The sequence below is a fragment of the Roseovarius marisflavi genome (assembly GCF_900142625.1).
Lineage (GTDB): Bacteria > Pseudomonadota > Alphaproteobacteria > Rhodobacterales > Rhodobacteraceae > Roseovarius > Roseovarius marisflavi.
On sequence record NZ_FRBN01000011.1, the window covers coordinates 54,817 to 111,539 of the forward strand.

The window sequence follows — 56,723 nt, forward strand, 5'->3', positions numbered from 1 at the left end:
GTTTCGGGCTTGCCTTGGGTTTCGGCGCAGCCTTTGCTTTCGGCGCAGCCTTTGCTTTCGGCGCGGCTTTGGGCTTGGGCGCTGCGGCCTCTGCCTTTGCTTTCGGCGCGGCTTTGGGCTTGGGCGCTGCGGCCTCTGCCTTGGCAGTCTCGGCCTCGGCTTCGGCGGCCTTGCGGCTTGTGGCCATCTCGGCGGCCTTCTCGCGGATTTTCTCGGCCTGCGACTGACGCTCTTCACTCAACGGCGGTGTGACGCTCTCTTTAAGATCGCGGGTCATGCTGTCCGTGGACTTCTTGACCTCATCCATCGCGCTTTTCATCGGATTGGCCGCTTTGCGCAGCGTTTCCTTGATGTCATCCACCCCCGACCCTTCGGCCGCATCGTTCATGGCGTGACTGAATTCACGGGCCATGCCCTTGGCCTTGCCGATGAACTTGCCCACCGCACGGAACATTCCGGGCAGATCTTTGGGGCCCACGACGATCAACGCCACGATGCCGATCAGCAGCAGCTCGGTCCAGCCCAGGTCGAACATAGGAGGTTCAGACCTTGTCTTTTTCGTCGGTCGGCGTCACGTCGCGCGCCGTTTCGACCGATTCTTTGCTTTCGTCTTCAAGCTCTTTGGTGCCTTCAGAGACGCCTTTCTTGAAAGAGGTGATCCCCTTGCCAACTTCGCCCATCAGCGACGAAATCTTGCCGCGCCCGAAAAGCACAAGCACCACAACGGCGATCAAAAGAAGGCCGGGAAGGCCAATGTTGTTCAGCATGTCTATCTCTCCCTGTCACGGGGGCAAGATTTGCGCCCCCGGCAATATCACTGGTTTTATCTAGTCGTTCAAAGCGTCGGTTGGAAGCACCAAAGCGCCAAAACGCATGGAATTTTAAAATGACCGCTCAGGCAAAGCATAGCCATGCGCCACGTGCAACCGCCTGTTTCGCCAGAGGTCATAAGAATTCACCTTAAGCGCCGTGCGCTGCGACAGCTCACAACCCTCGCTCCTCCCCTCCTCTCGCCTTAGCCCTCGCCCTGCGCCTCGGCGCGCGATTTTCCGCTGACATTCATCGCAAGCGTCGCGGCCATGAACTGATCCAGATCGCCATCCAGCACGCCCTTGGTGTCAGAGGTTTCAACGTTGGTGCGCAGATCCTTGACCATCTGGTAGGGCTGCAACACGTAAGAGCGGATCTGGCTGCCCCAGCCGGCATCGCCCTTCGCGTCATGCGCGGCGTTGATGGCGGCGTTGCGACGATCAAGCTCCATCTGGTAGAGCCGCGATTTCAGCGCCTTCATGGCGATATCGCGGTTCTGGTGCTGGGATTTCTCTGAACTCGTCACCACGATGCCGGTGGGATGGTGGGTGATGCGCACCGCCGAGTCGGTGGTGTTCACGTGCTGACCGCCGGCGCCTGAACTGCGATAGGTATCAATCCGGATATCGGCGGGGTTCACCTCGATCTCGATATTGTCGTCAACCACCGGATAAACCCAGACCGAGCAGAACGAGGTATGCCGCTTGGCAGCCGAATCAAACGGTGAAATCCGCACCAGGCGATGCACGCCGGATTCCGATTTCAGCCAGCCATAGGCGTTATGCCCGCTGATCTTGTAGGCGGCCGATTTTATACCGGCCTCGTCACCCGGACTTTCGGACTGAAGCTCGACCGTATAGCCGCGCTTTTCCGCCCACCGCACATACATCCGCGCCAGCATCGAGGCCCAGTCACACGACTCTGTGCCCCCGGCCCCGGCGTTGATTTCAAGGAAGGTGTCATTGGCATCCGCCTCGCCATCCAGCAGCGCCTCAAGCTCTTTGGCGGCGGCGCGCTTGGCCAGCACCTTGAGCGCCGATTCGGCCTCGCTGATGACCTCGCTGTCATCTTCCATTTCACCAAGCTCGATCAATCCGGTGTTATCGGCCAGCTCCTGCTTGATCTCGTCATGGGTCGCCAGGGCATCGACAAGCGCCTGACGCTCGCGCATCAGCTTTTGCGCCTTTGCCGGATCATCCCAAAGCGTCGGGTCCTCGACCCGCGCGTTGAATTCCTCGAGCCGGTGCCGGACGGTTTCCCAGCCCATCCGCTGGCGCAACAGCTCCAGCGACTTTTCGATCTCGGCTACGATGTTCTGGGTTTCTGCGCGCATTTGGGCTTCCTTGGCTGCTCAGGTGCGGGTGATAGCGCAGCGCGCCGGGCCGGGCAAGATCAGCCGCCCCTTTGCGCGCAGCAATCGCGCGATCGCGTCAATAAAGTCCGCCCGAACTCATCGAGCCAAAGCTGGCCTTGTCGCCGACCTTGGCCTTTTCCCCGGTCGAGGTGATCACCTCCTGCACGGATTCACGCGTGCCAGAGGTGAACAGCTCAAGGTCATTGCCCATGGCAAAACCGCCGTCGAACATGAGGCCAAAGACCGGCTCTTCGCCATCGCGGAAATATTCCGCGACCACATAATCGCCCAAGGCATCATCCGACAGGCGCGCGCCGGTAAAGCGGTCGATCTTGAGGAAATGCCCCCCCGGCGGCACCTGAAATGGCCCGCCGCCATATTTTTTGACCGCTTCGGTCATGAATTCCTGAAACACCGGTCCACAGAGCGACGACCCATAGGCCGACCGCCCAAGGCCGCGCGGCTGATCGTGACCGATATAACAGCCCGCTGCGATATTGCTGGTAAAGCCCACGAACCACACGTCGCGCGCGTCATTGGTGGTTCCGGTCTTGCCCGCCACCGGCACCGGCAGATTGATCGCCCCAGAGGCGGTACCGCGATCCACCACGCCTTTCATCATCGAGGTCAGCTGATAGGCGGTGATCGCATCCATCACCCGCTCGCGATCCGACACGATGCGCGGCCCGCGATTATCGGGTAGCGTCGGATCATTGCAATCGACACAGTCACGCTCATCATGGCGATAGATCGTCTTGCCATAGCGGTCCTGAACCCGGTCAACCAGGGTCGGGCGCACCCGTTCGCCGCCATTGGCAAACATCGCATAGGCCGCCACCATATTGTAAAGCGTGGTCTCTTCCGAGCCCAGAGAGTTGGCCAGAAACTGGCCCATATTCTCGTAGACGCCAAAGCGTTCGGCATAATCCGCAACCACATCCATGCCGACCTCTTGCGCAAGGCGGATGGTCATCAGGTTTCGTGATTGCTCAATTCCGGTGCGCATCGGGGTAGGGCCGTAAAACTTGTTCGAGGAATTGCGCGGCCGCCACAGGCCCTGAGGCGTGTCAATCTCGATCGGGGCGTCGATCACGATGGTGGCGGGTGTGTAACCGCTGTCCAGAGCGGCGGCATAGACGAAGGGCTTGAAGCTTGATCCCGGCTGGCGCATCGCCTGCGTGGCGCGGTTGAACACCGAGGCCTGATAGGAAAACCCGCCCTGCATCGCCAGCACGCGACCGGTGTTCACATCCATCGCCATAAAGCCGCCCTGCACCTCGGCCACCTGGCGCAGCGTCCAGCGGACAAACGCGCCGCTGTCGCCGTCGACCATCCGGCGCACATGCACCACATCGCCGCGCTTGAAGGTCTTTTTGAAATCCCCCGGCAGCCAGGCAATATCCTTGCGCGGCACAACCTGAGGTTCGGCCTCGGTCTCGGGCACGCCCTCGATCCCGATCCGCATTTCCTGGTCACTGGTCTCAAGCACAACCGCCGGATACCATTGTCCGTCCTGATCAATGTCGCGCGCCACGGCGAGTGCACCAAGCGCCTCGCGCCAGCTCTCCTCGCTCGCAAGCGCCTCTTCCGGCAGGCTAAGACCGGTGCCGCGCCACTTCCCCTGACTGCGATCATAGCTTTCAAGCTGGCGCCGGAGCGCCTGCGCCGCGCGCACCTGCATCTCGGGGTCGATGGTGGCCCGCACACTCAGACCGCCGGTGAAAAACTCGCCTTCGCCAAAATCCTGGCTCAGCTGACGGCGGATTTCATCGGTAAAGTAATCGCGCGGCGGAAGGTCGCCCGAAAACGGCTCAAAATCGCCGTTCTGCACGCTGCGCAGCGGGGCGGCCACCTCGGTCTTGTAAGCCGCATCCGAGATATAGCCGTTCTCGGCCATCTCGCGCAGAACAAAATTGCGCCGCTGCACCAGGCGCTCTTTCTCGCGCACCGGATGGAAATCGCTCGGCGCCTTGGGCATCGCGGCAATCGTCGCCGCCTCATGGGGGGCCAATTGACCAAGGGTTTTGTTGAAATAGGTCTGCGCTGCCGCTGCGACGCCATAGCTGTTCTGACCAAGGTAAATCTCGTTGAGATAAAGCTCCAGGATCTTCTCCTTGCTCAGCGTTTCCTCGATCCGGGTGGCAAGGATGATCTCCTTGATCTTGCGCGCAAGTTGGCGGTCGCCCGACAAAAGGAAGTTCTTCATCACCTGCTGGGTGATGGTCGATGCCCCGCGCACAGTGCGCCCGCGCGTGCGCACCGCCTCAACCAACGCCGCCGCAATCCCGCGCGCGTCATAGCCGCCGTGGGTGTAGAAATTCTTGTCTTCAGCGCTGATGAAGGCCTGTTTGACAAGGTCGGGGATATCCTCGGCCGGGGTGAACAGGCGGCGCTCGCGGGCGAACTCGTCAATGATGCGCCCCTCGCCCGAATAAATCCGGCTGATCGTCGGCGGGGTGTAATTGGCAAGCGATTCATGGCTCGGCAAATCCTTGCCGTAGATGTGGAAAATCGCGCCGATGCTGAGCGCTATGACCATGATGGCAAGCGTCAGAAGGCTGAAAACCGTCCCGAAAAGGCTTAGAATCGCACGCAGCACCGTGGCCCCCGTATATTGGTTGCGCCCCATATAGGCACCCTGCGCGCGCGGGTCAAAAGGGAATACCCCTGCCCTTGCGCCAATTTTCGCTTGGGCCTCACTGCCGCACCAGTCCGGCGCGCGCCCCGTCTTCGCGCCGCCAGACCAGCATCGCATCGCGCAGCGCCCCCGCCATCCGCGCCCGCCAGGCCGGATCGCGCAGGTTCTCAAGGTCGCGCGCACTGGACAAGAACCCAAGCTCGAGCAGAACCGAGGGAATATCCGGCGCTTTCAGCACCGAGAACCCCGCGTGTCGCTGCGGGCGCGACAAAAGCGGCAGGTCCTGCGCCTTCAGCGTGGCCAGCACCGCCTTGGCAAGACGCTCGGCGCGCGGCTGGGTTTCCTGCCGCGCAAGGTCAATCAGGATATCGGCCACCACGTCATCCTTGCCGCTCAGATCGACACCGGCAAGGATATCGGCGCGGTTGTGACGCTCGGCCAAAGCAGCGCTCGCCTCGTCCGATGCGCTGTCCGAGAGCGTATAAACCGACGCCCCGCGCGCCCGTGCGCCTGACAGGGCATCGGCGTGCAGCGACAAGAACACATCCGCCCGACCCTGATGGGCAAGCGCGACGCGCCGCTCAAGCGGCACGAATTCATCCGCATCACGCGTCAGAACCACGTCAAACCGCCCATCCCGCAAAAGCACCTCTTTCAGTTCCAGCGCGAATTGAAGCATCAGATCCTTTTCGGTGACCTCGCCCACCTGCGCGCCGGGATCAATCCCGCCGTGCCCCGGATCAAGCACCACGAACAAAGGTCCCTCGCCGGGCACGCGCCGCTCTGGTGCCACAAGCGCGCCCTCGGGGTTCGGCAAATCCCAGCCCGGCAAATCCGGCGTGCCTGCTTTTGCGGCAAAGGCCCCGGCGTCGGCGGCCCCAAGAACCACACGCAAATCGCCCGCGCCAGTCACCCGGTCCACCACAAGCCCTGCGGATTCAAGAACATGCGGCCCCGCAAGATCGACCACCATGCGTGACCAGCCCGGCCTGATCTGACCAAGCCGCACGGCGGTGGCGCGCTCGGCATCGCCAAACTCCGCGCCGCTCAGCCCCTGCCAGTCGATTTCACGAAAATCCATCACAAGCCGCGCCGGTTCATCCAGCGTGAACACCCGGTAGGGCACGCCCTGACTCAGCGCCAGGCGCAATTCCATACCCCTGCGCGTATCGGCAAGCCTGCTCGCCTCGGCATCAATCCGCGCCAGAGCGCTAAACCCCTGCTCCTGCGCGCGCAAGCCCGGCGCGATGCAGAGCATCGCCACAATCATAAGCCATTTCATCATTGTTCTGCTCACCCGCCGGTCCCCGGTCTTTTATTGGCGGAGATCATACCAGAGCCGGGGCCGCAAAACAGCCCCGCTCTTTCATCTTTCCTCAAATACTCACCTGCGCCGTCCCTGCCCCGCGCGCACCGCTCAGGGACAGAATATATCGTTGAACAGCGCAAACAGCATCAGCGACAGCACAAGCGTCAGACCGACGGTCATCATGATCCGAAGCGCCTTGTCACTGGGCGGACGCCCCGTGACCGCCTCATAGGCGTAAAACACCAGATGCCCACCGTCGAGCACCGGCACCGGGAACAGGTTCAAAAGCCCCACCGCCGTTGAAAGAACCGCGATGAACCAGATAAAGCTCTCTGGTCCCTGGCTTGCCATCGCCCCAGAGACCTGCGCAATCCCGATCGGGCCGGACATGTTACAACTGCTGATCGCGCCGGTGACCATGTGATAGAGCCCCGAGACCGAAGAGCGGATGATCTCGCCGGTCTGCACCACCGCATTGCCCACGGCCTCGACCGGGCCAAGGGTTTCGGTGGCCGGCTCAAAGGCCAGACCGCCGGCGATGCCGATCCGCCATTCGGTCTTGAAGCCGCCATCGGCTTGCGGTTCGTCCACCCGGCGCGGGGTGATCGCCACGTCAAACGCCGCGCCGTCCGGGCGCCAGAGTTGCAGATCAAGCTCCGCCCCGTTCGAGCTTTCGACAACCTCTTTCAACTCGCCAAAGGCTGCGACGGGCACGCCGTTTATCGCGGTGATCACATCGCCCGGCAGCATCGCCGAGGCATAGGCCGAGGATTGCGGCGCCAGCCCGCTGATCAGCGGCGGCATCAGGTGCGGGCCCTGCGCGGTGATGCGCCGACCGTCACGCTCGACCTCATAATCAAGCAGCGCGCGCGTCGGCAGCGCGTCGAGCAGATCGTCAAAGCCCTCGCCGAACTCGGGCATTTCGATGCCTTCGATCGCCAGGATCCGATCGCCCGGCTCAAGCGTCACCCCGACCACCGGAAGCGGCTTGAGCGCGCCCACGGCGAAGGGCTCGGCGGTTTTGCCCTGGGTCATCATGATCGCCGCGAAGACGATGATCGACAGGATGAAATTGAAGATCGGCCCCGCCGCCACGGTCGCCGTGCGCGCCCAGAGCGGTGCGCCGTGCATGGTCTGACGCAGGCGTTCGGGGGGCACGTTGGCCATCGCCTCGGCGTCCTTGCCGCTGGCGGCATCGGCGTCGCCAAGGAATTTCACAAAGCCGCCAAACGGCAGCGCCGCCAACTGCCAGCGGGTGCCGTGCTTGTCCATCCGCGAGAAAAGCACCGGGCCAAACCCCAGCGAGAACACCTCGGCCTTGATCCCGGACCATCGCCCGACGATGTAATGGCCATATTCATGCACCGCCACGATCACCGAAAGACAGACGACAAAGGCCAGCAAGGTCATGAAAATATTGCCGAACTGCGGCAGGAGGGTCAGAATATCCACGCGTAATCCTTAACTGTTTCGCTCCGTGACAACCTGATCGGCGCTCTGTCTTGCCAGATGGTCCATCCGGGACACGCAATCAAGGGTCAGGGTCGCATTCATTTCTTCGGGGTCGCGCGTCAGACGCGTCAGAACCTCTTCGACGACCACGTTCATATCCGAAAATCCGATGCGCCCGGCGATAAAATGATCAAGCGCGCGCTCCTTGGCGGCGTTGAACACCGCGCCGCTCAAGCCGCGCATCTCCATGACCTCGCGGGCAAGGCGCAAGGCCGGATAGCGCGCAATGTCGGGCGCGCGAAAGTTCAGCGTGCCGATGGCCGCCAGATCAAGCGCCTCGACCGGCAGCGCCTGACGCTGCGGCCAATGCAGGGCATAGCCGATGGCGTGGCGCATATCGGGTGGGCCGACATGGGCCATAAGCCCGCCATCGCAAAATCCGACCAGCGCATGCACCACCGATTCAGGGTGAATAAGCACTTCGATCTGATCCGGGGTAAAGCCGAAAAACTCGCGCGCTTCGATCATTTCAAGCGCCTTGTTGAACATCGAGGCGCTGTCGATGGTGATCCGCTGGCCCATCGCCCAATTGGGGTGGCTTGAGGCCTCGGCCACGGTTGCGCGTTCGAGATCCGCCAGCGGCCAGTCGCGAAACGCCCCGCCGCTGGCGGTGATGATCACCCGCGACACGGCGGCGGACTCTTCGCCAACCATGGCCTGAAAAATCGCCGAGTGCTCGCTGTCTACCGGCAGGATGCGGGCATGATTTTCGCGCGCGGTGCGGATCATCAAAGGCCCCGCCGTCACCAGCGATTCCTTATTGGCAAGCGCAAGGGTCGCACCCTGTTCAAGCGCCGCCAGACCGGGCGCCAGACCCGCCGCGCCGACGATGGCCGACATCACCCAATGGGCAGGGCGACCCGCGGCCTCGATCAGGGCGGCGCTGCCGGCTGCGGCCTCGACCTCGCTGCCCGCGAGGGCGGCGCGCAGATCGGGCAAAAGATCGTCATAGGCCGTGACCGCCACATCGGCGCCAAGCGCCACGGCATCCGCCGCAAGCCGGGCGATATTGCGCCCGCCGGTCAGGGCCACAACCTCAAAATCCTCGGGCGCGCGACGGATCAGGTCAATCGTGTTCTGCCCGATAGACCCGGTTGCGCCCAGAATGGAAACCCGCTTCATGCAAGCCCCGGCATCAGGTTGAGCGCCCAGAGAATGACCACGAGAACCGCCGCACCAAGCATGGCATCAAACCGGTCCAGCACGCCGCCATGGCCGGGAATGAGGCCGGAACTGTCCTTGATCCCGCGCAGACGCTTGACCGCGCTTTCGGCGATATCGCCCATCTGGCCGGCAAAACCAACCAGCATCGACACCGGCACAAGCGCCAGCCCCGCCCCGGTCGGCGCCATGAACAAAAGCCCGATGACGGCGGCGCCAAGCCAGCCGGCAATCGTGCCCGACCAGGTTTTCTTGGGGCTGAAGCGCGGCCAGAACTTTGGCCCACCAAGGGTGCGCCCGGCAAAATAGCCCGCCACATCGGAAACAACCACCACGGCGACAAGCCAGAGCACCCAGATCAACCCTGCATGATCGCGCACAAGCGCCATGGCGACACAGCCAAGCAGGCTCCAGAATGCCAATGCGAAAAACGGGCCCTTTTCACGCTCGACCGATCCGGCGGCCACAACAATGGCCGCGAGCAGCAACGGAAGCGCAAATGGTCCAGGCAACCAGAGCGCAAGGCCAATAGCGAGAGCCGCCAATACACCAGAACGCCGCGCATCGCGCGCGCCAAACATGCGCGCGGCCTCCCACATCATGAGACCGCCAAGCACGCAGATCAGCGCATGAAACAACAGGCCACCGGTCCAGATTGCAGCCGCACCGACACCCGCCATCAACACCCCGGAGATCGCCCGCGGTGCAAGGTCAGACCATTGCGCGCTGCCGCTCATGCGGACACCGCCCCAAAGCGGCGATCGCGTGCGCCATAATTGGCCAGCAATTTGGCAAAGATATCCGAGGTGAAATCGGGCCAGAGCGTGTCAATAAACTCGTATTCCGCATAAGCCGATTGCCAGAGCAGAAAATTCGAAATCCGCGCTTCACCGCTGGTGCGGATGACAAGGTCGGGATCAGGCAGCAAGCAGGTATCAAGGTATTTGGGCAGGGTTTCCTCGTTCACATCCGCCGGATCAAGACGCCCCTCGGCCACATCCATCGCCAGCCGCTTGGTGGCGCGCGACACCTCATCGCGGCTCCCGTAATTCAGCGCAATCGTCAGATTGGTGCCGGTGCAACCTGCGGTCATCGCCTCGGCCTCATCCATCAGATTGCGCAATTTGCGATCAAGACGTGGCCGGTCCCCGATAAAGCGCACGCGCACGTTATCGGTAACAAATTCCTGCATTTCCTTCATGATGTAACGACGAAACAGGCTCATCAGACCGGCAACTTCGGTCTGCGTCCGCTTCCAATTCTCCGTGGAAAACGCGAATATTGTCAGATACTTAACACCAAGAGGCGGGCATGACTTGACGATATCACGCACCCGGCGCGCGCCGGCGTGATGGCCAAAAAGACGCGGACGGCCACGTGCCTGTGCCCATCGGCCGTTGCCATCCATGATGATGGCCACATGCCTCGGGCCCTCGCCACTGGCGTGCTTAGCTGACATAGGCGTGTCCCTCGTCATTCAGACCTGCATGATTTCCGCTTGTTTGGTCTCAAGAGCGTCATCAACATTCTTGATATAGAGGTCGGTAAGTTCCTGAACCTCGGCTTCCCAGAACTTCTGGTCATCCTCAGAGAGCCCGTCGGCCTTGGCCTTCTTGATCTGATCCATACCATCGCGGCGGATGTTGCGCACGGCGACGCGGGCGTGTTCGCTATATTGCGAGGCAACCTTGGTAAGCTCCTTGCGGCGCTCTTCGTTCAGCTCGGGGATCGGCAGCATGATGATGGTGCCGTTGAGTTGCGGGTTGATGCCAAGCCCGCTTTCGCGGATCGCCTTTTCAACCTTGCCGACAAGGCCCTTGTCCCAGACGTTGATCGTGACCATCCGCGGTTCGGGCACATTGACGGTGCCGACCTGGTTGATCGGGGTTTTCTGACCGTAGGCATCCACCATCACCGGCTCCAGCATCGAGGCTGACGCGCGCCCGGTGCGCAGGGATGCGAATTCGGTTTTCAGTGCCGCAATTGCGCCGTCCATGCGCCGCTTAATATCATCGGTATCAAGAAGAAAATCATCTGCCATCTGTTATGCCCACAACGTTTGTTTTGTTTGTGCCGGGTATATCGGCCTTTGCCCCGGCAATCCAGCCATTTGCGCAGACCCGGTCCAAGGCCCCTCCCCTCAAATCAGCGCCGCCCGCCTTGGTCCGCTCGATTTTGAGAGTTTTCTTCGCCTGAATTGATACGAATCCCGGTCCTGACGTCTGATCAGCCGTGCACGGTGGTATAGGTGCCCTCGCCCGCCAGAATGCCCTTGAAGCCGCCCGGCTCGTCAAGGCTGAAGACGATGATCGGCAGGTTGTTGTCGCGCGCAAGCGCGATCGCACTGGCATCCATCACCCCAAGATGCTGCGCCAGCACCTCGTCATAGCTTACCCGGTCATAGCGCTTTGCATCGGCGTGTTTCACCGGGTCCTTGTCATAGACCCCATCGACCTTGGTGCCCTTGAGGATCGCCTCGCAGGCCATTTCATTGGCCCGAAGCGTGGCCGCCGTGTCGGTGGTGAAATAGGGGTTGCCGGTACCGGCGGCGAAAATGCAGATCCGCTTTTTCTCAAGATGGCGCACCGCGCGGCGGCGGATATAGGGCTCTGCCACTTCATCCATCCGAATGGCCGAAATCACCCGGCAATGCGCGCCAAGTCCCTCAAGCGCGCTTTGCATTGCAAGGGCGTTCATCACGGTGGCGAGCATGCCCATGTAATCGGCGGTGGTACGCTCCATGCCCTGCGCACTGCCCTGAAGGCCGCGAAAGATGTTGCCGCCCCCGATGACCATGCAGATCTCGACCCCGAGATCATGCACGATCTTGACCTCGCGCGCGATCCGCTCGACCGTCGGGGGATGAAGCCCATAGCCAAGATCGCCCATCAGCGCCTCGCCAGAGATCTTGAGCATGACGCGGCTGAACTTGGCGTTGGGGTCTTGGGGGGCGGACATCGGCAGTACTCCACTACGTCTATGAGATCGCGCGCAAAATGTCGCAAATGTCCGGAAGGTTCAATCGCTGAAACCCGCGCACCCTGCGAAAAGACGCAAAACCGCCTCGTCAAGGCGCGCGATCTTGGGTAACGGGGGACATGGGCATGCCATTTGATATCGATCCGGGCCAGCCAGTGCTGATTGCAGGGCCAACCGCCAGCGGCAAATCCGCCCTGGCGCTTGCCATCGCGCGCGACCACGGGGGCGTCATTGTCAATGCCGATGCCCTACAGGTCTATGACAACTGGCGCATCCTTTCGGCGCGCCCGAGTGCCGAGGACGAGGCCACCGCGCGCCACGCGCTTTACGGTCACGTGCCAGGCGGGGCCGAATATTCAACCGGGCATTGGCTTCGTGATGTGGCGCCGTTTCTCAAGGGGGCTGACCGCGCGATCATCGTCGGCGGCACCGGGCTTTACTTTACGGCCCTGACCGAAGGGCTTGCCGATATCCCACCCACCCCGCCCGATCTGCGCGAGAGGGGCGACGCGATACGCGCCACCAAAGGCCTTGAGCCGCTGATCGCAGCACTTGACGCCGAAACCCGTGCCCGCATCGACACGCACAACCCGATGCGCGTGCAACGCGCCTGGGAGGTATTGCAGGCCACCGGGCGCGGTTTGGCCGATTGGCAAGACGACACCCCGCCGCCGCTTTTGCCGCTCGATGCCTGTCAGCCGCTTCTGGTCGAGGCCGAAAAGGACTGGCTCAACGCGCGCATCGCGCGGCGTTTCGATGCCATGCTTGAGATGGGCGCGCTTGACGAGGTGCGCGCCAACCTGCCCGGTTGGGATGCGGCGCGCCCCTCGTCCAAGGCAATCGGCGCGCCCGAGCTTGTGGCCTATCTGCGCGGCGAGCTAAGCCTTGATCAGGCCCGCGAGGCCGCCACCATCGCGACCCGGCAATTTGCCAAGCGGCAACGCACCTGGTTTCGCGCGAAAATGCGCCGATGGCGGCGGATTGCCGCCGAAACGCTTTAGAAATTTCGCTATTTTGCCCTGACATTGCGCCACTCTTGTGCAAATGATTAGTCTTATTGCGACTATTTTGGGAAATCCCCCGATCACCCCGGAGACAGCGGATCATGCGGCACGCCGAAATCAAGACCCTGGTGCAATGGGCGCGCGGCAGCGATTGGCGCAGCACCCTGCAACACAGCAGCGAGGCGCATGCTCTGATCTGGATCACCCGTGGCCAGGGCATCGCGGTTGTTGACGGGGTGCGGCGCGGCGTCGGGGTTCACAATGCCCTGGCGATTCCGGCGGGCAAGATGTTTTCGCTCGATATTGGCAAGACCGGCTTTGGCCTTGTCTGCCTTCTCCCTGCTGGCGGGCCGATCCTGATGCCGGACACAAGCCAGCACCTTCGGATTCGCGATGTCACCAGCCAGAACGAGCTTACCGCGATCCTTGAGGCGATGCAGCGCGAGCAAAGCGCCGCGCGCCCCTTCATGGATGAGGCGATGAATGCACAGGCCAGCATTCTGACCGTCTGGCTGCGCCGGGCAATGATCGACTATGGCGTGCCCGACAAGCCAAGCGCCACCGAGCGCCTGATGCGGGCCTATGCCGCGCTGATCGAGCGCCACTACAAAAGCGGGCGCGCGATGGCGGTCTATGCCCGCGCGCTTGGCGTGACCCCCACCCATCTGACCCGCGTCAGCCGTCAGGCCTCGGGGGTGACGGCGGCGGACATGCTGACCGAACGCAGCCTGCACGCCGCGCGCGACCTGCTTGAAGACAGCGACATGCCCATCGGTCAGGTCGCCGCCTCGCTTGGCTTTGGCAGCGCCGCCTATTTCTCGCGCTTCGTCCTGCAACACACCGGGCTAAGCCCCTCTGCTCTGCGCGCCAAGTGCGCCGAGCGCGCGCCACGCGCGAATATTGCCTGAACGACATTTATGCCGGGCCAATCGGCGCAGAGCGGGTTGCCATTGAAAGCCGCTCGTTATCTAATGCTGGCAATGATTTGACCGGTGCACGGGATTCCGTCACCCCTCATTGAAAGCCTTCCATGTCGCGACACATCTGCCCCCCGGTCCATCCTGCCGCCCGCCGCTACGCCGGTGATCTCAGGGCCGGGCGCATGGACAGGCGAGAGTTTCTGAGCCGCGCCACATCGCTTGGCCTGACGGCGGGCGCGGCCTGTGTGCTCGGCGGGCTGCCCGGCCCCGCCGAGGCCCAGACACCGGCCATTGCCAAGGGCGGCACCCTGCGCATTCAGCAAAACGTCAAACCGCTCAAGGATCCGCGCAGCTATGACTGGAGCGAACTCGGCAATCAGACCCGTGGCTTTCTGGAATACCTGGTGGAATATGTCGGCGACGGAAGCTTTCGCGGCATGCTGCTTGAAAGCTGGAGCGTCAACGAGGATGCCACCCGCTATCTCTTGAACGTTCGCAAGGGCGTGACCTGGAACAATGGCGATGTTTTTGACGCGAACGACGTGGCGCGCAATATCGCGCGGTGGTGCGATACCACCGAACCGGGCAATTCCATGGCCGGGCGCTTTGCCGGGATGATTGACCCCGAGACCGGACAGGTCCGGACCGGCGCGATCACCGTGCTGGATGACAGCACCGTCGCGCTTGCCCTTTCGGCGCCCGATATATCGGTGATTGCCAATATGTCCGATTACCCGGCGGCAATCGTACATAAGGACTATGCCGGCGGCGATCCCTTTCTGCACGGCGTCGGGACCGGCCCGTTCCGTCCGGTGTCGATCACGCCCGGCGAGACCTGTATTCTGGAGCGTGACCCTCATCACATCTGGTGGGGGACGGATGTTTATGGCGGCCCCTACCTTGATCGCGTGGAATTCATTGATTACGGCACCAACCCGTCAAGCTGGCTTGCCGCGGCAGAGGCGGACGAGGTTGACCTGCTTTATGAAACGGTTGGTGATTTTATTGATGCTATGGATGGTGTTGGCTGGACCAGAACCCGCACGGAAACCGCCGCGACCACGGTGATCCGGGCCTCGCAGAGCGCCGCGGTGGTGGGCACCAACCCCTATACCAAGCGTCAGGTCCGCCGCGCCCTTGCGCTTGCCGTCGACAATGCTATTTGCCTTGAGCTTGGCTATGCCGGGCGCGGCACCGTGGCCGCCAATCACCACGTCAGCCCGATCCACCCCGCCTATGCCGATATCGGCCCTGCCCCCTATGACCCGGCGCAAGCGCGCGAGGATATCGAGGCGGCCGGCCTTTTGGGCTATGTTCACGAGCTGGTCACCGTTGACGATGAATGGCAGCGCAACACCGGCGATGCGGTGGCCGTGCAATTGCGCGATGCCGGCCTGAGGGTACGGCGCAGGATTTTGCCCGGTGATCAATTCTGGCCCAATTGGCGCGATTTTCCGTTTTCTTCGACCCAGTGGAACCACCGCCCGCTGGATGTTCAGGTTCTGTCGCTGGCCTATCGTTCCGGTGCGGCGTGGAATGAAACCGGCTTTGCCAATGCCGAATTCGACGCGCTTCTGGATCGCGCCAACACGCTTGCCGATGCCGTGGCGCGCCGCGAGGTGATGGCACGGCTTCAGACCCTGCTGCGCGACGAAGGTGTGATCATTCAGCCCTATTGGCGCGCGCTGTTCAATCACCACAACGGCAAACTTGTGAATGCGCAAAAGCATCCTGCAAACGAAATTCACCTCTACAAGATCGGTTTTGCCGCCTGATTGGCGTGGCTTAGCTGCCCCAGATCACGCGCACGTAATTGCGGGTCTCTTTATAGGGCGGCACGCCGCCGTATTTCTTGACCGCGCCGGGACCGGCATTATAGGCCGCAAGCGCAAGCCGCCACGATCCGAACTCCTTGTACTGCGTGGCAAGATAGCGCGCGCCCCCCTCAAGGTTTTGACGCGGATCATGCGGGTCAACGCCAAGCACGCGCGCGGTTTGCGGCATAAGCTGGGCCAGACCGATCGCGCCCTTGTGCGAGCGTGCCTTCACCTTCCAGCCGGATTCTTGCTGGACAAGGCGCAGGAACAGGTTCTCGGGCACGCCATGACGGCGCGCCGCCTGTTTCGCCACATCAAGATAAGGCCCGCGATAGGCGCCCTTGAAGCGCGGCGACAGATCATCCCCCCAGATCGTCGGCGTATTGACGCGCTGTGGCTGAAGGCGAACGGAATTGTTATATTGCTGGCGGGCGCGATTGTCCAAGACGCTGGTTTGCGATTTGAACAGCGTTCCCCGGCTCTTGGTGGATAGAACCTCGGCCCCGACACCGACCGGCTGGATCAGACCAACGGCCAGAACCGCCCCTGCAATTGCTCGAATCCCCATTCCGCCCCCAGAATTAACCTTTGCCGCAATCTAGAGAATTTGCCCCGGATTTTCGAGCCTTCTTTTCAGGATTCAGCCATGTTCCGCCAGTTTCGGAGGATTTGAAGACAATTTTTACCTTTCCTTCACCCCCATCCAGTGGTGTAACCACCAGAACGCCAACCCGCAGCATGATTCAAGGAGGGCACGATGGCCGGCTCTGTAAACAAGGTAATTCTCATCGGCAATCTGGGCCGCGACCCGGAGGTCCGCACATTTCAGAACGGCGGCAAGGTCTGCAACCTGCGCATCGCGACCTCTGAAACCTGGAAAGACCGCAACACCGGCGAGCGGCGCGAAAAGACCGAATGGCACTCGGTCGCGATCTTTTCCGAGGGTCTTGTCCGGGTGGCAGAGCAATATTTGCGCAAGGGTTCCAAGGTCTATCTCGAGGGCAAGCTTCAGACTCGCAAATGGCAGGATCAGTCCGGTCAGGACAAATACAGCACCGAAATCGTCCTTCAGGGTTTTGATGCGACGCTCGTGATGCTGGATGGCCGTGGCGAAGGCGGCGGCAGCGGTGGTGGCGGCTATGGCGGCGGTCAGGACAGCGGCGGCTATGGTGGCGATTACGGTGGCGATTATGGCGGTGCCAGCGGCGGTGGCAGCAGCCCGGCCCCAAGCCGCCCCTCGCGCGACATGGATGACGAGATTCCGTTTTGACGTTGATCGACATCAAAACGTAAACGTCCGAACAAAAGATAAGCTGCCTCAAAGGGCTGACAGTTGTCAGCCCTTTTTCCTTGCGCTAGAGGTGAATTATATTTTTCACTTTGAACGCAGGTGAATTTTGCATCTCTTCGACCGCACGCTCAAAATGAAAACGGCACAGCCTTTGCCCTTGCCGGCCGGCAGCCGCCGTCATCCCTTGCGCGCCAGAGCCCGCCGCGCCGCAGACCCGCAGGGTCTTGCTGAATGACCGATCCTGCCAATACATCCGCCTTTCCGCATGCCTCAGCCGATGCAAACCGCCAAAGTGTCATTCCCATCATTTTGATGACGCTGCTTGCGGTCTTTGTGATCTCGGCGCCAAACCTGATCGACCCGATGATCCGGTTCGATGACTACCCGGCCTTTTTTGCCGATCCCACAGGATATTGGGTAAAGACCAAAGACGAGGGACGGTGGCTGAATTATTGGTGGCATCTGCGCGGGGTGACAACACCTGCATGGCTGAATTTCGCGGCCTACGAAATGCTGTGGGCGCTTTTTGCGGCCTTTTTTGCGATTGCGGCGCTTGGTAAGACGCATGCCTCGGCCTGGTTTGCGACCGTGCTGGCGCTTTTGATCCTTATTGCCCCCCCGGCGACACTCATTTCGGTGTGGTTCAATACACTGCTTCCGGGCCTGGCATTGGTCGCGCTTTATGCCGGGTTAAGTCTGAAACTGTCGCGCCGCATGCATCGTGCCTTGCTGGTGCCGTTCACTGTGCTGACTTTTATGGCCTACACGACCTATCCGCTGCTTTTGTTGGCGGTTGCGGTCGCATGTAATCAACGGCGCAGTCTGAGCGATCTCATAGGGCTATTGGCGCTGTTCACAGCCAGCTTTGTGCTGGCCGTATTATGCGTCTACACACTGAATTTATCCGCCCACGGGGTGTTTGGCGTGCCTGTCGCCGAATGGCGCAACGCTACCCCTGCGACTGATATGGCAAGTCTTGTTGCCAACCTTCCGTTGGTTGCGCAATCGTTCAGTGACTTCATGTTCCGCAGCAGTTTTGATTTCACGCCTACCGTCTATTTTCATCTTGGGTTCCTGGTGCTTGGGACACTGGTGCTGGCACGTCACGCCCCCTGCGAGGCGCTGTATCTGCATGCAGGTCTTGTCACCGGGCTTACGCTGATCGTGGTGCAAAATCTGAAAATGGGGCTGATCGTTCCGCCGCGCGCATTTCTGTTTGCATGGGTCCTCTATGCGGTCCTGATTGCCCGCGCGGCGCAAATCCTGACAGCACACAGCGGCTTTGCGGGCCGCATGGCGCGCAACGCAGTCCTGTTGATTATCGGCAGCTACATGCTCCAAACCGCCAAACAATACTACTCGTACCGCGACTGGCAGGCCTATACCCGCGACCTTGGCGAGACCGTGCAAACCATTGACGCGCCGATGGCGATCTCTGGCGATATACGCACCCTGCCAACCGCACGCAAAGCGTTCATCCAAGACAACCGCGCACTTAGCTTTCGCTTGCGCCAATTGACGGGAAAACTCATCCCACTGTGTGACAGCGGCCAATCCCAGTGCTGCCTTGAATCGCCAAAGGGCTCAGCGGCGGGCACAGATTGCCCGACCATCCTACGCGCTGTCACACAAAACGGCACAACACGCATCATCTTCGACTGATCCTCAAATTCGCCAATCCAGAGAATCTGCGCAAAAGGCAGGACCGGTTTTGCCCGCCTTGAACATGCGTTTTCCAAGGGTCAGAGCGTGCCGCGACCCTTGGGCTGCGGCCTTTTTATGCGCGTGTTAATCAAAGTTTAGTGGTTCTGGCGATTAAATCGGGGCATGCAAATAGACCTGAGTGATCACGGCGCCCCCCCGCCCGGCCCCGCCGCCCTACAACAAATGCCACAATATGCCCGCGCTTTGGCGGCCATGGGCGCAAAGGTGCAGGGAATCACCGGGCGCGTTTGCGACGGCGTCGCAGCACAGGCGCTTGTGGTGCAGCGCCGCATTGGCCCAATGACGGTCAACTGGCTTCCGCGCGGGCCAATCTGGCGGCCCGATCTTTCCGAGCACCAGCGCGACACCTTTCTCTCTTGCATGACCGGCGTGATGTCCGGCGGCGCGCTCTGGATTGGCAGCGCTGACAATGACCATGCCGCAGCCGAGTTTTCCCCACATGGATTTCGTCCCCTGATCGCCGCGCAATCCGTGGCTCAGCTTGATCTGATCCCCGCCGCCAAGGTCCGGATGGCAGCACAGCATGGCAAATGGCGCAACCGGTTGCGCCATGCCCAAGGGGTCGGGCTTATGGTGTCTGAGCGTGAATTCGACCCCACCCGCGACACTGCAATCCTGCGCCGCGAGGCCAGACAGCGCCGCGACCGCCGCTATCGCGCCTTGCCGCTCGGCTTTGCGGTTGCGTTCAGCGCGCAAAACCCCGGCGCGGCACGGATCTGGAGCGCGCATAAGGCGGGCGAGTTGGTGGCGCAGATACTCATCCTGCATCATGGCATGACCGCCACCTATCACATCGGCTGGACCGGCGATTTGGGGCGCAAGACCTCGGCGCATAACCTTTTGCTCTGGGAGGCGCAAAACTGGCTGGCCGAGCGCGGGGTCATGCGGCTTGATCTCGGCCCAATCGAGGCCTTGAGTGCGCCTGGCCTTGCCCGCTTCAAGATGGGCAGCGGGGCTACGCTTTGCGCGCTCGGGCCAACCATGATACGGTTTCCCCGGCCCGCCCTGTTCCAAAAGCGTCACAGGCGCGCGGCATGATGGCGCTCACAAAGCGCTTTGCCTCTGGTCTTTCCGCGCTGCGGCGTATAGGGCGCAGGCGAACAATATCAGGACACCGCCCCTATGGACATGCGCAATATCGCAATCATCGCCCACGTTGACCACGGCAAAACCACGCTGGTCGACGAACTGCTGAAACAATCCGGCGCTTTCCGGGCCAATCAGGCCGTCGACGAACGCGCCATGGACAGCAATGACCTGGAGCGTGAACGCGGCATTACAATTTTTGCCAAGCCCACGAGCCTGGTTTGGAAAAACACCCGGATCAACATCGTTGATACCCCCGGCCACGCCGATTTCGGCGGCGAGGTCGAGCGTATCCTGAGCATGGTTGACGGTGTGGTTCTGCTGGTCGATGCCGCCGAAGGCCCGATGCCGCAAACCAAATTCGTGACCGCCAAGGCGTTGCGCCTCGGACTGCGCCCGATTGTTGTGCTCAACAAGGTCGACAAGACCGATGCCGAGCCCGATCGCGCGCTGAACGAATGTTTCGATCTCTTCGCCAGCCTTGACGCCAATGACGATCAGCTTGATTTCCCGCATATGTATGCCTCGGGCCGCTCCGGCTGGGCCGATCACGAGCTGACAGGCCCGCGCAAGGATCTTTCGGCGCTGTTCGAGCTTATCGTGAACCACGTGCCCGCGCCCAAGCAGATCGCCCATGTGAACGAAGATTTCCGCATGCTGGCCACCACCCTTGGCGCCGACCCCTTTGTGGGTCGCCTGCTGACCGGCCGGGTTGAATCCGGTCGTCTCAAGGTTGGCGCAACCGTTCAGGCCCTGAGCCGCATCGGCCAGAAGATCGAACAGTTCCGCGTGACCCGCATTCAGGCCTTCCGCGGCCTTGCAAGCCAGGATATCGACGAGGCCCTTGCCGGCGACATCGTCAGCCTTGCCGGCATGTCCAAGGCCACCGTGGCCGATACCATCTGTGCCCTTGCGGTCGAAGATCCGATCGAGGCCCAGCCGATTGATCCGCCCACCATCACCGTGACCTTCGGCATCAACGACAGCCCCCTTGCCGGTCGCGAAGGCAAGAAGGTGCAGTCGCGCGTCATCCGCGAGCGGCTGATGAAAGAGGCCGAATCCAACGTTGCGATCCGTGTCACCGACACACCAGGCGGCGAAGCCTTCGAGGTCGCCGGACGTGGCGAATTGCAGATGGGCGTGTTGATCGAAAACATGCGCCGCGAGGGCTTTGAGCTCAGCATTTCGCGGCCGCAGGTTCTGTTGCGGACCGGCGAGAACGGCGAGCGCCTTGAGCCGCTCGAAGAAGTCACGATTGACGTGGACGACGAATATTCCGGCGCCGTGATCGAAAAGATCACTGGCCCCCGCAAGGGTGAGCTTGCCGAGATGAAACCCGCAGGTGCCGGCAAGACCCGGATCATCGCGCTTGTGCCCTCGCGCGGGCTTATCGGCTATCACGGCGAATTTCTGACCGACACGCGCGGCACCGGTGTTCTGAACCGGGTATTTCATAGCTGGACCCCGCATCGCGGCCCGATTCAGGGTCGTCGGACCGGGGTGTTGATCTCGATGGAAAGCGGCGAATCGGTGGCTTATGCCCTGTGGAACCTCGAAGAGCGCGGGAAAATGTTCATCGGCCCGCAGACCAAGGTCTATACCGGCATGATCATCGGCGAACACAGCCGCGAGAACGATCTCGAGGTAAACCCGCTCAAGGGCAAAAAGCTCACCAACGTGCGGGCCTCTGGTACCGACGAGGCCGTGCGCCTGACCACGCCGGTCACGCTCAGTCTGGAACAGGCGATTGCCTATATCGACGATGACGAGTTGGTCGAGGTCACGCCCAATTCGATCCGCATGCGCAAACGCTTTCTCGACCCGATCGAGCGCAAGCGGAATGCCAAAAAGGCCTAGGGCCTACGGCGCAATCATGAATCGCCCGCTGACCGCCAGACCCTCTGGCGTGCGGCGGGCGATGATGATCTCTCCCGAGCTTACCCCAAGACCGGTCAGCGCTGTGATATTCACTTGATGAGTGACGATCAAAAGACGCGCATCGGTGGGCAGGCTTTGAATTAGTTCAAGCGTTTGTTCCGTCTGTGCCTTGGCATCGCCCTGTCCGGCGTAAAATGAATTGAGCGTCGGCTGTTCCGTGACCTCCCCCAGATTCAGCAGATGCGCCGTGTCGCGCGTCCGGCACCATTGGCTTGTCCATATCTGGCCAAAGGTCACCCCTGCCGCGCGCAACGCCTGCCCCGTGCGCCGCGCCTGATCCCGGCCGCGCGCATCAAGGTTTCTCTGGGTCGCGCAATCGCCAAGCGCAAAGTCGGACGGATCGCCCGTTCCCGGCGCGAGCGCATGGCGCATCAGGGCAACCACGCCGGGTTGCTTGAGCGCGCTCAAATCATCGGCCGAGGCAAAACCCGCGAAGAGACATAGGTATACGGTTAGTAAAAATCGCATGGCTTCCCCTTATCGCTTCAGGAAAACCTAGGGCGACGCGCGGGTTTGACCAGCGTTATTCGGTGATTTCGACGATCACCAACTCGCGCTCAGAGGCGCCGCGCGCATGGTTCAGCGCCGCTTGATAGTCGTCGCTGTGATAACAGGCCTCGGCGGCCTCGACCGAAGGAAAGCGCGCCACCACGTTGCGCGGGCGCTCCTTGCCCTCAAGTTGTACAAACCGCCCGCCGCGCGCAATGAAGGCGCCGCCGTGCTTGGCAATCGCCGGGCCTGCTAGCTTGGCATATTTTCCATAAGCCTCGTCATCGGTCACGGTCACATGGGCAATCCAAAGCGCGGGCATGCTGGTCTCTCCTTGGGGTCAAAGGCCGTCTACGACGACAATATCACGGTCACTGCTGCTGATCGCGATCGGCAAAATGCGGCGATAGGCGTCAGAATTATACCACTCAAGCGCGGCCTCTCGGTCCGGGAATTCGATGATCACATGCCGGTCAGGGCCGTTGCCCTCCAACTGGGTCTGTGCGCCCCCTTTCACCAGGAACCGGCCACCGAATTTCTCAGCCAATGCAACCGTTTGGCTGGCATAGTTCTTGTAATCTTCGGTATCGGTCACATTGATCCGGGCAATAATATAGGCGCTCATCGTTCCTCCTCAGGTCGAAATGACCCCCTCTGCCGCTTTGATCGCGGCCTCTGACTGGCTGATGTCGCTGCCCCCGCCCTGGGCCATGTCGGGGCGACCGCCGCCGCCCTTTCCGCCCATTTCGGCCACAGCGGCCCGCACCAGATCCACCGCCGACACCCGAGTGGTCAAGTCATCGGTCACGCCGGCGGCGACCGCCACTTTGCCACCGGTATCGGCCATCAGCAAGACCGCACCCGATCCAAGGCGCGCCTTGTGCTCGTCGATCAGCGGCGGCAGGTCCTTGCCCTGAACGCCGGACAGCACCTGCGCGATGAACTTCACGCCGTTGATCTCGCGTACCTCAGAACCGCCGCCGTCACCCGGCCCGCCGGCCATGGCCAATTCACGGCGCAGCTGTGCCACCTCGTTGGACAGCGCGCGGCGCTCGTCCATCAGGGATTTGACCCGCTCGACAACCTCGTCCGGGCGCGCCTTGAGGTCCTGCGCAATCGATGACAGGCGCGCGCTTTGCCCGCTGAGATAGTCAAAGGCCGCAGCCCCGGTCAGCGCCTCGATCCGGCGCACACCGGCACTTGATGCGCTATCGCCAAGGGCCACGAACACGCCGATGTCGCCGGTTTGGCGTACATGGGTGCCACCGCAAAGTTCGATAGAATAGGTCTGCCCGTCCGGCCCGCGACCCGAGCCCTCCTCGAACCCCATCGACACCACCCGTACCTCATCGCCGTATTTTTCGCCAAAGAGCGCCTGTGCGCCAAGGCCGCGCGCGTCATCCGGGCTCATGATCCGGGTTTCAACGGCACTGTTCTGGCGGATATAGGCGTTAACGTCGGCCTCGACCTTGGCCAGCTCATCGTCGCTCAGCGGCTTGGTATGGCTGAAATCAAAGCGCAACCGGTCCTCGGCATTGAGCGATCCGCGCTGTGCCACATGATCCCCAAGCGCCTCGCGCAGCGCCTCGTGCAGCAGATGCGTCGCCGAATGGTTGGCGCGAATGGCGCTGCGGCGGGCGTGATCGACGGCCAACTGGGCCGCCTGCCCGCTTGTTACCTCGCCCTCGGTCACCTCGGCGAAATGGATGAACACGCCGGCCACCTTCTTCGTGTCGGTAATCCGGGCCGTACCGGTTTCGGTTTTGAGCAGGCCCTGATCGCCGACCTGACCGCCGGATTCGGCATAAAACGGCGTCTGGTTCAGCACGATCTGGACAGTCTCGCCCGTCTTGGCGACCGCAACCGGCGCGCCGGACGCCACCAGCGCCGTGATCTGCCCCTCGGCAATCTCGGTGTCATAGCCCAGGAAATCTGTCGTTCCCTTGTCCTCGGCAATGTCAAACCAAACGGCCGCATCCGCCGCCTCGCCCGAACCCGACCACGCCGCACGCGCCTTGGCCTTTTGCTCGGCCATGGCCGCATCAAAGCCCTCGGTATCAACCGAGCGGCCCTTTTCCCGAAGCGCATCCTGCGTCAGATCAAGCGGAAACCCAAAGGTGTCATAGAGCTTGAAGGCCGTCTCGCCCGGAAGCGCCGCCCCCTCGGGCAGATCGCCAAGCTCGTCATCCAAAAGCCGCAGGCCGCGATCAAGCGTCTGCTTGAATCGGGTTTCTTCAAGGCGCAGGGTTTCCTCGATCATCGATTGCGCGCGGCCAAGTTCCGGATAGGCCTGGCCCATCTGCGCCACAAGCGCCGGGACCAGACGGTGCATGACCGGGTCCTTGGCCCCCAGAAGATGCGCGTGCCGCATGGCGCGGCGCATGATCCGGCGCAGGACGTAACCGCGCCCCTCATTGCTCGGCATCACGCCATCGGCCATCAGGAAAGAGGTCGAGCGCAAATGGTCCGCAATCACCCGGTGGTGCACATTGCCGGGGCCATCAGGATCCTGGCTTGTGGCATGGGCGCTCGCCTCGATCAGGGCGCGCATCAGGTCGGTGTCGTAATTGTCGTGCTTGCCCTGCAACAGCGCGCCAATCCGTTCCAGCCCCATGCCGGTATCGATCGACTGCATATCAAGGTCGCGCTGTGTGCCGTCTTCAAAGCGCTCATTCTGCATGAAAACGAGGTTCCAGATCTCGATGAAACGATCACCGTCCTCTTCCGCGCTACCCGGAGGGCCGCCCCAGATATCGGGACCGTGATCATAGAAAATCTCGGTGCAGGGGCCGCAGGGGCCGGTCGCGCCCATCGACCAGAAATTGTCATCCGTCGCGATCCGAATGATCCGGTCATCGCTCAGCCCGGCGTATTTCTTCCAGATCGACGCCGCCTCGTCGTCGGTATGATAAACGGTGACCAACAGCTTGGACTTATCGATGCCAAAATCCTTGGTCAGCAGATCCCAGGCATAGGGGATCGCCTGTTCCTTGAAATAGTCGCCAAAACTAAAGTTGCCGAGCATCTCGAAAAACGTGTGATGGCGCGCGGTATAGCCGACGTTATCAAGGTCATTGTGCTTACCACCGGCGCGCACGCACTTCTGGCTTGTGGTGGCGCGGGTGTAATCGCGATGCTCAACCCCGGTGAAACAGTTCTTGAACTGCACCATCCCGGAATTGGTGAACATCAACGTCGGGTCGTTGCGCGGGACAAGCGGCGAACTGTCGACGATACGATGATCGTTGCGCTCGAAAAAGTTCAGAAAAGTCGAACGGATCTCATTCAGCGTTGGCATGGGCATCTCTTTCCGGGCGGTTATTTGGCCTGCATCCGGATGATTTAACTGTGCCGTCTTGCCATGTCCACCGCAAGAAAAGGCCCGGCGCATTGGCCGGGCCTCAATCCTGTCGCCTATGTCGGATTACCCTTCCAGGATATCGCCGTCATCGCTGTCGTCGGGGCGCCCGGACATATCAAAGTCCAATCCGTGCGAGGCGCGGATCTTATCCTCGATCTCAAGCGCCATTTTCGGGTTCTCACGCAAGAAGGTCTTGGCGTTTTCACGGCCCTGCCCGATGCGTTCATCCCCATAGCTGAACCAGCTCCCGGATTTCTCGACCACGCCCGCCTTGGAGCCAAGATCAAGAAGCTCGCCCATTTTGCTGATGCCTTCGCCATACATGATGTCGAATTCCACCTGTTTGAAGGGCGGTGCCACCTTGTTCTTGACGACCTTGACGCGCGTGGCGTTGCCAACGATTTCATCGCGATCCTTGAGCGCCCCGATACGGCGGATATCAAGCCGGACCGAGCTGTAGAACTTCAACGCGTTGCCGCCGGTTGTGGTTTCCGGGCTGCCGAACATGACGCCGATTTTCATGCGAATCTGGTTGATGAAAATAACCGTGCATTTGGTGCGGCTGATCGAGCCGGTCAATTTGCGCATGGCCTTGCTCATCAGGCGGGCGTGCACGCCGACGCTGCTGTCGCCCATTTCGCCCTCAAGTTCCGACTTGGGGGTGAGCGCCGCAACCGAATCGACCACGATCATGCTGACCGCACCGGAACGCACCAGCGTATCGACGATCTCAAGAGCCTGCTCGCCTGTGTCGGGCTGTGAAATCAACAGATCGTCAAGGTTAACGCCGAGTTTGCGCGCATAAACCGGATCAAGCGCGTGCTCCGCGTCGACAAAGGCGCAGATGCCGCCCTTTTTCTGTTCTTCCGCCACACAATGCAGCGTCAGCGTCGTTTTGCCCGAGCTTTCAGGCCCGTAAATCTCGATGATGCGCCCCTTGGGGATGCCACCAATGCCAAGCGCGATATCAAGGCCAAGCGATCCGGTCGAGGTCGCCTCGATATCGGCGATCGGATTGTCGCCCCCCATGCGCATGATCGACCCTTTGCCGAACTGCCGCTCGATCTGGGCGAGGGCGCTGTCCAGCGCCTTTTGCTTGTCCGTGTCTTTCTTTTTGTCCATGGATAAAAGATCTGCCGTTGCCATTTGTTCGCTTCCTTATTCCACACCCGGTCACGGGCGGCAATCGCTGCCTTTGTTCGCTTCTTGTTCTCGACCTTATGAGGACAAAAGTGGAACATTTCAAGAAAATTATTGGTAAATCGACTTTTGCCTGAAACGATTAACAAGTAGTTTACAGTGATCCCATATGTGAAAATCTCTTGGAAAAGGCCGCTAAATGTTAGTGTTTTCAACGGCAAAGCTGGTGTTCCTGTCGGTGCCCAAAACCGGTAGCACCGCCTATCAGGCCAGCCTGGTCCCTCTCGCGGCGATCGCTGTGACGACGCCCCCCGAGCTAAAACACGCGCCGGTGTTTCGCTACAATCGCTTCTTTCGACCGATGATCGAACGATTCATCGCACCCGACGTAGATGTTCTGGCGGTGATGCGTGAACCAATCAGTTGGCTGGGAAGCTGGTATCGTTACCGTCAAAGACCGGCAATGGCCGGGACCGCCAATAGCACGCAGGATCTTAGTTTTGATGATTTCGTCACGGCCTATTGCATGGGCGAGCAACCCGGCTTCGCGCGTGTTGGCGCGCAGTCAAAGTTCCTCGAACCGCAGCGTAATGGCACCTGCGTCACCCATCTGTTCCGCTATGAAGATCAAGCAGATCTGATCCGTTTTCTGGAACAGCGACTTGGCACAACGATAGAAATCAAACACCTCAACGCCTCCCCCGCTCGCGACCTTGAACTGAGCGCAAAGACCGAGGCCCGGTTACGCCGCAAATTTTCCAGTGATTTCGCCCTGTGGGAGGGAATCGGTGAAAATGGCCAGTATGCGCCCCTGCCTGCGCGCCGAAAGCCCGTCTCAAAGACCTAGCTACTGCGCATCACAGCAATTTCGGCGCCCCAGCCTCCCCTCAGCCCATTTGGCGGTGAACGGTCTCGGTCAACTCATTGAGAGAGAATGGTTTGGGAAGAAAGATCGAGTTCGGGATTTTGGCCTGCGCGTCGCCAAAGGTCTCTTCGGCATAGCCGGACATGAACACGACCTTGACATCGGGGCGCTCCTTCAGAGCGGTCTGTACCCAACTCGGGCCATCGATGCCTGGCATGACCACGTCGGTGACGAAAACATCCACCTTCAGCGACTCATCCATCAAAAGCTCTAGCGCATCTTCTGCGGATTCGGCCTCGAGCACGGTAAATCCCCGCAACTGCAATGCGCGGCTGGCAAAGGCGCGCACCGGCGCCTCGTCCTCGACGAGCAGGATGACGCCGCTCATCGGTGCCTCGTTCCTGGCGGCGGCCTTTGGAATGACTTCGACCTTTTCGTCGCCGAGATAGGCCGGGAACATCAGTTGGAAACTTGCGCCCTCGCCCGGCGTGCTGTCGACGAAGATGAACCCGCCGGTCTGCTTCACAATGCCATAGGCCGTGGATAGACCAAGCCCGGTGCCCTCACCGGTGCGCTTGGTCGTGAAGAACGGCTCGAACACCTTCTGGAGTTTGTCCGGCGCGATCCCAAGCCCCTCGTCGATCACCTGAACCGACACGTAACGCCCCGGCGCAACCACGGCGCAGCCGCGGCGCAACGGCTCTGACAATGTGAGGTTTTCGGTCACGATCCGAATGTCGCCACCACCGGGCATCGCATCGCGGGCGTTTACCACCAGATTCATCAAGACCTGTTCGAGTTGTCGCTTATCGGCCCGGATTGCAGAGAGGGTCGGGTCGTGGCTTAGCGAAAGCGTGACCTTCTCGCCCACCAGACGGTTCAACAGATGCGTCAGATCCGACAGGGTGTCGCGCAAATCGACAACCTGCGGGCGCAACGTCTGCTTGCGCGAATAGGCCAAAAGCTGGCTGACCAGAGCCGCCGCGCGATTGGCATTCTGGTTGATCTGCATGAGATCGCTGTAATCGACATCGCCCTGGTCATGGCGTAGCAAAAGAAGGTCGCAATGGCCTGAAATCGCGGTCAGAAGGTTGTTGAAATCATGCGCCACACCGCCTGCCAACTGGCCGATCGCCTGCATCTTCTGGCTTTGGACAAACTGCGCCTCAAGCGATTTGAGCTCGGTGGCATCGCTCAGCACGGCAATGAGCACTACCTCACCTTCTTCCATGGCGCGGTTCAGGGTAACCTGCACAAAAACCTCGCGATCCTCACGCCGCACGCGCAGGAATTCAGAATGCACGGTTCCGCGCCCTGCGGCCGCATCGTCAAGCCAATCTGTAATGGAACGGCCCAATCCCTCCATCACGTCGCTCAGAAGGGCGTCCTTGCAGCTTGCAACACCCAAAAGGTCACGCGCCGGACGGTTGGAGAGCTGAATCCCGCCGTCCCGCGCAACCTTGAGCAGGGGCACAGGCAGATCATCGAAAAACGCCCAGCCATCAGGCTGTCGCTCGGCGCCGGCGATCCCCGGCAACAGGAACACCTCGCGCCGTCCGGCTGTGCCCTCCAGTTCGACCACCAAACAGGATACCTCGCCGTCGGGCGTGTTGATCTCATTCATCTGCCCCGAGCGCAGCGGCAATTTCGAGCTGATCCTCTCCAATGTGCGGGCGCGCTCGCCCACAAGGGTGCGCGCCGCGGAATTCATGAACAAGACCGCCTCGTTGCGGCCCACGGTCAGCATCGGCAAAGGCATCGGATCCGCATCCTTTTGCGGTCGATCAGCAGATTTTTCAATTCGCCAGAGAAAATGATCGGGGCCGACGCGATGAACGCTCAGGTGCAAATGCCCGGCGCGTGTCACCACATCCTCGACGGCTGCGCCCTTGGCAATGGCGCGGCTTTCCATCCGGAACAGGATAACGCCGGGATTGGCCAGCAGCTGGCGAAGCGCGCCTGCCAATGTCACGGCGGCCTCTGCATCGAAGGTCTGAACCGCCGCCGGGTTACAGTAGATGATCTTTCCCTCGGGGCCGGTCAGGATAGAGGGCGCAATATCCTCGCCAATCAACTCCTGCGCGCGCTCGTATACACCCCGCGAAGCGCGCGCCACCGCGCGTTTGATGACCACAACCCAAATCGCCACAAGCGCCAAGGTGGCCCCCACAAGCCCCAGCGTCAGCTGTGCAAGGCCCGCAGGCATCAGATAGGCCGCAAGCCAAAACAAGACCGCCGCCACAAGCACGACGCCCGCCCGCGGGCCGATGCGCAGTGCAGCCTGACGGATCGGCCCGTCAGAAAGGGTCATGAAAGCCAAGAGCCACTCCCTTAAGTACGATGTTTCCCCTCATGTCTGAGGCAAAACTCTTAAGCGAGACTTAACGATACCCTGAAAAACACGTCAAGGTTGCGTTTTCGTTAACTTTTCTTGCGAAGCTGTGCGATGTAGAACCCATCCCCACCATCGGAGATCTCAAACCCGGTCTCAGTCACAGCCTGCCACTCGGGGTTTTCACTTAAAAAGTGACGTATAGAATCCTGATTTTCATCATTAAAAACAGAACAAGTGGCATAGGCCAGAACACCACCCGCCGCGACAAGGGGGGCGGCGTCCTGCAATATCCGGCGCTGGATCGTGGTCAGCTCGCTCAAGCGTTCGGGCGTCAGCGCCCATTTCGCCTCGGGCGTACGGCGCCATGTCCCACTTCCTGAACAAGGCGCATCACAAAGCACAAGGTCAAATGGCCCCTCATCGCGCAGCCGCCCTGTCTCGACAATGGTGACGCAAACACCGGCCCGCTCGGCGCGCACCGGCAGATCCTTCATCCGCTGCGGTGCAGTGTCATGGGCGAAAAACACGCTATCCGCACGCGCCGCAAGCGCCAGAACCTTGCCGCCACCCCCGGCGCAATAATCTATCACACGCGCGCCGGGCGCGATCTCAAGGCGCGCCATGGCCGCCTGACTGCTGCCATCCTGAAGCTCGACCAAACCATCGTTATAACAGGCAGAGCCGGAAATTTTCCTTTCCCCTTCAGTGACATGCAGAGCAGTTGAGGCAATGTCATGCGGATGCGCGACAATGCCTTCATCGGCCAGACGCGCAATCGCCTGCTCACGATTTCCCTGCCGCAGATTGACCCGCAGCATCACCGGCGCACGCGACTGCAAGGCAAGCGCCGCGTCCTCGGCCGCCTCGCCAAGCGAGGCCTCGAAGAGCGGCCAGACCCAATCCGGGATATCAAGCCGTGCCGCGCCCACAGGCGCAGATCCGGCATCGAGTTCTGCCGCACTCAACGGTTCGGGCGCATGACCTTCTCCGGTAAAAAGCTCTGCAGGGTCAACGCCTTGCGCCCGCAACGCGCCGATCATCAAACCACGCCCCGTGCCGGCACCGCCAAGCGCCACAAAAGAGCGCCAGCGGCGCAGAACACCAAACACGTGATCCCGCAGGGCCGCCCGATCCTTGGACCCGGCAAAGCGTGAACGCCTGGCCCATGCGCTGATGGCTTTTTCCGCATGCGCGCCATCAAGCATGGCATCAAGTATCTCAATCGCGGCGGAAATCCGGGCGGCGGGGGTCATGCTGTCACCTTAAGTTATCCGCATAATCCACGGAATATATTACCCAATCCGATAGTTCGGACTTTCACGCGTGATCTGAACATCATGCACATGGCTTTCCTTGAGGCCCGCGCCGGTGATGCGCACAAAGGTGCAATCGCTGCGCATGTTTTCAATCGTCGCACAGCCGGTATATCCCATCGCCGCCCGCAAGCCGCCGACAAGCTGATGGATCACATGGCCAGCCGCGCCTTTGTAGGGCACCTGCCCCTCGATCCCCTCTGGAACCAGCTTGTCACTGGCCGCATCCTTTTGGAAATAACGGTCGGCCGAGCCGCGTGCCATGGCGCCAAGGCTTCCCATGCCGCGATAAGCCTTGAAGGTCCGGCCCTGATAGAGGATCACCTCGCCGGGGGCCTCATCGGTGCCGCCAAGCATGCTGCCGACCATGGCGCAGGAGGCGCCGGCGGCAATCGCCTTGGCGAAATCGCCGGAAAACTTGATGCCGCCATCGGCAATCACCGGGATGTCGCCGGCCGCGCGCGCGCTGTCTATGATCGCGGTCAGCTGTGGCACGCCAACACCGGCCACCATCCGCGTGGTACAGATGCTGCCCGGGCCGATCCCGACCTTGACCGCATCGGCGCCCGCGCCGATCAGGGCGCGCGTCGCCTCGGCGGTCGCGACGTTGCCGGCCACCACCTGAACCTCGTTCGAGAGCTTCTTGGCGCGCTCAACCGCAATCGCCACGCCCTCGGAATGGCCATGCGCCGTGTCGATCACGATCATGTCCACGCCCGCATCGACAAGCGCCTGAGAGCGCTCGAACCCGGCATCGCCCACGGTCGTGGCCGCCGCAACGCGCAAGCGCCCAAGGTCATCCTTGCAGGCCGTCGGGTTAAGCACCGCCTGTTCGGTATCGCGCAGGGTCAACAGGCCGGTCAGCTTACCCTTGCCATCCGTCACCAGAAGCTTTTCGATCCGGCGCTCTTTCATCAGCGATTTGGCCTGCTCGCGATCTGCGGGCTCTTGCAGGATGGCAAGGTTGTCGCTTGTCATCATCACCCGCACGGGGGTTTTGTCATCTTCGGCAAAGCGCATGTCACGGTTGGTCACAATGCCAAGCACGCGCCCCTTTTCATCCACCACCGGAAAGCCGGTAACGTTATAGCGTTCCTGAAGCGCCTTGGCATCGGCCAGCGTCTGATCCGGGGTCAGGGTGATCGGGCTATAGACAATGCCGCTTTCAAACCGTTTGACGCGACGGACCTGATTGGCCTGCTCTTCAACGTCAAGGTTGCGGTGGATCACGCCCATGCCGCCAAGCTGGGCCATGCAGATCGCCATCCGGCTCTCGGTGACCGTATCCATCGCCGAGCTGAGCAGCGGGATATTCAGGCTGATCGAGCGCGTCACATGGGTGCGCGTATCCGCCGTATTGGGCAGCACACTTGATGCTGCAGGCACCAGCAGGACGTCATCAAAGGTAAGGGCCTCGCGAATCTCCATTACGGTTCTCCATGGATATCTCGTTTGGCGCTTCCCTATTTCACGGATCAGCGGCAGGGAAAAGGCCGATTCGTGCCTTGCCGCCCGCGACATTTCCGGCCACCTTCGCGCAGACCAATAAAACAGCGGGGGATCGCATGGCGGATCATGGCTATGAAGGCGGCAGGCTTGACCTGCCATTCGTGGGAATTTGCACCTTTGGCAAGCGTCCCTATGTCGCCGACTGGGCGTCGATTGATGCCGATGTGGCAATCCTCGGCGCGCCGTTCGATTTCGGAACCCAGTGGCGGCCCGGCGCGCGCTTTGGCCCGCGCGGGATGCGCGAGGCCTCGACCCTGTTCAGCTTTGGCCATGCCGGGGCCTATGACCACGAGGATGACGCGATCTATCTGCCGGGTGACGTGCGCATCGTCGATCTTGGCGACGCCGATATCGTGCATACCGATACGATGAAAAGCCACGCCAATATCGAGGCGGGCGTGCGCGCGATTCTGGCGGCGGGTGCCCTGCCCGTCACCATCGGCGGTGATCATTCGGTCAACATCCCCTGCATCAACGCCTTTGATGATCAGGGCGACATTCATGTCCTGCAAATCGACGCCCATCTTGATTTCGTTGATGAGCGGCACGGCGTGCGCTTTGGCCATGGCAATCCGATGCGCCGCGCCGCCGAAAAGCCCTATGTCACCGGCCTGACGCAACTTGGCATCCGCAATGTCAGCTCGACCGCGAAAGAGGGTTACGAGGATGCCCGCGCGCGCGGCTCTGATATCCTGTCGGTGCGTCAGGTGCGCAAACTTGGCCCCGAGGCCACCGCCGCGCGCATCCCAAAGGGTGCTCGGGTCTATATCACCATCGACATTGATGCCTTCTGCCCCTCGATCGCGCCGGGCACCGGCACGCCGAGCCATGGCGGGTTTCTCTACTACGACGTGCTTGAAATCCTGCAGGAGGTTGCCAAGACCCACGACATCGTCGGCATAGACCTTGTCGAGGTGGCGCCGGATTATGACCAAAGCGGGTCAACCACGATTCTGGCGGCGCAGGTTCTGCTCAATCTGCTTGGGTTCATCTTTCACGCCCGTGCCGCGCGCACCTAGGCGTCGCGGCCTTTGCGCCCAGACTTTGGCTCTGGCACCGGATCGTGGCCGCATTGCCCCCAGGGGTTACAGCGCCCGATCCGCTTGGCCGCCATCCAGCCGCCGCGCAACCCGCCGTGCTTTTCAAGCGCCTCAAGGGCGTATTGGCTGCAGGTCGGGTGATAGCGGCAGTGATAGCCGACCCAGGGCGACAGGATAAGCCGATAGCCCTTGATCGGCAGCGACAGAAGGCGCGCCAGCGGGGTCATGATGCCGGATGCAGTTTTTTGAGCGCTTGGAGCAGATCGCCCTTGAGCGCCTCAAAGGGCCGCTCTGCGGTGACATCCTTGCGCCCGATCAGGACATAATCCCAACCATTCAAACCGCTTACAGGAAGAACTTCGTGTGCAGCGGCGCGCAGGCGACGCTTGGCACGGTTGCGCGCCACGGCGTTGCCAACCTTTTTGGAGCAGGTAAATCCAACCCGGATGCCAAGGTCATCATCGCCACGCTTGCGCGCCTGCACCATCATCGAGGCGGTACCTTGACGGCGCGCGCGCGCGGCGGCCAGAAAATCGGCACGTTTGCGCAAAACCGTCACCGGTTTTGACTTGACCTCTGGACATGACGAAACCGCTGGGTGCATGGGTCCTGCATCGCTGTCAGGGGCGCCCGGCGGTGTCATTGTCTGAACAAGACTGGCGCTTACGCGCTCAGTTCCTTACGGCCACGTGCGCGACGTGCGTTAAGGATCTTGCGGCCTGCTTTGGTGGCCATACGTGCACGAAACCCGTGGCGGCGTTTGCGAACCAGGTTCGAGGGTTGAAAGGTGCGTTTCATCGCTCCGTCTCCGACTTTGTCAGGTGGCGCATTTAGGAATCGCGCCTCGCCCTGTGTTATCTGAAGCCCGGTCTATAGAGGGCCGATTTTCACAAGTCAAACCCACAGGGCGGCTTTTGCAACAAAAACATACACATTCCTCGACCCAATGTTACAGTCCGCGCATTGGGCGCCCGTAACGTAGCGGAAACACTCACCCCCGATCACCCCCGCGTGAGGCCACTGGCGGTGGCGGGTTCGGCTATGCAAGTAGTGTTCAACAATACCAAACCGGGCAGGACCATGGAAAAAACTTCGCAAGACACTCCCAAGACCCAAAAGGCCGGGCTTATGCGGCATGCACCGCTGGCGATCATCCTGACGGTCGCCGCCATCGGCTTTTTCACTTTACGCGATTATATCACCTTCGACACGCTGCGCGAACATCGCGACACATTGCTGGCGTTCCGCGATGCCAACTTCGCGCTGATGGTGCTGGCCTTTATCGCGGTTTACTTTGCCATCGTGGCGTTTTCGCTGCCCGGTGCGGCGGTGGCCTCGGTCACCGGCGGGTTCCTGTTCGGGCTGTTCCTTGGCACGGTGTTCAACGTCACCGCTGCCAGCCTTGGTGCGATGACGATCTTTCTGGCCGCCCGCTGGGGCCTGGGCCAGACCCTTGCGGCCAAGATCGAAACCTCTGACGGGACGATGAAAAAGCTCAAGGCAGGGCTGAATGACAACGAGATCAGCGTGCTCTTTCTGATGCGCCTTGTGCCTGCGGTGCCGTTTTTCGTCGCCAATCTCTTGCCGGCACTTGTCGGGGTCAAGTTCATTAACTTTGCCTTCACCACCGTTCTGGGCATCATTCCCGGCGCGATTGTCTTTACCTGGATCGGCGTCGGTCTTGGCGAGGTGTTTGATCGCGGCGAAAGCCCGGATTTGTCATTGCTGTGGGAGCCGCAGATAATCGGCCCTATTCTGGGCCTGAGCGCGCTTGCCGCGATGCCCATCGTGATTAAGGCCCTTCGGGGCAAGAAAGGAATTTGAGCATGACCAAGTTGAAAGCGGACCTTCTGATTATCGGGGCCGGCTCTGGCGGCCTGTCGGTCGCGGCCGGCGCGGTTCAGATGGGCGCAAGCGTGATCCTGCTAGAGGGTCACAAGATGGGCGGCGATTGCCTTAACTTCGGCTGCGTGCCCTCGAAGGCGCTGATTGCCAGCGGCAAGGCGGCCTATGCGCAGTCGCATGCCAGCGTTTTCGGCGTCGCCGATGTCACGCCTTCGGTCGATTACGCCGCCACCAAGGATCACGTCGCCGATGTGATCGGCCAGATCGCCCCGGTCGATAGCCAGGAACGGTTCGAGGGCATGGGCGTGCGGGTGATCCGCGAATACGGGCGTTTCATCTCGCCCACAGAGGTGCAGGCCGGCGAGCATGTGATCACCGCCCGCCGGATCGTGATCTCGACCGGGTCTTCGCCCTTCGTACCGCCGATTCCGGGGCTTGAAAACGTGCCCTATGAAACCAACGAGACGATCTTTGAACTGCGCGACAAGCCCGAGCACCTTTTGGTGATCGGCGGCGGGCCGATTGGTATGGAAATGGCACAGGCGCATCGCCGCCTCGGCTGTGAGGTGACGGTGATCGAGGGCATGAAGGCGCTTGGCAATGACGACCCGGAACTGGCCGCCGTCGTGCTTGATCGCTTTGCCGCCGAGGGCATCGAGATTGCCGAGGGCGCCATGGCCGCCGAAATTCGCGGCAAGCTCGGCGCGATCGAGGTCGAGGCCAAGGATGGTCGCATTTTCAAGGGCAGCCATCTTTTGATGGCGGTCGGACGAGCGGCCAATATCAACAAGCTTGACGCCGAAAAGGCCGGGATCGAAACCACCCGCCGCGGCATCAAGGTCGATGCCGGCATGCGCAGCACCAACCGCCGCGTCTATGCCATCGGCGATGTGGCCGGCGGGCTTCAATTCACCCATATGGCGGGCTATCACGCCGGGCTTATCATCCGCTCGGCGCTGCTTGGCCTGCCTGCCAAGGAACGCACGGATCATATTCCCTGGGCCACATACACCGACCCGGAACTGGCGCATGTCGGCCTGACTGAAGAGGCCGCGCGCAAGGAACATGGCGGCAACCTCGAGGTGGTGCGCTTTCATTACAATCATAACGACCGCGCCATTGCCGAACGCAAGACCGAGGGGCTTATCAAGGTCATGGTCGTGCGCGGTCGCCCGGTCGGTGCCTCGATTGCCGGGGCGCAGGCGGGCGAGCTGATCAATCTCTGGGCCTTCATCCTGGCCAACAACCTCAAGATGAAACATATCGCCAATATGGTCGCGCCCTACCCCACGCTCGGCGAAATCAACAAACGCGTCGCCGGGGCCTATTTCTCGCCAAAACTGTTTGATAGCCCTATGGTGAAACGCGTTGTGCGCTTTGTGCAAGGCTGGCTGCCCTAGGGCGGCGATTAAGGAGACAAGGGATTGCTCAACTCACTTTCAGGGCGCTTCCTGATCCTGACAGCGGTCTTCGTGATGCTGGCAGAGGTGATGATCTTTGTCCCCTCCATCGCCCGCTTTCGCGAGGATTTCCTGCTGACCCGGCTTGAGCGGGCGCAAATTGCGTCGCTGGTGCTTTTGGCCGATGCAGAGGTCACGCCGGACCTTCAGGATGAGCTGTTGCGCAATGCCGGCGTGTTCAACGTGGTGCTGCGCCGCGATGAGGCGCGCCAGCTTGTGCTGAGCTCTCCGATGCCCGGCCCCATCGCGCAGACCTTCGATTTGCGCGATGCCCCGGCCTTTACGCTTATCCGCGACGCGACCATGCGCTTGCTGACCCCGCAAACCGAGGTGATCCGGGTGATCGGTCAGCCGGTGCGCATGGGCGGCCTCTTGATCGAGATCACGCTTGAAACCGACGACTTGCGCATGGCGATGATTGACTATGGGCTGCGCATCCTGATGCTGTCGCTGGTGATCTCGATCTTTACCGCCGTGCTGTTGTTTCTGGCGGTGCGGGTTTTTCTGGTCAAACCGATCAAACGGGTGATCGGGCATATGAAATCCTATGCCGAATCCCCCGAAGACGCGCGCCGCGTTATCCAGCCCTCGGCCGGGATCATCGAACTGCGCGAGGCCGAGGAAACCCTGCAATCGCTGCAAACCCAGCTGACCGGCGCCCTCAAGCAAAAAGAGCATCTCGCCCAATTGGGCGGTGCCGTGGCCAAGGTCAGCCATGATTTGCGCAACATCCTGACCAGTGCCCAGCTTTTCACCGACCGCATCGAAATGAGCGAAGACCCGAGCGTCAAACGCATGGCGCCCAAGCTGGTGAATTCGCTGACCCGCGCCGTGCACCTGTGCGAGGCGACACTGGCCTATGGCAAGGCCGAAGAGCCCGGCCCGACGCTTAACCGCTTTCGGCTGGCCGATATCGTGGATGATGTCATCGACAGCGAACGCCTGTCGGTCGGCGACAGCGACATAAGCTTTTCGCAGGATATCCCCGACACGCTGTTCCTGCGCGCCGACGCAGAACAACTCTATCGCGTGATTGGAAACCTTGTCAGGAACGCCCGGCAAGCGATTGTAAATTCTCACAAACCCGGCGAAGTGAACATCACCGCGACCGAGGATGACAAGGACTGGATCATCCGCATCACCGACACCGGTCCCGGCCTTGCCCCCAAGGCCCGCGAGCATCTCTTCAAACCCTTTCAGGGCGGCGTCACCAAGGGCGGCACCGGTCTTGGGCTGAGCATCGCCATCGAACTGACGCGCGGCCACGGCGGCGATCTGACGCTGGAGCGCAGCGATGAAACCGGCACATCCTTCTGCGTGACCCTCCCCAAGGGAAATTTATCCCAAGGGGCGTAATTTCTGCCAAAACACCCTTGCAAACCCCTGCGCCAGAGTCTAATTGCTGGCCTCAACGGACCGATAGCTCAGCTGGATAGAGTACTTGACTACGAATCAAGGGGTCGGGGGTTCGAATCCTCCTCGGTCCGCCACTTTCCCCTTGATAACAAGACGATAGATAGGGCATTTATTGGGCCCCGATCAATCGCCGTTGACCTTGTCACTGCACTTATCGTCGGCCTTCAACGTCGTTCTGCAAAGTTCGGCGGGTGGGCGCGTCTGGTTGGATAGGACGATGACCGGAGAGAACGTTTGTTTCAGAGCGAGAGCGATAGAGAAGATCGTTTCTGGGCTCGGCTTTCTGTCCTTGATCGTCGGATGCATGTACATTTTCAAGCCATTAGCTTGACCAAGCACTTAGCTGGCTCAAGACAGATAATATCCCCGAGCGGGGTTCGTCCTGGGCAACGACTGACGTAGCCTAGAAGGCGGTGTCAGGGAGGGCCGCATCAAGCGATGCCTGATAGATGAAACGCCCGTCGCTGTCTTGAAGCTTCCTGATTTTGTTGCGCATGGCCCGCGTCATCATCCACGATGCCCCGGCGATATAAGGCGCTCTGAGCGTATCCACCGTGTCGGCCAAAGCATCCTCCCCGTTAGGCACCCAGCCAGACCACCGGCAACACCTGTAAAGAGTACGCCAATCTGATCAGCCGACGGGTCTGCGCAGCCCGGTCAGGCGAAATCACTGGGTTAATGCGTCTCATGTAAATGCGGCTGGACGAGAGAGGCTCTGGTTTACGCCAAAACCGGCCACCAAATCGGGAGTAGCTCAGGTCGTGCGTTTGGCAGATAAGTTCGGATATTTTGGGCCAGAAGAAGCCCGAGCGCATGCGCCCTCTTCTTCTGGCTTTAAATATCCAAATCCCGCGCCCTCAAGAGGCGCGAGACCTGCGCTTAGCCAAGCGCGTCGTTACAGCGCTTGCAGGTCCCGGGATGGGCATGGATGCCCACATCGGGCAGGATTTTCCAGCAGCGCTGGCATTTTTCGCCCTCCGCGCGCTCAAACACGACGGTAACGCCTTCGACCTCGGGAAAGCGGAAGGCCTCGGACGGGGCCGGGTCGCCGGTGAGCTGGATGTCGGACGTGATGCAGACATCCTCGAAATTCACCGATTTCAGCAGGGCAAGCCTTTCTGCGTCCTGAACGTGGACCACTGGGGCGGCTTCAAGACTGGCCCCGATGACCTTGTCGGTGCGCTGCACTTCGAGGGCGGCTGTGACGACGCGGCGCGCGGCGCGCACATGCGCCCATTTCGCGGCCAGATCGCTGTCAAGCCAGGCGGCGGGCGTCTCGGGGATATCGACCAGATGCACCGAGCTCTCCTCGCCCGGGAAGCGCTCGAGCCAGACTTCTTCCATGGTGAACACAAGCACCGGAGCGAGCCATGTGGTCAGCCGATGGAACAGCACGTCCAGCACCGTGCGCGCAGCGCGGCGGCGCGCGGTGTCGCCATCGCAATACAAGGCATCCTTGCGGATATCAAAGTAGAACGCGCTTAGCTCGATCGTGGCAAAGTTAAAGATTTGCTGGAAAACTCCTTGAAAATCATAGGTTTCAAAGCCGCTCTTCACCTTCTCATCAAGCTCGGCCAGACGGTGCAGCACCCAACGCTCCAGCTCGGGCATATCGGCGGGCTCTACACGGTCAGCCTCGGAGAAATGCGCCAGAGCGCCCAGCATGAAGCGCATCGTGTTGCGCAACCGGCGATAGCTGTCGGCCACGCCTTTCAGGATCTCGGGCCCGATCCGCAAGTCGGCGGTGTAATCGGCCTGTGCCACCCAGAGGCGCAGGATATCTGCGCCGTATTGCTTGGTCACATCCTCGGGCGCGACGGTATTGCCGACCGATTTGGACATCTTGTTGCCCTTCTCGTCGAGCGTGAAGCCATGGGTCAGCACCCCGCGATAGGGCGCGTGCCCGATGGTCCCGCAGGCCTGAAGCATCGAGGAATGGAACCAGCCGCGATGCTGATCGGTGCCCTCAAGGTAAAGATCGGCCATGCCGTCCTCGGAACCATCCTCGCGGTCGCGCAGAACAAAGGCGTGGGTCGAGCCGGAATCAAACCAGACGTCCAGGATGTCATCGACCTTGTCCCACTGATCCGCGTCATGGTCATTGCCAAGGAAGCGTTCCTTGGCGCCGGGCTTATACCAGGCATCCGCGCCTTCGGCCTCGAAGGCCGCAAGGATGCGCGCGTTGACCGCCTCGTCGCGCAACAGGAAGTCCGGGTCGGTGGGCAAAGCGCCTTTCTTGACAAAACAGGTGAGCGGCACGCCCCAGGCGCGTTGACGGCTCAGAACCCAGTCCGGGCGCGCCTCGATCATCGAGTAGAGCCGGTTGCGCCCGGTTTTCGGCGTCCATGTCACCAGCTTGTCGATGGAATTGAGCGCGCGTTCGCGGATTGTGGTGCCGTATTCATCCTGCCCGTCGCCAACGGGGCGATCCACGGCGGCAAACCATTGCGGCGTGTTGCGATAGATCACCGGCGCCTTGGAGCGCCAGGAATGCGGATAGCTGTGCTTGATCTTGCCACGCGCCAGCAAGCCGCCGACCTCGGCCAGCTTGTCGATCACCGCCTTGTTGGCGTCGCCCTCTTTGCCGTTGGGCTTGAGGATCGCCTTGCCGCCGAACAGAGGCAGGTCATCGCGGAACCGGCCATCTTCCATGACGTTATAGGTGATCACCTGCTCCAGCATGCCAAGATCGCGGTAAAGTTCGAATTCCTCCATCCCGTGGGACGGCGCGCAATGGACGAAACCAGTGCCTTCTTCGTCGGTGACGAAATCGGCGGCGCGGAAATCGCGCAGGTCGTCCCATTCGCCATTGCCGCCCTCAACCCCGGCCAGCGGGTGTTGCAGCGCAAGGCCCGAGAGGTCCTCGGCGGTGACATCGCGGACACGGGTATACATGCCCTCATCAAGGCGGGCGCGCGCCATCACATCGCCGGCAAGCTTGTCTGCCAGAATGAAGCGGTCGCCAACATTGGCCCAGCTTTCATCGGGGGTCGAGGTGACCTCGTAAAGGCCATAGGCAAAGTTTTCGCCGTACACCACGGCCTTGTTGCTTGGCATGGTCCATGGGGTGGTGGTCCAGATCACGACGTAGGCGCCTGACAGATCTTGGGCAACGGTTGCACCCTCAACCTTGAACTTCACCCAGATCGTGAAGCTTTCCTTGTCGTGATATTCCACTTCGGCCTCGGCCAGGGCGGTCTGTTCGATCGGCGACCACATCACGGGCTTGGAGCCTTGGTAAAGCACGCCAGTCATCAGGAATTTCTGGAATTCCTCGGCGATGATCCGTTCAGAGCGGAAATCCATCGTAAGATAGGGCTTGTCCCAGGTGCCGGTGATGCCAAGTCGCTTGAATTCGTCGCGCTGGATGTCGATCCAGCCTTCGGCGAACTTGCGGCATTCCTGACGGAAATCGACGATATCGACCTCGTCCTTGTCTTTGCCCTTGGCGCGGTACTGCTCTTCGATCTTCCACTCGATGGGAAGGCCGTGACAATCCCAGCCGGGGATATAGCGCGCGTCGCGCCCCATCATCTGTTGGCTGCGCACCACCATATCCTTGAGGATCTTGTTGAGCGCGTGACCGATATGCAAATGCCCGTTGGCGTAGGGCGGGCCATCGTGCAGGGTAAAGGGCTTACGCCCATCGGATTTGTCGCGCAGGCGGTCATAGACGCCGATCCTTGCCCAACGCTCAAGCCACTCCGGCTCGCGTTTGGGCAGGCCCGCGCGCATCGGGAAATCGGTCTGCGGCAGGTTGAGCGTGGTTTTATAGTCGGGCGTTTGGCTGGTGTCGGCGCACATTGCGGGCGTCCTTTGTCACTGGTCTTGCATCAATCTGGATGAGGGGCGGCGCGCTTGCTCATACGCCTTGTCCCGGCGGCTCGATCTGATCAGAGCGCCGGGCATGTAATTCGAATAATGATCGCAGTGCGTGTCATCATGGCCGCCTTATAGGCCCGCCTTCCTGCATCGTCCAGAGGGGGGATTGCCTTGGGCGCATGGGCACGCCACATAAGGGAGATGACAAACGCCCTACCCCCACGTTTCGACATCACCCGCGCGCAGATCGAGCAGGTGGTCGCCGCCTTTTATGCCGCCGCGCGCGAACATCCCGGCCTTGGGCCGGTGTTTGCCGCCCATGTCACCGACTGGCCCAAGCATGAGGCCAAGGTGGCGGATTTCTGGGCCAATTCGATCCTGCATGAGCGGGTCTATGACGGCAGCCCGATGGAGGCGCATGTCAAGGCGCGCAACGTTCAGCCGGGGATGTTTTCCACCTGGCTGTCGCTGTTTGACCGCACGCTTGATCGCGAGTTGAGCCCGCAGCAGGCGGCGGCGTGGTCGGCGCTTGCGCATCGTATCGGGCGGTCGTTGCGCGCGGGCGTGGTCGATCGCTCCACCCTGCCCGGCGGCATCCCCAAGCTGCGCTAGGGCTGTGGCTTGGCCATATGGCGCGCGATGCGTTGGTTAAGCCAGGCCAGACCGGCAAGGCTCAGGCCCAGGCCAAGAAAGGACGCCACCCGCACGAGACCGGCGAGGCCCGACATATCGACCAGGAACACCTTGGCCACGGTCAGCGCCACACCGGCCATCGCCAAACGGCGCAGGGTCTCGGAACGGCGCAGCAGCGCCAGCAAAAGCAAGACACCCGAGACCGCGATCAGCGCAAGGGTATAGCTGTATAACTCGCCGTCGCTGACGCCGGGCACCGACAGGTCGCGCCCCTGCCACAGCCGCCGGATTTCAAGCCCGCCGTACCAGGCGCCATAGGCGGAGGCCAGCACCACAAAGCCGCCCCGCAAAAGGCGCGGCAAATGCCCAAGCTTCCAAGCCGCCACGGCAAAGACCAAAGCCACAGGCAGGTATGCCGCCGCCAGACTGTCGAAAATCATCGGGCCGGTGACCAGCTCCTTGCGCCACATGAACGGCACCAGCGGGTTGGTGATCACCGCCTGCGCCACAAGCAGGACCGCAGCAATCGCGCCCATGACGACCGCCAAGGTGATACGAAGCGCCCCCATGATGCGCCCACTCACCTTAAGGCGGTAAAGCTGGACCATGGCCGCCACAATCCAGACCACCGCCATCAGCCCGAGCCCGGCATGCCCCATCGCGCCAACCTCGCCAAGCCAGCGTTGCAACAGCACGCTGGCGAAAATAGCAGCAATGCCCCAGATCGCGCTTTCGATGACAACCCGCGTGGCGCCCTGCGCGCGCGGCGCCATCACCACCCAAGCAGCGGTCAAAAGCACCAGAGGCCCGGCATGCGACAGGATCACATCGCCCAATCCGGCGCTTTTGACCGCCCAAATGACGCCCGGATCAAGCACAAGGCGATAGCCGATCACGGCCACGCCAAGCTGGGCAATCCCGCCCAGAAGCGGCAGGTTGAAGCGCCGGTCGATCAGCGCCGTCACCAGCACCACGACCGCAAGCACCAGCGTCAGGGCGGTCGCGCTCAGCATCACGAACAGCGCCAGCGAGATCAGCACGATCGCGCTTCCGGCAAAAAGGGCGGCGCGCAGCCGCGCGTCGGGGGCCGCGCCCTTGGCGCTTCGCATCGCGAGCCAGACCATGAGCCCGGCCATGCCAAGCACATGCAGCGCCCAGGGATAGAGACCGATCACATCGCCGGGCTGCCACCACAGCTCGAGGATAAGCGCAAGCGCAGGCCCCGCGACCGCCGCGCAGAGCGCCCAGAGGATTGATGGCACGGCGGCCCCGGCCTGTTGCATCCGAAGCGCAAACAGCCCCGAGGTGACCGCCCCGCCCAGCATCAGAAGGCTGGCCGCAAGCGGCGCGGGGGTTTCGGGCAGGCGCTCGGCACCCGCTCGGAACGTCGCCCAAAGCGGGCCGCGCTCCAGCCCCTCAAGCATCACCAGAACAAGCCCTGCAAGCGCCGGAAGCACCGGCAGATCCTCAAGCGCGGGGGCGAGCGCCGTGCCAAGCACAAGTGCCGCGATCATCAGCGCCAAAAGCCCCAGCGAGAGCCAGTCTGTCACCACATCACCGGCGTTGCGCGCCACCAGAACCGCCGCCACAGAACCAAGCGCAACCATGGCCAAGGCCAGCCGCGCCGGAAAATCCGGGAAATCGCCGCCCGCCATGATCCGGCGGCTGATCGAGTTGCCCGCATGCCTCGGCGTCAGGCTTCGCTCGGGCACCAGCACGGCAAAAAGCATCACCAAGGCCCAGAACGCCAGGTAATGCAGCGCGCCCGCATCCCCAAGGTAAAGCAGATTGGCCCCGCTCACCGTCACCGTCAGGGCAAGCACTGAAATCCACGCCCATCGTCGCAGGGCATCCACGGCCAGACCGACAAAGGCCAAGACGGCGTAATAATAGTAAAACAGCCACGGCGTATCCGATGAGCCGCCAACAAGGAACGGCGCGGCCCCTGCCCCGATCAACCCAAGCGCCGATAGAACCGGCCCATAAAACCAGCCCAGAACGATGGCGACAGCAGCAACGCCGACAAGCGCCGCAAGGCCGGTTTCAGAACCAATCAACCCGTAAAGCGCACGCGCCGCCAGCACGGCGGCAAAGAGTGTTATCACGCCCGCCCCCGATAAAACCGAGGGCAAGCCTGCCGTCGCGCCGCCCTCGTCACCGTGGCGGCGCCGAATGACCTCCCCCCCGGCAATCATGGCCGCGCCAAGCGCCAAGGCCCCCATGACCCGCCAGAACGGCGTCAAAAGGCCCTTTTCGACGCCGTATTGCACCATGAACACCCCGGCCAGGGCCAGTGAGACGCCAGCCACGGCAAGCGCCCAGTTGTCGCGCATCCAGCCAAGAAGCGCGGCCAGTTTGTCACGCCGGAGCACAAAGGCACGGGGCGGGCCGACCTTGTCCGGCGTGGGGCGCGGGGCGGGTATCGGGGTCGGCATTGGCTCTTGGGCACGGGCCCATGGGCCGGTATCCTCGGATTTGCTCTCGGGTGACGGCATGGCGGCGGCGGGGCTTGACCCCGCTTTGACAAGCTGTACCTCAAGCGCGCTGACCCGCGCCTTGAGGCGGGCATGCGACACCAGAAGATAGGGAAGCCCGAACACCACAAGGGCGAGAATGCATAGCGCAAGAATTACCACGATCGCGTCCATTTCCATACCCGTCTACCGCCCATAAGAGCGCAGCCTAGCCTTGCCCGAAAAGCCCGGTCAATGCCCGTTTTACAAGCCCCGTCACCGAGGGGCGGCGCACCCGCACAAACGGCAGGGGGCGACAGACCTCGATGGTGGCGACCCCAACCCGCGCGGTCAGCGCGCCATTGACCACGCCTTCGCCAAAGCGGCGCGAGAGCTTTGAGACAAGGCCGCCGCCGGCGACGCTGCTGATCAGGTCATCGCCCACAGCCACCGCACCGGTGGCCACCAGATGGGACATGACCGCGCGCGCCAGCCGCCAGCTTCCCAAAACCCCGGCGCGCCCGCCATAGATTTCGGCAACCCGCCGGATCATCCGCAGATTGGCCACAAGCGCGCCAACCACATCGGCAAGCGCCAGAGGCACAAGCGCCGTGACGGTCGCCACCAGCCGCGCCGCACTTTCGACCTCGCGCAGGGCGAGCGCATCCAGCGGCGTCAAAAGCTCGGCCTCGGCCAGACCGATCAGCGCCTCTGCGTCAAACTGTTCCGGCGCGCGTTCCCTGAGCCGCTCAAGGCCCCAGCGGGCCTCGTCTCGTTTGCCATAAAGCGCCTGCATCCGGGCCACGACATCGCGCGCCTGCGCAAGATCGCCGCCCGCAAGCGCCACCACCGCCGCGCGATTAAGCGCGTCGAGCCGCCCAAGGCGCGCGAACCCGGCCATTTCGCGCAGGCCAAGCAGGAGGGCGACGCCCAAAAGCGCGATCCCCATTGCCGCCACCGTATAGCCAAGGATCGGCAGCCGGTCGATCAGGTTCAGGGCAAAATCCCAGGCCGCGACCGACACGACCGCCCCCAGAAGACCAAGCGCAAGCGCCCAGAAGGCGCGGCCAAGGCGCGACGGCGCGCGCGCTGTGCCAGTGATCGCGGCCTGCATCGCGCGCCCCTGCGGCGAGGGAGCCTCGATTTCGGGCACCGGCGGGGCGCGGTCGGGGCCGGGCGTGTCGGCGCTGTCATCCAGTTCGATCAGCACCGGGTCGCGTGACTTTCCATTGCTCATCCGGCCACCCCTTTTTCGGACGTCCACACCATCAGGATATCAGGCAGATTCTCGTCATTGCCATAGCCCGGACTGCGCCCGCATTCGATAAACCCGTTGGCGCCGTAAAACGCCCGCGCCTCGGTATTGGCCTCAAGCACCCATAAATCGAGCGCCTCAACCTCGGCCTTGGCCTCGGCCAAAAGCGCGCGGCCTATGCCTTTGTTGCGTTGATCGGGATGAACATAAAGCGCATGGATGCGGCGGCCGTCGCGCACGATAAAGCCGACCACGCCACGGCCATCCTTGAGAACCCGCACCCAGCCCCAGCGGATCACCCTGAAAAAGGTTTCAAGGTCTTCGCGGCGCGTGCGCACCTGCGGCAACCAGGGCGTTTCACCGGAAAAGCGCCACAAGATGACCGCAAGATGCGGCAGATGCCAGAGCCGCGCCGGGCTTGGCGCCAAAGCCGGGACAGCAAAAGTCATAACCTGTCGCCGAACAGAAACTCTGCGGCGCGGTCAAGCCGGATATGAGGCGGCCCCTCGCCCGGTCGCAGGTTCAGGCGCGCGGGCGCGAACCGCATCACGTTGTATTCGCCGTCAAGCCAGCGTGTCGCGCCGGAGCGCGAGGCCGACAAAAGCGCACCGGGGTCCTGCGGCAAGGCACCGGGATAAAGCACCGCCTGCTTGCCCGTTTCCAATAGTCGGCCGCGCACGCAATCAAGATCGCGGCCCTCATGGCTTAGCTGTTCCTCGACCGTGGCGCGCAGGGCCGCAATCGCCATGGCCCCGGTCTCGGCCCCGGCAAAATCGGCGCGATCACGCGCCTCGCGCATCAGAGCGGCCATGATCGCGGTCAGCTGCGGGTGCTGATTGTGATGCAGATGATCGGCCTTGGTTGCCGCAAACAGGATTTTCTCGACCCGCCTGCCGATCAAAAGCCGGGTCAGAAAGGCGTTTCTGCCGGGCCGAAAAGTGCCCATGATCTCGGCCATGGCGCGGCGCATGTCCTCGACGGCCTGCGGGCCCTTGTGGATTGCATCAAGCGCATCGACAAGCACCACCTGTCGGTCAATGCGCGAAAAATGGTCGCGGAAAAACGGGCGCACGACATCGCGCTTATAGGCCTCATAGCGGCGCGCCATCTCGGCGCGCAGGCTTTTGCGCGGGGCCGCTGCCCCCTCGGGCAAAGGCGCGAAGGTCACCACGGGCGAGCCGGCCAAATCCCCCGGCAGCAAAAACCGCCCCGGCGTGCAGTCATAAAACCCGGCGTCCCGCGCGGCATGCAGATAGGCGGTAAAGCCCTGTGCCAGCCCCTGCGCCACGGGTTCGTGCAGGGGCGCGGCAGGATCGACCCCGCCAAGCGCCGCAAGATATGCGCCCGCCTCGGGGCGCTTTTCGATGCGCGCCAGAACCTCGGCCGACCAGACCTCGTAGGATTTATCCATCAGCGCCAGATCGAGCAGCCACTCACCGGGATAATCGACGATGTCGAGGTGAACGGTGCGCGGCCCTGTCACCCCCGCCAAAAGGCCGGTCGGGCGCACCCGCAACGACAGGCGCAACTCTGACACGGCGCGCGTGCTTTCGGGCCAATGCGGCTCTGCTGCGGTGAGGGCCGCGAGGTGATGCTCGAAATCAAAGCGCGGCAGGGTGTCATCGGGCTGTGGCTGAAGGAAGGCGGCGGCAATGCGCCCCTCGGAGGCCGCGAAAAGCCCCGGCATCCGCCCGCGATCCATCAGGTTGGCGACAAGCGAAGTGATGAACACCGTCTTGCCCGCGCGCGCAAGCCCGGTGACGCCAAGGCGCAAGACCGGCTCGAACAGCGCGCCCGACACCCGGTCGCCAAGGCCTTCGACACCCCGCGTCAGCCCCTCTGCCAGCTGTGAAATCACCAAAAACCCGCCCCTTTACACCCGTTTGCCACAAGATAGACCCGCCGGCCGCCACATGCTAGGGGGGCAAACCGCTGGTATATTCCGCAAAACGCAGCGTTCGAGGCGTGGCGCAAGGATTTGAGTATTTCTGGAATGGTGAAAGCCAATGCCGGTGATAGCCAAAGCGGTTTTTCCGCGTTATACGAGCGGAAATTTGAGGAGCCCCCACATGGCCGAGACCGAGCAGCCGCAGATCTATCTGATCACCCCACCCGAGTTTGAGCTTAGCCGCTTTCCCGAGACCCTCGCGCGGGTCCTGGATTCGCAGGACGTGGCTTGCGTCCGCCTTGCCCTGGCGAGCCGCGACGAAGACCGTATCGCGCGCGCCGCCGATGCCTGTCGCGAGGTGACCCATGAGCGCGACATCGCGCTGGTGATCGACACGCATGTTTTGATGGTGGAGCGGCTTGGGCTTGACGGGGTTCACCTGCTTGATGGCGCACGCACGGTGCGGTTTGCGCGCAAGGAACTGGGCGATGATGCGATCATCGGAAGCTTTTGCGGCACCTCGCGGCATGTCGGGATCAGTGCCGGCGAAGCGGGCGCGGATTATATCAGTTTCGGCCCGGTCGGCGCCTCGGCGCTTGGCGATGGCAGCCAGGTCGAGGAAGAGCTTTTTGACTGGTGGTCGAAGATGATCGAACTGCCGGTCGTGGCCGAAGGCGCGCTTGACGCAGCCCTTGTGGCGCAGCTTGCCCCAATGACAGATTTTTTCGCCTTTGGCGACGAAATCTGGCAGCAAGACGATCCGGTCGCGGCGCTCGCCGCTCTTGTTGCGGCGATGGGGTAGTCACCGGCCCCGGCGATCCTTTGGCATGGCCGCGCGCACCGCGTTCTCAGCATGCGCGGCCAATGCCTTTCTGTCACTGAAATCATCAACCTTTACAGGCGGGTGATAGATGACCTTAACGTGCCCTTGCCGCCCTGCGGCCAACACCCGCAGCGCATGTCCGCCAAAGGTCATGTCGCCCCACCAGGCGTAGAATCGCGGATCTTGATCAGGCGGCGCGTGATAGATCACGGTCACCGGCTGAACAAAGATTTCATGGCGAATATGTTCACTGAAGAGCGCCTGAAAAAGTGTTGATTTAAAAGCCAAAACGCGCATTCCGTCGGTCGAGCTTCCTTCCGGGAAGAACAGAAGTTTGTGCCTTGCCAAAAGCCGACCTTCAAACAGCTCGGTTTGCGCGCGCGCCTGTTTGGGATTGCGATTGATGAAGACGGTCCCGGTGATCCGCGCCAAAAGCCCGATCCCCGGCCATTTCGCCACCTCGGATTTCGAGACAAAATACACCCTCTTGCGCGCATTGAGAGCAAAAATATCGAGCCATGAGCCATGGTTAGCAACCACAGCTCCAGCATGGGGCATCGGCGCGCCCTGAACCTCGTGGCGCATGCCGAGCACGATAAAGGCCATCCGGCAGACCCACTGAGTGATGTAGGGTGTCCAGGGGCGATGCAGCTTGTAGAGCGGTTGTTCTATCAGCCTTATCAAGGCGCTGAGCACAACCCCGGTGAGCAGGATGCAGACCAGGACCGAGCCCCGCAAAACCGCGCGCAAAACGCCCGCCGGGCCAAGCCGGACGACCGCGGGTGGCTTGGGCGAATTCCACGTGAACGTCACCTTGTAAGAACCTTTGAATAAATGGATTTCTTTCGGTCATTCAAGCGCTCTGTATCCATCACAAGACAGACATCCGTGGTGTTGAACTGATGATCAACATAGGCGCCCTCACCGACATGGCCGCCCATCCTGAGATAGGCCTTGATCAGGGCGGGCACTTTTAGCATCGCCGCGCGGCGATCAAGAGCATCGTCAGGAATGAGGTTCATGGTCTGAAAATGCTCGCGACGGGCGCGCACGCGGATTTCGGGAGGCGCAAGATAGCGGTGATGCAAAAGCGACAGGGGCTGCGCCAGTTTGCCAAGGCCCGTGCCGTGAAAGCTTGCCACTCCAAACAGGATTTCCACATTATATTCAGATATATAAGTGGCCAGGCTATTCCAAAGGTGAAACATGCCAGGCCCGCCGCGATATGGTTTGGCAAGACAGGACCGCCCCAACTCCATCAACCGACGCCCACTGGCGCGCAGAACAGAGAGGTCATATTCATCCTCTGAATAATACTGACCGGCGCGCCGGGCCTTATCATCGCGCAACAGCCGATAGACCCCGACCACAGCGCCCCCTTGCGCGTCATCCAGCAAAAGCAGGTGATCGAAATAGGCGTCAAAACGATCAACCTCAAGCCGTGCGTCGTGCTCGACCATCGGCCCGGTGCCGCCCAGTTCCTCGACAAATACTTCGTAGCGCAGGCGTTGCGCGGCCCGCAATTCTTGCGGGGTCGAGGCAAGTTTGACGCGAAAGATCGGGGATTTGGCGGGCATTTCGCTCTCGGGTTGCTGGCTTTGGCGAGGGTTTAGGCAAGCTGCCGGGCAATGACAACGCGCGTTAACCGCGCATCTGGCCGAAAAGGCGGGGCGGTGTTAACCTTTTGCTAACCATGTTCAGGGATCAAAGACAGGAACAAGTTCCACCCGCGCGCCATCTATCACCACTTTGCCGACCTCTCGAAAGTTAACGGTGATACGGCCCGCGATATTTGATTGCACCTGGCCGGTGCCCCAATCAGGCTGCTGGGGATGACGGACAAGCATCCCCGGTTCCAGTATCGAGTTCATATCGCTCATGTCGTGCCCCGCTTCGGAGAATACCTTTGAACAACCATAGTCAGACCCTCGCCGCATTGATAGGCTCTCGTATCTGCCATGACCTGATAAGCCCGATGGGTGCGGTCACCAACGGGCTGGAATTGCTCGAACTTTCCGGCATGGGCGCCTCGCCGGAAATGGCGCTTATCTCGGAGAGCGCGGCCGATGCAAATGCACGAATCCGCCTGTTCAGGCTGGCCTTTGGGGCCGCATCCGAAGGCCAGAGCCTGCGCTGCGAAGGCCTTGGCGATATCCTTGGTACGATCTATCGTACCGGGCGAATCACACTTGATTTTGGCCTGTCAGGGACAGTAACCCAGCCCCTCGCACAGGTGGTGGTGTTAAGCCTTTTGTGCGCGGAACAGACCATCCCCTTTGGCGGCACCCTCGGGGTCGCCCAACAAGAGGGGCGCCTAGAGGTCAGTGCAAAAGGCGGGCGGCTTCAGGTGAATGACGTGCTGTGGAACAGCCTTGGGGCGATGGCCCCCGCGCCCGAGGTAACCCCGGCACAGGTGCAGTTTCTGCTCTTGCCAGAGCGCCTCGCCGCGCTTGGGCGCACGCCAGAGGTGGAGCACGGCGAAACCGAGCTGCGCCTGCGCTTTTAGAGGGCGGCGCCTTCATTCGAGTTCACGCGACACCCTCTAACCTATTGATGTCGCATGTTCGAGAAGCTCAAAACCGGTTCCCACTTTTGAGCAACATGCTCTAGGCGCGCGTCGAGCCGTCGCCATCGACCAGATATTTGAAACTGGTGAGCTGCGCCGCGCCAACCGGCCCGCGCGCATGCATCTTGCCGGTGGCGATACCGATTTCCGCGCCCATGCCGAATTCGCCCCCATCGGCGAATTGGGTCGAGGCATTGCGCATCAGGATCGCGCTGTCGAGGCGGGCAAAGAACTGGTTTGCGGCGGCGTCATCCTCGGTGATGATACAGTCGGTGTGGTTCGAGCCATAGCGCCGGATATGGGCGATCGCGGCGTCAAGATCATCGACCACCTTGGCGGCGATGATGCTGTCGAGGTACTCACAGCCCCAATCATTCTCGGTGGCCGCGGTGGTGCCCTCAATGGCGCGCAGGGTTTCATCGGCGCGGACCTCGACGCCCGCATCCAGAAGCGCGCGCACCACGCCCTGACCGATCGTGCCAAGGATATCGCGGTGGATCAAAAGACACTCGGCCGCGCCACAGATGCCGGTGCGCCGGGTCTTGGCATTCACCACCACGCGCAGCGCTTTTTCGGGATCGGCCTCCTTGTCGATATAGATGTGAACGATGCCTTCCAGATGGGCAAAAACCGGCACGCGGGCCTCGCGTTGCACAAGGCCGACAAGGCCTTTGCCGCCACGCGGCACGATCACATCCACCGTATCGGTCATGGTCAGCAGCGCCTGCACCGCCGCGCGGTCACGGGTCGGCACAAGCTGAATCGCATCCTCGGGAAGACCGGCGGCGCGCAACCCTGCCACGAGGCAGGCGTGTATCGCGCCTGATGAGTGAAAACTTTCAGAGCCGCCGCGCAGGATCACGGCATTGCCGGACTTCAGGCAGAGCGCCCCGGCATCCGCCGTCACGTTCGGGCGGCTTTCATAGATCACGCCGATCACCCCCAAGGGCGTGCGCACGCGCCGGATATGAATGCCAGTGGGCTGATCCCATTCGGCCAGAACCTCGCCGACCGGATCATCCTGTGCGGCCACCGCGCGCAGACCCTCGACGATGCCCTTGATCCGGCTTTCATCCAGCGCCAGGCGATCCATCATCGCTTCGCTCAGCCCCTTGTCGCGGCCATAGGCAAGGTCTTTTGCATTGGCGGCAAGAATTTCGGCGCGCCCGTCCCAGACCGCATCGGCGGCGGCCTCAAGCGCGGCGCGCTTGGCTTCGGGGCTGGCGACGGCCAGATCGGCGGCGGCGGCCTTGGCGCGCGCGCCGATATCGGCCATGAGGGCCGTAATATCCTGGTGCTCTGTCATGTCACACTCTCCTCTTCGGGGCTTGCGTGTTGATGTCCTTGGCGGACCTCTAAAAGGCCATGTCGTCGCGATGCATCAAGGGACCGCGCGCCGCATGGCCAAGCACGGCTTCGATCTGATCCGAGCGCAGCCCGCTGATTTTCTGCGCATCCGCGCCGTCATACCGCGTCAGCCCCTGGCCCAGCGTGCGCCCGGCCTCGTCAACGACCTCGACCGGGTCACCGCGCCCGAACCTGCCGCTGACCTGAAGAACACCGGCGGGCAACAGGCTGCTGCCCGAACGCAGCGCCTTGGCCGCGCCGTTGTCCACCACGACCCGGCCCTTGGGCTTCATGGCGGCGATCCAGGCCTTGCGCTTTTGCTGGGGGTCGCCCTGGGCCAGGAACCATGTGGCGGCGGCACCCTCCTCAAGCGCCCTGATCGGGTGCAGAACCGCGCCCTGGGTGATCGCCATGTCACAGCCGCCCGCCGTGGCCGTCTTGGCCGCCATCAGCTTGGTTTTCATGCCGCCCTTTGAGAGGCCAGACCCGGCATCGCCCGCCATCGCCTCGATCTCGGGGGTGATCACCTCGATCACGTCATAGCGGGTGGCGGTCGGGTCTTGCGTGGGGTTGGCGGTATAGAACCCATCCACATCCGAAAGCAGGATAAGCTGATCCGCGCCCGCCGTCACGGCCACCTGCGCCGCCATCCGGTCATTGTCGCCATAGCGGATTTCATCGGTCGCGACGGTGTCGTTCTCATTCACGATCGGCACCGCGCCAAGGCGTAAAAGCTGTTCCAGCGTGGCGCGCGAATTGAGATAGCGGCGCCGGTCGGCGCTATCCTCCAGAGTGACAAGAACCTGCGCAGAGGTGATGCCATGCGCGCCAAGCACCTGATCATAGGCCCCGGCAAGGCGGATTTGCCCGACGGCCGCCGCGGCCTGGCTCTGCTCAAGCGACAGCTCTGTTGCCGGCAGGCCAAGCACCCCGCGCCCAAGCGCGATCGAGCCGGACGAGACAAGAATAACGTCGGTGCCACGCGCCCGCAGGCGCACCACGTCCTCGGCAAGCGCACGCAGCCAGTCGGCGCGCAACTCGCCAGTGGCGCGGTCGACCAACAGGGCCGAACCGATCTTGATGACAAGTCGTTTGGCGTCGCTTACGGTTGCCACGGCGCGGGTTCTTCTTCGGTGGTGATCTTGTGGCGCAGGCGATCATCGTCGATCTGCGTGCGCAGGGTACGCAGCACATCGACCACCCCCTCGCGCGACACGCCCGACATCATCATGACCGGCCCGCCAGAGGCCTCTTCAAGCAGCGCGCAAGCCTCGGCGCGTTCCTCATCATCAAGAGCGTCGATCTTGTTGAGAGCGGTCACGCGCGGCTTATCGGCAAGATCGCCGCCGTAAAGCTCAAGCTCGTTGATGATGGTGTGATAATCCTCGGCAATGGTGTCTGAGGTGCCGTCAATCAGGTGCAACAGAACCGCGCAACGCTCGACATGGCCCAGAAACAGATCGCCAAGCCCCTTGCCCTCGGAGGCACCACCGATCAGGCCGGGGATATCGGCCACGACGAATTCAACCTCATCGACGCCGACGACGCCAAGGTTGGGGTGCAGCGTGGTAAAGGGATAATCGGCGATCTTTGGCCGCGCGTTCGATGTGGCCGCTAGAAAGGTCGACTTACCGGCATTCGGCAAGCCCAAAAGGCCCACATCGGCAATCAGCTTGAGACGCAGCCAAAGCGTGCGCTCGACGCCTTCCTGGCCGGGATTGGCGCGGCGCGGGGCCTGGTTGACGCTGGTCTTGAAATGCAGGTTGCCAAAGCCGCCATTGCCGCCCTTGGCCAACAAGACCCGCTGGCCAAGCTCGGTCATGTCGGCGACCACCGTTTCCATGTCGTCGTCAAGGATTTCGGTGCCCACGGGCACGCGCAACACGATGTCATCGCCGGTAGAGCCTGTACGCTGACGGCCCATGCCGGGCTGTCCGCTCTTGGCGAAGAAATGCTGTTGATAGCGGAAATCGATCAGCGTGTTGAGACCGTCAACCGTCTCGGCCCAGACCGAACCACCATTACCGCCATCCCCACCGTCCGGCCCGCCGTATTCGATGAACTTTTCACGCCGAAAGCTGACACAGCCGCCGCCGCCGCCGCCAGAGCGGATATAGACCTTTGCGAGATCAAGAAATTTCATGTGTCATCCTTTCGCAAAGGCCATAATGGCCTCAAACCGCTTTTCTGCTATAGGTCCAGGTTGCCACTTTTGCACCGCGCGCAATGCAAAAGGTCTCGGCATCCCCAAGATACTGAAATCCGCAATTGGTCAAGACCCGCGCCGAGGCCGCATTGTCCTGAAACACGCTGGCAAATGTCATCCGCGCCCTTTGCGGATTGGCCGCCAGAAGCGCCTCGACCGCTGCCGAGGCGACACCGGTATTCCAATAGGCAGGCGCCACCCAATAGCCAACCTCGGATTGCTCAAGCTCGAGCCGCACGAGGCTTATCACCCCCATAAGCTCTGATCCGCCGATCTTGCTGCCGTCCATCGCCCAGAAATCCTCGATCCGGTCGTCGGCCTGCGCGCGCGCGATGATCGCCTCGGTGGTGCCGGGCGGCAAGGGATGCGGGATGCTGCTGGTGTTCATCGCCACGCGCGCATCGCTTGCATACATCTCGATCAGCCCGGCATCCGACGCCCGAAGCGGGCGCAGGTCAAACCGTTCGGTTTCGATCACCGGCTGATTTACAATCGTCTCAAGCCTCATGCGTTGCCTCCTCCAAAGAGCACGAAGAGAACCGAGGCGACGGTTAGCGCCGCCAAAGTCCACATCAGGTATTTCTCGGCCGGTGTCCCGGCCACGGTCTGGGCGATCCGATCCCCTCCATAGGTCCAGATCGGATGAAGAATGGCCTGTAAGCCAAACAAACAAATGGCTATTGCCGCAGTCGCTTGCAAGGCCGGGGTGCCCGGTATCACGAAATTGGTAAACCCCGTGACAATCATTGCCCAAGCCTTGGGGTTGAGCGGATGCACAATCAGCCCGGCCATGAAACCCGGCGGCGTTTCAACAGATTTGCCGCCGTCCAGGCGCAGATGCGCCACCTTCCAAGCCAGCCAGCAGATGTAGGCCGCCGATACCCACTTGAGCGCCGAAAAGATGACCGGCGCCTGCGCCGCCAGTTCCATCAGGCCAAAGCCGATCGGCCAGATGATCAGCTGTTTGCCAAGCGCCACGCCCGCCACGAACGGCAAGGCCGCGCGAAAGCCAAAGCGCGCGCCTGTGGCCAGAAGCGCCATATTGGCCGGCCCCGGCGTGCCCACCTGGCTTGCGCCAAAGGCCAGAAAACTGATCACGGCAACGCTCATCACGGGTTGCCTCCTGCGCAAAAATGAAAAGGGACCGGCGGTATCGCCGATCCCCTTGATGTCTACAACAACCTTAAGGTCAGCTTATTCAGCGGCCTCCGCCACTGGCAGAACCGAAATAAAGGTACGGCCCTTGAGGCCCTTGTGAAACTTCACAGCGCCTTCGACCTTGGCAAAGATTGTGTGGTCCTTGCCTTCGCCAACGCCCTGACCCGGCCAGAACTTGTTACCGCGCTGACGCGCGATGATGTTGCCCGGAATCACAGCTTCGCCGCCATATTTCTTGACGCCAAGGCGACGGCC

Annotated in this window: 53 protein-coding genes and 1 tRNA gene (2 of these 54 only partly in view); 16 read left to right on the forward strand and 38 right to left on the reverse strand. The window is 61.7% G+C overall.

The genetic code is table 11. The annotated features are described in order from the left end of the window. The 11 genes from tatB to pyrH all read right to left on the reverse strand — a co-directional run. Positions 1 to 535 carry the 5' portion of a Sec-independent protein translocase protein TatB gene (gene tatB / locus BUB78_RS11200; protein WP_073198171.1) on the reverse strand. The gene continues 23 nt to the left of window position 1, outside the view, so only the first 535 of its 558 coding nucleotides appear in the window; the start codon lies at positions 533 to 535; its stop codon lies beyond the left edge, outside the window. A 7-nt stretch (positions 536 to 542) separates the two neighbouring features. Beyond that, the gene (locus BUB78_RS11205; protein ID WP_073198173.1) at positions 543 to 767 is read right to left on the reverse strand and encodes a twin-arginine translocase TatA/TatE family subunit; all 225 of its coding nucleotides are present in this window, start codon (positions 765 to 767) and stop codon (positions 543 to 545) included. A gap of 248 nt (positions 768 to 1,015) precedes the next feature. Further along, positions 1,016 to 2,143, reverse strand: a complete 1,128-nt coding sequence (prfB, locus tag BUB78_RS11210; protein WP_073198176.1) for a peptide chain release factor 2 — start codon at positions 2,141 to 2,143, stop codon at positions 1,016 to 1,018. Between the two features lie 97 nt (positions 2,144 to 2,240). Beyond that, positions 2,241 to 4,763, reverse strand: coding sequence for a penicillin-binding protein 1A (locus BUB78_RS11215; protein WP_073198244.1), 2,523 nt, complete (start codon positions 4,761 to 4,763; stop codon positions 2,241 to 2,243). A 97-nt stretch (positions 4,764 to 4,860) separates the two neighbouring features. Beyond that, positions 4,861 to 6,087, reverse strand: coding sequence for an N-acetylmuramoyl-L-alanine amidase (locus tag BUB78_RS11220; protein WP_073198178.1), 1,227 nt, complete (start codon positions 6,085 to 6,087; stop codon positions 4,861 to 4,863). A 132-nt stretch (positions 6,088 to 6,219) separates the two neighbouring features. Then, positions 6,220 to 7,563, reverse strand: a complete 1,344-nt coding sequence (gene rseP, locus BUB78_RS11225; RefSeq protein ID WP_073198180.1) for an RIP metalloprotease RseP — start codon at positions 7,561 to 7,563, stop codon at positions 6,220 to 6,222. Between the two features lie 9 nt (positions 7,564 to 7,572). Beyond that, positions 7,573 to 8,745, reverse strand: coding sequence for a 1-deoxy-D-xylulose-5-phosphate reductoisomerase (dxr, locus tag BUB78_RS11230; RefSeq protein WP_073198182.1), 1,173 nt, complete (start codon positions 8,743 to 8,745; stop codon positions 7,573 to 7,575). After that, positions 8,742 to 9,521, reverse strand: a complete 780-nt coding sequence (locus BUB78_RS11235; protein ID WP_073198184.1) for a phosphatidate cytidylyltransferase — start codon at positions 9,519 to 9,521, stop codon at positions 8,742 to 8,744. Before BUB78_RS11235 ends, dxr begins: the two co-directional genes overlap by 4 nt. Beyond that, positions 9,518 to 10,243, reverse strand: coding sequence for an undecaprenyl pyrophosphate synthase (locus BUB78_RS11240; RefSeq protein ID WP_139279317.1), 726 nt, complete (start codon positions 10,241 to 10,243; stop codon positions 9,518 to 9,520). The genes BUB78_RS11235 and BUB78_RS11240 overlap by 4 nt, the downstream gene beginning before the upstream one ends. Before the next feature lie 18 nt (positions 10,244 to 10,261). Further along, positions 10,262 to 10,825: a ribosome recycling factor gene (gene frr / locus BUB78_RS11245; RefSeq protein WP_073198188.1), complete on the reverse strand. Its 564-nt coding sequence runs from the start codon at positions 10,823 to 10,825 to the stop codon at positions 10,262 to 10,264. Positions 10,826 to 11,010: 185 nt separating this feature from the next. Then, complete coding sequence (gene pyrH / locus BUB78_RS11250; protein ID WP_073198190.1) at positions 11,011 to 11,742, reverse strand: UMP kinase; 732 nt, start codon at positions 11,740 to 11,742, stop codon at positions 11,011 to 11,013. 140 nt (positions 11,743 to 11,882) lie between these two features. Between pyrH and miaA the strand changes: the two genes are divergently transcribed. The 3 genes from miaA to BUB78_RS11265 all read left to right on the forward strand — a co-directional run bounded on the left by miaA (position 11,883) and on the right by BUB78_RS11265 (position 15,462). Further along, positions 11,883 to 12,764 carry a tRNA (adenosine(37)-N6)-dimethylallyltransferase MiaA gene (miaA, locus tag BUB78_RS11255; protein ID WP_073198192.1) on the forward strand — a complete coding sequence of 294 codons (882 nt, stop codon included), beginning with the start codon at positions 11,883 to 11,885 and terminating at the stop codon, positions 12,762 to 12,764. A 104-nt stretch (positions 12,765 to 12,868) separates the two neighbouring features. Then, positions 12,869 to 13,675, forward strand: a complete 807-nt coding sequence (locus tag BUB78_RS11260; RefSeq protein ID WP_073198194.1) for an AraC family transcriptional regulator — start codon at positions 12,869 to 12,871, stop codon at positions 13,673 to 13,675. Between the two features lie 194 nt (positions 13,676 to 13,869). Continuing rightward, entirely contained in the window at positions 13,870 to 15,462 is a 1,593-nt protein-coding gene (locus BUB78_RS11265) for an ABC transporter substrate-binding protein (RefSeq protein ID WP_139279321.1), read from the forward strand. 10 nt (positions 15,463 to 15,472) lie between these two features. Here the strand turns inward: BUB78_RS11265 and BUB78_RS11270 are convergent, their stop codons facing one another. Then, on the reverse strand, positions 15,473 to 16,072 hold the full coding sequence (locus tag BUB78_RS11270; RefSeq protein ID WP_073198198.1) for a lytic transglycosylase domain-containing protein: 600 nt from the start codon (positions 16,070 to 16,072) through the stop codon (positions 15,473 to 15,475). Between the two features lie 189 nt (positions 16,073 to 16,261). On the opposite strand from BUB78_RS11270, the gene BUB78_RS11275 reads away from it, so the two are divergent. From BUB78_RS11275 to typA, 4 genes are all read left to right on the forward strand, one after another. Beyond that, positions 16,262 to 16,774: a single-stranded DNA-binding protein gene (locus tag BUB78_RS11275; RefSeq protein ID WP_073198200.1), complete on the forward strand. Its 513-nt coding sequence runs from the start codon at positions 16,262 to 16,264 to the stop codon at positions 16,772 to 16,774. A 609-nt stretch (positions 16,775 to 17,383) separates the two neighbouring features. After that, positions 17,384 to 18,457 (forward strand): hypothetical protein, encoded by a 1,074-nt coding sequence (locus tag BUB78_RS11280; RefSeq protein ID WP_220084004.1) that lies wholly within the window; start codon positions 17,384 to 17,386, stop codon positions 18,455 to 18,457. A 225-nt stretch (positions 18,458 to 18,682) separates the two neighbouring features. Then, positions 18,683 to 19,558 carry a GNAT family N-acetyltransferase gene (locus tag BUB78_RS11285; RefSeq protein ID WP_170865056.1) on the forward strand — a complete coding sequence of 292 codons (876 nt, stop codon included), beginning with the start codon at positions 18,683 to 18,685 and terminating at the stop codon, positions 19,556 to 19,558. Positions 19,559 to 19,642: 84 nt separating this feature from the next. After that, on the forward strand, positions 19,643 to 21,463 hold the full coding sequence (gene typA / locus BUB78_RS11290) for a translational GTPase TypA (RefSeq protein ID WP_073198203.1): 1,821 nt from the start codon (positions 19,643 to 19,645) through the stop codon (positions 21,461 to 21,463). Positions 21,464 to 21,466: 3 nt separating this feature from the next. Here the strand turns inward: typA and BUB78_RS11295 are convergent, their stop codons facing one another. The 5 genes from BUB78_RS11295 to recA form a co-directional block, all read right to left on the reverse strand. Then, a complete protein-coding gene (locus tag BUB78_RS11295) occupies positions 21,467 to 22,012 on the reverse strand; it encodes a histidine phosphatase family protein (RefSeq protein ID WP_073198204.1) in 546 nt (181 codons plus the stop codon). A gap of 55 nt (positions 22,013 to 22,067) precedes the next feature. Then, positions 22,068 to 22,355, reverse strand: coding sequence for a DUF1330 domain-containing protein (locus BUB78_RS11300; RefSeq protein WP_073198205.1), 288 nt, complete (start codon positions 22,353 to 22,355; stop codon positions 22,068 to 22,070). 18 nt (positions 22,356 to 22,373) lie between these two features. Further along, positions 22,374 to 22,658 (reverse strand): DUF1330 domain-containing protein, encoded by a 285-nt coding sequence (locus BUB78_RS11305; protein WP_073198206.1) that lies wholly within the window; start codon positions 22,656 to 22,658, stop codon positions 22,374 to 22,376. 9 nt (positions 22,659 to 22,667) lie between these two features. Next, positions 22,668 to 25,331 (reverse strand): alanine--tRNA ligase, encoded by a 2,664-nt coding sequence (alaS, locus tag BUB78_RS11310; RefSeq protein WP_073198245.1) that lies wholly within the window; start codon positions 25,329 to 25,331, stop codon positions 22,668 to 22,670. 126 nt (positions 25,332 to 25,457) lie between these two features. Continuing rightward, positions 25,458 to 26,540, reverse strand: a complete 1,083-nt coding sequence (recA, locus tag BUB78_RS11315) for a recombinase RecA (protein WP_073198207.1) — start codon at positions 26,538 to 26,540, stop codon at positions 25,458 to 25,460. A 193-nt stretch (positions 26,541 to 26,733) separates the two neighbouring features. Here recA and BUB78_RS11320 point away from each other — a divergent pair, with 193 nt between their 5' ends. After that, positions 26,734 to 27,381 (forward strand): sulfotransferase family 2 domain-containing protein, encoded by a 648-nt coding sequence (locus BUB78_RS11320; RefSeq protein ID WP_073198208.1) that lies wholly within the window; start codon positions 26,734 to 26,736, stop codon positions 27,379 to 27,381. 40 nt (positions 27,382 to 27,421) lie between these two features. On the opposite strand, the gene BUB78_RS11325 is transcribed toward BUB78_RS11320, so the two are convergent. From BUB78_RS11325 to guaB, 3 genes are all read right to left on the reverse strand, one after another. After that, positions 27,422 to 29,710, reverse strand: coding sequence for a hybrid sensor histidine kinase/response regulator (locus BUB78_RS11325; RefSeq protein ID WP_084732841.1), 2,289 nt, complete (start codon positions 29,708 to 29,710; stop codon positions 27,422 to 27,424). A gap of 110 nt (positions 29,711 to 29,820) precedes the next feature. Continuing rightward, positions 29,821 to 30,987: an RsmB/NOP family class I SAM-dependent RNA methyltransferase gene (locus BUB78_RS11330; protein WP_073198210.1), complete on the reverse strand. Its 1,167-nt coding sequence runs from the start codon at positions 30,985 to 30,987 to the stop codon at positions 29,821 to 29,823. 39 nt (positions 30,988 to 31,026) lie between these two features. Then, complete coding sequence (gene guaB / locus BUB78_RS11335) at positions 31,027 to 32,475, reverse strand: IMP dehydrogenase (protein ID WP_073198211.1); 1,449 nt, start codon at positions 32,473 to 32,475, stop codon at positions 31,027 to 31,029. Positions 32,476 to 32,612: 137 nt separating this feature from the next. Between guaB and speB the strand changes: the two genes are divergently transcribed. Next, positions 32,613 to 33,575 (forward strand): agmatinase, encoded by a 963-nt coding sequence (gene speB / locus BUB78_RS11340; protein WP_073198246.1) that lies wholly within the window; start codon positions 32,613 to 32,615, stop codon positions 33,573 to 33,575. Here the strand turns inward: speB and yidD are convergent. The 3 genes from yidD to rpmH are packed head-to-tail and all read right to left on the reverse strand — an operon-like array spanning position 33,572 to position 34,394. Beyond that, a complete protein-coding gene (gene yidD / locus BUB78_RS11345) occupies positions 33,572 to 33,823 on the reverse strand; it encodes a membrane protein insertion efficiency factor YidD (RefSeq protein ID WP_073198212.1) in 252 nt (83 codons plus the stop codon). The genes speB and yidD overlap by 4 nt on opposite strands. Further along, positions 33,820 to 34,239 carry a ribonuclease P protein component gene (gene rnpA, locus BUB78_RS11350; RefSeq protein WP_073198213.1) on the reverse strand — a complete coding sequence of 140 codons (420 nt, stop codon included), beginning with the start codon at positions 34,237 to 34,239 and terminating at the stop codon, positions 33,820 to 33,822. Before rnpA ends, yidD begins: the two co-directional genes overlap by 4 nt. 20 nt (positions 34,240 to 34,259) lie before the next feature. Beyond that, positions 34,260 to 34,394 carry a 50S ribosomal protein L34 gene (gene rpmH / locus BUB78_RS11355; protein WP_027241708.1) on the reverse strand — a complete coding sequence of 45 codons (135 nt, stop codon included), beginning with the start codon at positions 34,392 to 34,394 and terminating at the stop codon, positions 34,260 to 34,262. A 282-nt stretch (positions 34,395 to 34,676) separates the two neighbouring features. Here rpmH and BUB78_RS11360 point away from each other — a divergent pair, with 282 nt between their 5' ends. The 4 genes from BUB78_RS11360 (at position 34,677) to BUB78_RS11375 (ending at position 38,391) form a co-directional block, all read left to right on the forward strand. Continuing rightward, complete coding sequence (locus BUB78_RS11360) at positions 34,677 to 35,420, forward strand: TVP38/TMEM64 family protein (protein WP_073198247.1); 744 nt, start codon at positions 34,677 to 34,679, stop codon at positions 35,418 to 35,420. Between the two features lie 2 nt (positions 35,421 to 35,422). Beyond that, positions 35,423 to 36,841, forward strand: coding sequence for a dihydrolipoyl dehydrogenase family protein (locus tag BUB78_RS11365; RefSeq protein WP_073198214.1), 1,419 nt, complete (start codon positions 35,423 to 35,425; stop codon positions 36,839 to 36,841). 24 nt (positions 36,842 to 36,865) lie between these two features. After that, the gene (locus tag BUB78_RS11370) at positions 36,866 to 38,257 is read left to right on the forward strand and encodes a sensor histidine kinase (RefSeq protein WP_073198215.1); all 1,392 of its coding nucleotides are present in this window, start codon (positions 36,866 to 36,868) and stop codon (positions 38,255 to 38,257) included. Between the two features lie 57 nt (positions 38,258 to 38,314). After that, a tRNA-Arg gene (locus tag BUB78_RS11375) sits at positions 38,315 to 38,391 on the forward strand. 329 nt (positions 38,392 to 38,720) lie between these two features. On the opposite strand, the gene BUB78_RS11385 is transcribed toward BUB78_RS11375, so the two are convergent. Further along, positions 38,721 to 38,903 (reverse strand): phage major capsid protein, encoded by a 183-nt coding sequence (locus BUB78_RS11385; RefSeq protein ID WP_073198217.1) that lies wholly within the window; start codon positions 38,901 to 38,903, stop codon positions 38,721 to 38,723. 293 nt (positions 38,904 to 39,196) lie between these two features. Then, positions 39,197 to 42,121 (reverse strand): isoleucine--tRNA ligase, encoded by a 2,925-nt coding sequence (gene ileS / locus BUB78_RS11390; protein WP_073198218.1) that lies wholly within the window; start codon positions 42,119 to 42,121, stop codon positions 39,197 to 39,199. 219 nt (positions 42,122 to 42,340) lie between these two features. Here ileS and BUB78_RS11395 point away from each other — a divergent pair, with 219 nt between their 5' ends. After that, positions 42,341 to 42,751, forward strand: a complete 411-nt coding sequence (locus BUB78_RS11395) for a group III truncated hemoglobin (RefSeq protein WP_073198219.1) — start codon at positions 42,341 to 42,343, stop codon at positions 42,749 to 42,751. Here BUB78_RS11395 and BUB78_RS11400 read toward each other — a convergent pair. The 4 genes from BUB78_RS11400 to BUB78_RS11415 are packed head-to-tail and all read right to left on the reverse strand — an operon-like array spanning position 42,748 to position 48,341. Continuing rightward, complete coding sequence (locus BUB78_RS11400; RefSeq protein ID WP_084732842.1) at positions 42,748 to 45,420, reverse strand: DUF2339 domain-containing protein; 2,673 nt, start codon at positions 45,418 to 45,420, stop codon at positions 42,748 to 42,750. The two genes, BUB78_RS11395 and BUB78_RS11400, sit on opposite strands and share 4 nt — an antisense overlap. 34 nt (positions 45,421 to 45,454) lie before the next feature. Further along, complete coding sequence (locus tag BUB78_RS11405) at positions 45,455 to 46,462, reverse strand: YcjF family protein (protein WP_073198220.1); 1,008 nt, start codon at positions 46,460 to 46,462, stop codon at positions 45,455 to 45,457. After that, a complete protein-coding gene (locus tag BUB78_RS11410; RefSeq protein WP_073198221.1) occupies positions 46,459 to 46,929 on the reverse strand; it encodes a GNAT family N-acetyltransferase in 471 nt (156 codons plus the stop codon). Before BUB78_RS11410 ends, BUB78_RS11405 begins: the two co-directional genes overlap by 4 nt. After that, a complete protein-coding gene (locus tag BUB78_RS11415) occupies positions 46,926 to 48,341 on the reverse strand; it encodes a YcjX family GTP-binding protein (protein ID WP_073198222.1) in 1,416 nt (471 codons plus the stop codon). Before BUB78_RS11415 ends, BUB78_RS11410 begins: the two co-directional genes overlap by 4 nt. Positions 48,342 to 48,549: 208 nt before the next feature. Here BUB78_RS11415 and BUB78_RS11420 point away from each other — a divergent pair, with 208 nt between their 5' ends. Further along, a complete protein-coding gene (locus BUB78_RS11420; protein ID WP_073198223.1) occupies positions 48,550 to 49,170 on the forward strand; it encodes a thiamine phosphate synthase in 621 nt (206 codons plus the stop codon). Here BUB78_RS11420 and olsA read toward each other — a convergent pair whose 3' ends face one another. The 3 genes from olsA to BUB78_RS11435 form a co-directional block, all read right to left on the reverse strand. Then, on the reverse strand, positions 49,171 to 50,004 hold the full coding sequence (olsA, locus tag BUB78_RS11425; protein WP_073198224.1) for a lyso-ornithine lipid O-acyltransferase: 834 nt from the start codon (positions 50,002 to 50,004) through the stop codon (positions 49,171 to 49,173). After that, on the reverse strand, positions 50,001 to 50,768 hold the full coding sequence (olsB, locus tag BUB78_RS11430) for an L-ornithine N(alpha)-acyltransferase (RefSeq protein ID WP_073198225.1): 768 nt from the start codon (positions 50,766 to 50,768) through the stop codon (positions 50,001 to 50,003). The genes olsA and olsB overlap by 4 nt, the downstream gene beginning before the upstream one ends. A gap of 120 nt (positions 50,769 to 50,888) precedes the next feature. Then, on the reverse strand, positions 50,889 to 51,071 hold the full coding sequence (locus BUB78_RS11435; protein ID WP_073198226.1) for a DUF3553 domain-containing protein: 183 nt from the start codon (positions 51,069 to 51,071) through the stop codon (positions 50,889 to 50,891). Between the two features lie 56 nt (positions 51,072 to 51,127). Here BUB78_RS11435 and BUB78_RS11440 point away from each other — a divergent pair, with 56 nt between their 5' ends. Beyond that, on the forward strand, positions 51,128 to 51,697 hold the full coding sequence (locus BUB78_RS11440; RefSeq protein ID WP_245813451.1) for a histidine phosphotransferase family protein: 570 nt from the start codon (positions 51,128 to 51,130) through the stop codon (positions 51,695 to 51,697). 100 nt (positions 51,698 to 51,797) lie between these two features. Here BUB78_RS11440 and BUB78_RS11445 read toward each other — a convergent pair whose 3' ends face one another. From BUB78_RS11445 to rpmA, 6 genes are all read right to left on the reverse strand, one after another. After that, positions 51,798 to 53,063: a glutamate-5-semialdehyde dehydrogenase gene (locus BUB78_RS11445; RefSeq protein WP_073198228.1), complete on the reverse strand. Its 1,266-nt coding sequence runs from the start codon at positions 53,061 to 53,063 to the stop codon at positions 51,798 to 51,800. A 49-nt stretch (positions 53,064 to 53,112) separates the two neighbouring features. Further along, on the reverse strand, positions 53,113 to 54,219 hold the full coding sequence (proB, locus tag BUB78_RS11450; RefSeq protein ID WP_073198229.1) for a glutamate 5-kinase: 1,107 nt from the start codon (positions 54,217 to 54,219) through the stop codon (positions 53,113 to 53,115). Then, positions 54,207 to 55,247, reverse strand: coding sequence for a GTPase ObgE (gene obgE, locus BUB78_RS11455; protein ID WP_073198230.1), 1,041 nt, complete (start codon positions 55,245 to 55,247; stop codon positions 54,207 to 54,209). The genes proB and obgE overlap by 13 nt, the downstream gene beginning before the upstream one ends. Before the next feature lie 31 nt (positions 55,248 to 55,278). After that, positions 55,279 to 55,818 (reverse strand): GNAT family N-acetyltransferase, encoded by a 540-nt coding sequence (locus tag BUB78_RS11460; RefSeq protein WP_073198231.1) that lies wholly within the window; start codon positions 55,816 to 55,818, stop codon positions 55,279 to 55,281. Next, positions 55,815 to 56,420, reverse strand: a complete 606-nt coding sequence (locus BUB78_RS11465; RefSeq protein ID WP_073198232.1) for a LysE family translocator — start codon at positions 56,418 to 56,420, stop codon at positions 55,815 to 55,817. The genes BUB78_RS11460 and BUB78_RS11465 overlap by 4 nt, the downstream gene beginning before the upstream one ends. Positions 56,421 to 56,504: 84 nt before the next feature. Further along, positions 56,505 to 56,723, reverse strand: partial view of a 50S ribosomal protein L27 gene (gene rpmA / locus BUB78_RS11470; protein ID WP_073198233.1) — the 3' portion only. The gene runs 51 nt beyond the window's last position; the window shows 219 of its 270 coding nt (coding positions 52-270); its start codon lies off the right edge, out of view; it ends in the stop codon at positions 56,505 to 56,507.

Excerpts from the sequence above, each read along its gene's own strand:
- BUB78_RS11410 (WP_073198221.1), bottom strand. The coding sequence starts at position 46,929 with ATGACTTTTGCTGTCCCGGCTTTGGCGCCAAGCCCGGCGCGGCTCTGG.
- BUB78_RS11270 (WP_073198198.1), bottom strand. The coding sequence starts at position 16,072 with ATGGGGATTCGAGCAATTGCAGGGGCGGTTCTGGCCGTTGGTCTGATC.
- BUB78_RS11465 (WP_073198232.1), bottom strand. The coding sequence starts at position 56,420 with ATGAGCGTTGCCGTGATCAGTTTTCTGGCCTTTGGCGCAAGCCAGGTG.
- yidD (WP_073198212.1), bottom strand. The coding sequence starts at position 33,823 with ATGACCCCGCTGGCGCGCCTTCTGTCGCTGCCGATCAAGGGCTATCGG.
- obgE (WP_073198230.1), bottom strand. The coding sequence starts at position 55,247 with ATGAAATTTCTTGATCTCGCAAAGGTCTATATCCGCTCTGGCGGCGGC.
- BUB78_RS11285 (WP_170865056.1), top strand. The coding sequence starts at position 18,683 with ATGCCACAATATGCCCGCGCTTTGGCGGCCATGGGCGCAAAGGTGCAG.
- prfB (WP_073198176.1), bottom strand. The coding sequence starts at position 2,143 with ATGCGCGCAGAAACCCAGAACATCGTAGCCGAGATCGAAAAGTCGCTG.
- rpmH (WP_027241708.1), bottom strand. The coding sequence starts at position 34,394 with ATGAAACGCACCTTTCAACCCTCGAACCTGGTTCGCAAACGCCGCCAC.
- BUB78_RS11305 (WP_073198206.1), bottom strand. The coding sequence starts at position 22,658 with ATGAGCGCCTATATTATTGCCCGGATCAATGTGACCGATACCGAAGAT.
- BUB78_RS11435 (WP_073198226.1), bottom strand. The coding sequence starts at position 51,071 with ATGAGCGATATGAACTCGATACTGGAACCGGGGATGCTTGTCCGTCAT.
- BUB78_RS11205 (WP_073198173.1), bottom strand. The coding sequence starts at position 767 with ATGCTGAACAACATTGGCCTTCCCGGCCTTCTTTTGATCGCCGTTGTG.
- BUB78_RS11405 (WP_073198220.1), bottom strand. The coding sequence starts at position 46,462 with ATGAGCAATGGAAAGTCACGCGACCCGGTGCTGATCGAACTGGATGAC.
- speB (WP_073198246.1), top strand. The coding sequence starts at position 32,613 with ATGGCGGATCATGGCTATGAAGGCGGCAGGCTTGACCTGCCATTCGTG.
- guaB (WP_073198211.1), bottom strand. The coding sequence starts at position 32,475 with ATGGAGATTCGCGAGGCCCTTACCTTTGATGACGTCCTGCTGGTGCCT.
- recA (WP_073198207.1), bottom strand. The coding sequence starts at position 26,540 with ATGGCAACGGCAGATCTTTTATCCATGGACAAAAAGAAAGACACGGAC.
- rnpA (WP_073198213.1), bottom strand. The coding sequence starts at position 34,239 with ATGACACCGCCGGGCGCCCCTGACAGCGATGCAGGACCCATGCACCCA.
- BUB78_RS11300 (WP_073198205.1), bottom strand. The coding sequence starts at position 22,355 with ATGCCCGCGCTTTGGATTGCCCATGTGACCGTGACCGATGACGAGGCT.
- pyrH (WP_073198190.1), bottom strand. The coding sequence starts at position 11,742 with ATGTCCGCCCCCCAAGACCCCAACGCCAAGTTCAGCCGCGTCATGCTC.
- BUB78_RS11460 (WP_073198231.1), bottom strand. The coding sequence starts at position 55,818 with ATGAGGCTTGAGACGATTGTAAATCAGCCGGTGATCGAAACCGAACGG.
- BUB78_RS11235 (WP_073198184.1), bottom strand. The coding sequence starts at position 9,521 with ATGAGCGGCAGCGCGCAATGGTCTGACCTTGCACCGCGGGCGATCTCC.
- BUB78_RS11325 (WP_084732841.1), bottom strand. The coding sequence starts at position 29,710 with ATGACCCTTTCTGACGGGCCGATCCGTCAGGCTGCACTGCGCATCGGC.
- BUB78_RS11420 (WP_073198223.1), top strand. The coding sequence starts at position 48,550 with ATGGCCGAGACCGAGCAGCCGCAGATCTATCTGATCACCCCACCCGAG.
- alaS (WP_073198245.1), bottom strand. The coding sequence starts at position 25,331 with ATGCCAACGCTGAATGAGATCCGTTCGACTTTTCTGAACTTTTTCGAG.
- BUB78_RS11320 (WP_073198208.1), top strand. The coding sequence starts at position 26,734 with ATGTTAGTGTTTTCAACGGCAAAGCTGGTGTTCCTGTCGGTGCCCAAA.
- BUB78_RS11220 (WP_073198178.1), bottom strand. The coding sequence starts at position 6,087 with ATGATGAAATGGCTTATGATTGTGGCGATGCTCTGCATCGCGCCGGGC.
- BUB78_RS11260 (WP_073198194.1), top strand. The coding sequence starts at position 12,869 with ATGCGGCACGCCGAAATCAAGACCCTGGTGCAATGGGCGCGCGGCAGC.
- BUB78_RS11395 (WP_073198219.1), top strand. The coding sequence starts at position 42,341 with ATGACAAACGCCCTACCCCCACGTTTCGACATCACCCGCGCGCAGATC.
- miaA (WP_073198192.1), top strand. The coding sequence starts at position 11,883 with ATGGGCATGCCATTTGATATCGATCCGGGCCAGCCAGTGCTGATTGCA.
- frr (WP_073198188.1), bottom strand. The coding sequence starts at position 10,825 with ATGGCAGATGATTTTCTTCTTGATACCGATGATATTAAGCGGCGCATG.
- BUB78_RS11295 (WP_073198204.1), bottom strand. The coding sequence starts at position 22,012 with ATGCGATTTTTACTAACCGTATACCTATGTCTCTTCGCGGGTTTTGCC.
- dxr (WP_073198182.1), bottom strand. The coding sequence starts at position 8,745 with ATGAAGCGGGTTTCCATTCTGGGCGCAACCGGGTCTATCGGGCAGAAC.
- BUB78_RS11445 (WP_073198228.1), bottom strand. The coding sequence starts at position 53,063 with ATGACAGAGCACCAGGATATTACGGCCCTCATGGCCGATATCGGCGCG.
- BUB78_RS11275 (WP_073198200.1), top strand. The coding sequence starts at position 16,262 with ATGGCCGGCTCTGTAAACAAGGTAATTCTCATCGGCAATCTGGGCCGC.
- olsB (WP_073198225.1), bottom strand. The coding sequence starts at position 50,768 with ATGCCCGCCAAATCCCCGATCTTTCGCGTCAAACTTGCCTCGACCCCG.
- BUB78_RS11400 (WP_084732842.1), bottom strand. The coding sequence starts at position 45,420 with ATGGACGCGATCGTGGTAATTCTTGCGCTATGCATTCTCGCCCTTGTG.
- BUB78_RS11360 (WP_073198247.1), top strand. The coding sequence starts at position 34,677 with ATGGAAAAAACTTCGCAAGACACTCCCAAGACCCAAAAGGCCGGGCTT.
- BUB78_RS11240 (WP_139279317.1), bottom strand. The coding sequence starts at position 10,243 with ATGTCAGCTAAGCACGCCAGTGGCGAGGGCCCGAGGCATGTGGCCATC.
- ileS (WP_073198218.1), bottom strand. The coding sequence starts at position 42,121 with ATGTGCGCCGACACCAGCCAAACGCCCGACTATAAAACCACGCTCAAC.
- BUB78_RS11265 (WP_139279321.1), top strand. The coding sequence starts at position 13,870 with ATGGACAGGCGAGAGTTTCTGAGCCGCGCCACATCGCTTGGCCTGACG.
- BUB78_RS11330 (WP_073198210.1), bottom strand. The coding sequence starts at position 30,987 with ATGACCCCCGCCGCCCGGATTTCCGCCGCGATTGAGATACTTGATGCC.
- BUB78_RS11365 (WP_073198214.1), top strand. The coding sequence starts at position 35,423 with ATGACCAAGTTGAAAGCGGACCTTCTGATTATCGGGGCCGGCTCTGGC.
- typA (WP_073198203.1), top strand. The coding sequence starts at position 19,643 with ATGGACATGCGCAATATCGCAATCATCGCCCACGTTGACCACGGCAAA.